Genomic DNA, 55,092 nt, shown 5'->3' on the forward strand with positions numbered 1-55,092 from the left:
ACAAGCCCTCATCGCCTTGACCATGCTCACCCTCGGCGGCTACCGACCACCCCTCCCAGGCCGCACCTGACCCACACATCAGACAGGAGACCCGGTTATCCCCTCGCGTGCAGGGTTCTCCCCTCGTGTAAGAGCAGAGAACCCATAACGCGGGGGATATCCCGTCGTGTTGGCGTGGTGGGGTGACGCGAGCACGGAGGCGGTGGCTGGGGTTGGGGGTGTGCGGACGAACGGGTAGTGCGGGGGGTGGGAGGGGCCGCGGGTGAGCGGGCTGGCGGTCGGGCGCGCGGTGCAGTAGGTCCGTGGTGCGGGCTGCGGCGGTGCACTACCCGTTCTTGTGTACGTCAGGCGGTGTGGCCGCCGTCGATGGTCAGGGCGGTGCCGGTGATGTACGACGCGTTCGGGCCGGCCAGGTACGTGATGGCGGCTGCTACCTCGGTGGGGGTGCCGAAGCGGGGGAGGGACAGGTTGGTGAGTTGGGCGGCGGCGAAGGGGCCGTCGGACGGGTTCATGTCGGTGTCGATCGGGCCGGGGTGGACGACGTTGGACGTGATGCCGCGTGGTCCGAGTTCGCGGGCGAGGCTCTTGCTCAGGCCGGTCATCGCGGATTTGCTCATCGCGTACAGCGTCATGCCCGGCCCGGGCACCCGCCCCGTCACGCAGCTGCCGAGGTGGATCATCCGGGCGCCGTCGGACAGGTGCGGTACGGCGGCCTGCGCGGCCACATAGGCCCCGCGGACATTGACCGCGATCACCCGGTCGACGTCCTCCAACGAGAGGTCGGTGATCGGAGCGATCGCACCGACGCCGGCGTTGTTGATCAGGATGTCCAACCCACCAAGGGTTTCCGCAGCCCGCCGTACGCCGTCACCGACCGCCACCGCGTCACCCGAGTCGACCGCATAGGCGAACCCGCGTCGCCCGAGTGCCTCGATCTCCTTCACCACCGAAGCCGCGGCGTCCGCGGACGAGTTGTAGGTGATCGCGACATCCGCACCACGCTCCGCCAGTGCGACGGCGGTCGCCGCGCCGATCCCGCGGCTGCCACCGGTGACGAGGGCCTTCTTGCCAAGTAGTTCGTTCATGCCTTCAACTTCAGCGGCACGACGACGGCGAAGCTGGCGAGAATCGGCCACCGGATCCTCGCGTCGCAAAACCGCGACCGCCTCACTTCGATGTCGTAAAACCGCTAGGAACTGTCGGTGGGGGCAGGGATGCTGGAGGGTGTGTACGAGTGTAGGGAGCGATGCATCCGGGCGGTGCAGTCCAAGGACGCGCGGTTCGACGGGTGGTTCTTCACGGCGGTCCTGACCACCAAGATCTACTGCCGGCCGAGCTGTCCGGTGGTGCCGCCGAAGGTCGAGAACATGCGGTTCTACCCGAGCGCCGCGGCCGCCCAGCAGGCCGGGTTCCGCGCCTGCAAGCGGTGCCGTCCCGATGCGAGCCCGGGCTCACCCGAGTGGAACGACCGCGCCGACCTGGTCGCCCGGGCGATGCGTCTGATCGCGGACGGCGTCGTCGACCGCGACGGCGTACCGGGGCTGGCCGGTCAGCTCGGGTACAGCGTTCGCCAGGTGCAACGCCAGCTCCAGGCCGAGCTCGGCGCGGGCCCGCTCGCGCTTGCTCGGGCGCAACGTGCACAGACCGCCCGGTTGCTCATCGAGACGAGTGAGCTGCAGATGGCGGACGTGGCGTTCGCCGCCGGGTTCTCCAGCGTGCGGACCTTCAACGAAACCGTGCAGGAGGTCTTCGCGCTCGCGCCGACGGAGCTGCGCCGCCGAGCCCGCCGCGGTACGACGTCTGCCACGCCCGGAACGATCTCGCTCCGGCTCCCGTTCCGCGCACCGTTGACACCCGACAACCTGTTCGGTCACCTGATCGCGACCGGCGTACCGGGTGTGGAGGAGTGGCGCGACGGCCACTACCGTCGCACGCTGCGGCTCCCGCACGGACACGGTGTCGTCGCCCTGCGGCCGATGCCGGACCACATCGCCTGCCAGCTCTCACTCACCGATCAGCGCGATCTCGCGATCGCGATCAGCCGGTGCCGCCGGATGCTCGACCTCGACGCGGACCCGGTCGCCGTCGACGACTTGCTCAGCACCGATCCCGTACTCGCTCCGCTGATCGCGAAGGCGCCCGGCCGCCGGGTCCCGCACACGGTCGACGGCGAGGAGTTCGCCGTACGGGCGGTGCTCGGCCAGCAGGTGTCGACGGCAGCGGCACGGACGCACGCGCACCGCCTGGTCGTGCAGCACGGCGAGCCGATCGAGGACGCGGCAGGCGGGCTCACGCATCTGTTCCCGACGATGCAGGCGCTCGCGGAGCTCGACCCGGAGACGCTGGCGTTCCCGAAGTCTCGCCGTACGACGCTCACCACGCTGATCGCGACGCTCGCGCGCGGTGAGATCGACCTGGGCGCCGGCGCCGACTGGGATCGTGCGCGCGAGCAACTGGCCGCGCTGCCCGGGATCGGGCCGTGGACGGTGGAGTCGATCGCGATGCGCGCGCTCGGTGACCCGGATGCCTTCGTGGCCAGCGATCTGGGCATCCGGTACGCCGCGCGTGACCTAGGCTTGTCCGAGGCCCCCAAGCTCCTGACCGACCACGCCCGCGCGTGGCGGCCTTGGCGTGCGTACGCCGTGCAGTACCTGTGGGCCACCGGCGACCATGCGATCAACAAGATCCCCACGGAGTGACGAATGACCGAACTGATCACGGACCGGCTGCTGCTGCGCAATTGGCGCGACTCCGATCGGGAGCCGTTCGCGGCGCTGAATGCGGACCCGGCGGTGATGGAGCACTTCCCGGCTCTGCAGAAGCGTGAGCAGAGCGACTCCCTGATCGACCGGCAGATCCCCGCCATCGAGGAGCGCGGGTGGGGGCTGTGGGCGGTGGAGGTGCGGGACACCGGTGAGTTCATCGGGTTCACCGGCCTGTCGGTGCCGAGCTTCGAGGCGCACTTCATGCCGGCTGTGGAGATCGGCTGGCGGCTCGCGAAGGGTGCCTGGGGCAACGGCTACGCGACCGAGGCGGCCCGCGCGGCGCTGGCCCACGGCTTCGGGCCGGCCGGGCTGGAGGCGGTCGTCTCGTTCACCACGACCACGAATCTGCCGTCGCAGCGCGTCATGCAGCGGATCGGCATGGTGCACGACGAGCCCGGTGACTTCGACCACCCGCGCATCGAGGAGGGCCACCGGCTGCAGCGGCATGTGCTCTACCGGATCGACCGCGCGCAGTGGGAGTCCACCCGGTGACGTACGCCGTCGTCGACAGCCCGCTCGGTCCGCTCACGCTCGTGGGGACCGATGCGGGCGAGTTGACCGGGCTGTACATGGACCAGCAGCGCTACCGCCCGGAGCAGGCGGGCTTCGGTGATCGCGACGACGCGGTCCTCCCCGCGGTGGCCGAGCAGTTGGACGAGTACTTCCATCACGGCCGCACGACCTTCGACGTACCGCTGCACCTCGTCGGTACGCCGTTCCAGCGTGACGTCTGGGTCGCACTCCAGGACATCCCGTACGGCACGACCACGACGTACGGCGGTCTTGCTGAAATGCTCGGCCTGAAGCCGGGATCGGCTCGGGCGGTCGGGCTGGCGAACGGGAAGAACCCGATCAGCATCATCGTGCCGTGCCACCGGCTGGTCGGCTCGACCGGCAACCTCACCGGGTACGGCGGCGGCATCGAACGCAAGCAGGCGCTGCTCGATCACGAACGCGGAGAAAAACTGCTCACTGGATGAGCACTTATCCGGCGCATGCTGGTTTCATGAACGAGATCGAGGCTCTGAATTGCGCGGATGTCGACGAGTGGCGCGGCTGGCTGACCGCCAACGGGCGGAGTGAACGGTCGGTCTGGCTCGTCGTGCATCGCGAGGCGACCGGCCTCAACCTGAAAGCTGCGGTCGAGCATGCGCTGTGCTTTGGGTGGATCGACAGCAAGACGATCCGGCGCGACGAGCGGACGACGTACCAGTGCTTCACGCCGCGGAACCCGCGGAGCACCTGGAGCAAGGTGAACCGCGAGCGGGTCGAGCGGCTGACCGCGGCGGGGCTGATGATGCCGGCGGGCGAGGAGCTCGTGGCGCACGCTCGGCGCACCGGGACGTGGGATCTGCTCGCCGACGCGCAGAACCTGATCGTCCCGCCCGACCTGCGGGCCGCGCTGGCGGCCGACCCGCGAGCGGACGAGAACTTCCGGGCCTTCCCGCCGTCGGCCCGCCGGACGATCCTCGAGTGGATCACCCTCGCGAAGCGCCCGGAGACGCGGGAACGCCGGATCGCCGAGACCGTCGCACAAGCCGCCAACGGCACCCGGGTGCGCTGACGACCGAGAACGTCGGCCAAGTCCGCTTACGGGTCAGAGGACCGCCGGGTCAGCCGGCTGTGTGGGCGGTGTCGTCCAAGCGCTCGACGGCAGTGACATCGGTCGGTTCCGTCGGTTTGGTGGGTTTGCGGGTGAGTCGGCGCGCGAGCGGCTCGGTGTAGCGGGCCGCAACCGGGCCGAGGATGACCAGGATCAGCACGTACGCCGTGGCCAGCGGACCGAGCTTCGGTTCGACACCGACCGCGAGACCGGCGATGACGATCGAGAACTCGCCGCGCGCGACCAGCGTCCCGCCCGCGCGCCAGCGACCCGCGGTCGAGATGCCCGCACGCCGAGCGGCGTACCAGCCGGTGATGATCTTGGTGAACGCGGTGAGGATCGCCAGCCCGAACGCGATCGCCAGCACCGGCGGGATCTTCGCCGGATCGGTGCTCAACCCGAAGAACACGAAGAACACCGCGGCGAACAGGTCACGCAGCGGACTGAGCAGGTTCCGGGCGCCGTGGGCGACCTCGCCGGACAACGCGATACCGACCAGGAACGCGCCGACCGCGGCCGACACCTGCAACTGTTGTGCGATTCCCGCGACGAGCAGTGTGAGGCCGAGGACGACGAGCAGCAGCATCTCCGGGTTGTCCGAGGAAACGGCCCGGCTGATGACACGCCCGTACCGGAGCGCGATGAACAGCACCACGCTGACCGTCCCGAGCGAGATCAGCAGCGTGATGCTCCCGCCGGCCAGCCCGACGCCGGCCAGCAGCGCGGTGAGAATCGGCAGGTAGACCGCCATCGACAGGTCCTCGAGCACCAGGATCCCCAGGATCACCGGCGTTTCCCGATTACCCAGCCGACCGAGATCTCCGACGACCTTCGCGATCACGCCGGACGACGAGATCCAGGTGACACCGGCGAGTGCAACTGCCGCGACCGGACCCCAGCCGAGCAGCAACGCGACGGCCGCGCCGGGCAAAGCGTTCAGCAGGAAGTCGACCGCTCCGGAGATGTACTGCGTCTTCAGCGTGCTGACGAGATCGGAGGCCGTGTACTCGAGCCCGAGCAGCAACAGCAGCAGGATCACGCCGATCTCGGCGCCGGTGGCGACGAACTCCTCGCTCGCCGCCAAGGGCAACAACCCGCCGTGCCCGAACGCCAGGCCGGCCAGCAGATAAAGGGGAATCGGCGAGAATCCGAGGCGGCCGGCGATCCGGCCGAGGATGCCCAAGGCAAGGATGACCGCGCCCAACTCGATCAGCAGGGCAGTGATGTTCTCGTGCATGCTCAGCCGCCCGCGATCAGATCGGCCACGGCGTCGACACCCTCACGGGTGCCGACGACCACCAGGGTGTCGCCGGTCGCGAACCGGAAGTCCGGCGTCGGCGACGGGATCGCCCCGGTACGCCGCAGTACCGCGACGATCGACGCGCCGGTGCGGCTGCGTGCCTGGGTGTCGCCGAGCGTCCGGCCGGAGTACGGCGACTTGGCGGTGATCGGGATGTGCTCCGTGACCAGGTCGATCTCGATCTCGCCGCGGACCGGGTCGAGCTGCTCCGGGATCAGCAGCTGCGCGAGCGCGGCCGCCTCGCCCTGACCCAAGGGGACGCTGGCCTGGCACTCGTCGTCGTCCTCGGGATTGTGGAAGCCGAGGAACCGCCGCCCGTCGTTGTGCACCACCACCGAGACGTGCTTTCCGGTCTCGGTGACCAGGTCGTACCGCACGCCGATGCCGGGCAACGTCGTCTTGGTCGGGTGGTTCATGATGCTCCGCTCCGGGATAGATGGCGTCTGCAACCATTCTCTCAAAGCGGGCAAGGCTTGTTCGGGCAAGTGGTGTGACCTGGGATGCAATCAGGTGCAGTGCAACTGGTTGCATAGGTAGCCTCGGGTCATGGCGCTGGAGCACGCGATTCTGGTCTCGCTGACCGAGCGGGCCGGGTCCGGGTACGAGTTGGCCCGGCGGTTCGACCGGTCGATCGGGTACTTCTGGCCGGCCACGCATCAGCAGATCTACCGGGTGCTGCGCCGGATGGACGAGGCGGGCTGGGTCAAGCACACGGAGATCGCCCAGGACGGACGCCCGGACAAGAAGGTGTACCGGGTCGCGGCGGCCGGGCGTGCGGAGTTGTCACGCTGGCTGGCCGAGCCGGAGGATCCCGCCGTACTGCGGGACGGCCTCGGGGTGAAGTTGCGCGGCGCCTCGCTCGGGTCGGTCGAACTCGTGCTGAAGGAGATCGAGCGGCACCGGGCCGAGCACGCGACGCGACTCGAGGTGTACCGCGGGATCCAGAAGCGGGACTTCCCGAAGCCGTCCGGCCTGCGCGGCCGCGAGTTGCACCAGTACCTCGTACTGCGCGGCGGGGTCCGCGCCGAGGAGTCCTTCGTCGCCTGGTGCGACGAAGTGATCGACGCCCTCCGGAAGGACAACAAGTGAGTTCTTATCCACACGTGCTGGAGCCGCTCGATCTCGGCCATGTGGTCCTGCCGAACCGGGTGATCATGGGGTCGATGCACACCGGGCTCGAGGATCGGTTGAGCGATCTGCCCAAGCTGGCGGCGTACTTCGCCGAGCGTGCTCGCGGTGGCGTCGGCCTGATGGTGACCGGTGGCTACGCGCCGAACCGCACCGGCTGGCTGACACCCTTCGGATCGACCCTCGTCAACCGGCGACAGGCCCGGAAGCATCGCCTGCTCACCGATGCCGTGCACGCCGAGGGCAGCCGGATCGCGCTCCAGATCCTGCACGCCGGCCGGTACTCGTACCACCCGTTCAGCGTCTCCGCCTCCGCACTGAAGGCCCCGATCAACCCGTTCAAGCCCCGCGCCCTGTCCGATCGCGGCGTCCGCAAGCAGATCGAGGCGTACGTCGACTGCGCAGCGCTCGCCCGCGAGGCCGGGTACGACGGCGTCGAGATCATGGGGTCCGAGGGGTACTTCATCAACCAGTTCCTGTCCGAGCGCACGAACAAGCGGACCGACCGCTGGGGCGGCAGCCCGGAGAACCGTCGCCGGCTCGCGGTGGAGATCGTCCGGCGGACCCGGGAACGGGTCGGCGACGACTTCCTGATCATCTACCGGCTGTCGATGGCCGACCTGGTCGAGGGTGGGCAGACCTGGGACGACGTGGTTGCTCTGGGCAAGGAGATTGAGACGGCCGGGGCGTCGATCATCAACACCGGGATCGGCTGGCACGAGGCGCGGGTCCCGACGATCGTCACGTCCGTGCCCCGAGCTGCGTTCACCAGCGTGACCGCGGCGTTCAAGCCGCACGTCAAGATCCCGGTCGTCACGTCGAACCGGATCAACCTCCCGCAGGTCGCCGAAGAGGTTCTCGCCCGTGGTGACGCCGACCTGGTCAGCATGGCCCGCCCGTTCCTGGCCGATCCGGAGTGGGTGCTGAAGGCAACGACCGACCGGGCCGACGAGATCAACGTCTGCATCGCCTGCAATCAGGCGTGTCTGGATCATGTGTTCGCGAAGAAGAAGGCGAGCTGCATGGTCAACCCGCGGGCCGCTCGCGAGACCGAACTGCAGTTGCTCCCGACCCGGCGTACCAAGAGCATCGCTGTCGTCGGGGCCGGCCCGGCTGGTCTCGCTGCGGCGGTGACGGCGGCCGAGCGCGGGCATCACGTGGAGCTGTTCGAGGCGGATGCGGAGATCGGCGGACAGTTCGGGATCGCGCAGCAGATCCCGGGCAAGGAGGAGTTCGCCGAGACGATCAGGTACTACCGGCGGCGGCTCGAACTGACCGGCGTCAAGCTGCACCTCGGCCGCCGCGCCGGGGTCGACGACCTGGCCGGGTTCGACGAGATCGTGCTCGCGACCGGCGTCGTACCGCGAGTGCCCGCGATCCCCGGCATCGATCACCCCAAGGTCCTTTCGTACGTCGAGGTTGTCCGCGAACGTCAACCGGTCGGGGACACGGTCGCGGTGATCGGGGCCGGCGGGATCGGGGTGGATGTCAGCGAGTTCCTGACCACCACGTCGCCGGATCTCGCCGCGTGGAAGGCGGAGTGGGGTGTCGGTGATCCGACGTTGCTCCGGGGTGCGCTCGCCGTACCGCGGCCGGAACCGTCGCTGCGCAAGGTGTATCTCCTGCAGCGCAAGGCGGGGAAGATCGGCGCCGGGCTCGGCAAGACGACCGGGTGGGTGCATCGGGCGGCGTTGAAGAACAAGCAGGTCGAGCAGTTGCGTGGCGTGAACTACGAACGCATCGACGACGAAGGCCTGCACGTCACGTTCGGCCCGAAACGCGAGAAGGCGCGCGTGCTCGCCGTCGACACGGTCGTCGTCTGCGCCGGCCAGGAACCGGTCCGCGACCTCGCCGAGGTACTCCGAGCCACTGGCCGTCCGGTCCACCTGATCGGCGGAGCGGACGTAGCCGCCGAGCTCGACGCGAAACGAGCCATCGAGCAAGCGACCCGGCTCGCTCTCGCGCTCTGAGGCGGACCTCAGCCACTCACCAACCAGCTCGCGGTCGACGGCCTCACGCTCAGCGTGGGGCGTCGGAGGGCGGCTGACCGAGGTTGGTGAGTGGGAGCGGTCCGCGCCTAGTGCACCAACAACCGGTGCACTAGTGCGCGCTGGCGGCATTCCCTTCACCTAGTGCACCGTGTACAGCGTACGCGCACTAGTGAATGGGAGCTGGGATATGAAGACTGTGCTGATTTCCGGTGGTGGGATTGCGGGTCCGGCGCTGGCGTTCTGGTTGCGGCGGTTCGGGTTCGCGCCGACGGTGGTCGAGATCGCGTCGGCGCCGCGGCCGGGTGGGCAGACCGTGGACCTGCGCGGGGTGTCGCGCGTGGTGGCCGAGCGGATGGGGCTGATGCCGGCCGTCGCCGAGCGGCAGCTGCACGAGCGCGGGCTCGCGTACGTGAAGGGCGACGGGCGGCAGGCCGCGGCGATGCCCGCGGAACTGCTCGACGGCGCCGGGCCGGTCGCGGAGATCGAGATCCTCCGCGGCGACCTCGCCGGGATCCTCGCCGACGCGACGAGCGAAGTGGAGTACCTGTACGGCGACTCGGTCGCCGAACTGACGCAGGATGCGAGCGGCGTCGACGTGACGTTCGCGAGCGGGACGCGACGGCGGTTCGATCTCGTCATCGGCGCGGACGGGGTGCATTCGCGGGTACGGCGGCTCGCGTTCGGGCCGGAGGAGCAGTTCGTGCACCACCTCGGCGGCTACACCTCGTACTTCACAGTCGAGGCGCCCGAGGACCTGGACCATTGGATGAAGCTCTACACCGCTCCGGGCGGGCGCTGGGTCGGCCTGCGTCCGGATCGCGATCCGCGGTTCGCGAAGGCCCTCTTGAGCTTCCGGTCGCCGGTGCTCACGTACGACCGGCGTGATCTGGAGGCGCAGAAGCAGCTGGTGCGGTCGCGCTACGAGGGGCTCGGCTGGCACACCCCGCAGATCCTCAACGGGCTGGACGCGGCCGACGACTTCTACTTCGACACCATCAGCCGGGTCGAGGTGCCGGAATGGTCCCGCGGCCGGGTCGCGCTGGTCGGTGACGCCGGGTACTGCGGTTCACCGATGGCCGGCCACGGTACGGCGCTCTCACTCGTCGGCGCGTACGTGCTCGCGGGCGAGTTGGCCGCTGCGCAGGGCGATCACGTCCGCGCGTTCCCGGCGTACCAGAACCGGATGCAGGCGTACGTCGAGCAGCGGATGGAGCTGCCGCCGGGCGGGATCAAGATGGCGATGCCGATGAGCCGGTTCGGGATCGCGTACCGGGACTTCGTGCTGCGGGTGATGACGTCGCGGCTGCTGGCCGGCGTACTCGCGAAGTCGGCCGTCGCGAAGCCGGACGCGATCGACCTGCCCGACTACTCAGTCCAGCGGGCTGACCCACTCCGGGTTGCGGCCGAGGAGGCCGAGTAGCTGGTCGAGGTCGGGGGCCGTGCCGGAGACCTTGACGCTGCGTTCGAACGCGTAGCCGGCGCCGCGGTTCGCATCGGTGTCGGGGATCCGGCGGGCCAGGGTGAGCGCCATCTCGACCATGTCCGGCGGCGGGTTGTACGGGACGTCGATCGCGCGGGCCAGGTCCCAGGCGTGCACGATGCAGTCGAGCTGGTGGAAGGTCAGCGCGATCCGGCGGGGGAACGAGCCGAACTCGCGGACCTCCACCAGCCGGTCCAGCGCGCCGCCGTCGGCGAACGCGTCCGCGACCCGCACGTTCGAGCGGCGATAGGCGCCGGCCGGGTTGTCGCCGAGGCGACCGCCGGTCCAGACGTGCACAGAGGCCGAGCCGTTCAGCGCGGCCGCGGCGAGGCCCTCGTTCTGGCTGACCAGATGGCGCATCAGGCCACGCACCGTCCAGTCGGGGCACGGGGTGGGAAACCACAGGTGTTCGGGCCGTACCTGCATCACGACTTCCCCGAGCACCGCGCCGGCCCTGCGATCCAGATCCCGGATATCCATCCGCGCTCCTCCCATCGCCTTAAGGAGCATAGGCCGGTACGGCGGACTTCGCAGGGAATCGCGTGGAGTACAAGGGACATCCCGCGGCGGGTTGCAACAGGTCGGGCCCGAGTGTCGCGGCAAAAGCGCGAGCGGTCAGGCGCCGGCGGGTTCCTTGGCGGCTGCCTTTGCGGCCTTCTTGAAGGAGCGGACCTCGGCGAGCGACGCGGCGTCGGTGACGTCGGCGATGGAGCGGCGGGAGCCGCGGTCGCCGTAGCTGCCCGCGGCCTCACGCCAGCCCTTCGGCGCTACGCCGCGCTGCTTGCCGAGCAGGGCCAGGAAGATCTTCGCTTTCTGCTCGCCGAATCCGGGCAGCGCCTTCAGACGCTTCAGCACCTCGGCGCCGTCGGGCTTCGGGCGGCCGGAGAGCCAGATGTTGGCGGTCTCACCGTCGTACTTCTCGATGATCTCCTGCGCGAGGGCGTGCACCCGGCGGGCCATCGAGCCACCGTACCGGTGGATCGCCGGCGGGGTGACGCAGAGTTCGACGAACGTCTCCAGGTCGGTCGCGGCGATCTTGTGCAGGTCGAAACCGTCCATCCGGTTCGCGATCTTCAGCGGACCGGAGAAGGCGTGCTCCATCGGGTACTGCTGGTCGAGGAGCATGCCGACCAGCAAGGCGAACGGGTCGTCGTTGAGCAACTTGTCGGCATCCGGGTTGCCGGTGAGGTGCAGTTCGCGCAGCATGCGGCCAATCTTGACACGGTTGAGGGGTGTCTGACGGCGTCTGGCGGCGAGGTAGTGCGCTTACGATGTACGCGCACTAGTTGAAGGAGACGTATGAGTGGAGCGCCGTACCAGGTGATCGCGGCCGAGTTGCGGCGGCGGATCGAGGCCGGGGAGCTGTTGCCGGGGGATCGGGTGCCGTCGACGCGGGCGTTGGTCCGTGACTTCGGAGTGGCGATGGCGACCGCGACGAAGGCGTTGCAGGTGCTGCAGGCCGACCAGCTGGTGCATCCCGCGCCGGGGGTCGGGACCGTGGTCGGTCCGCCGCCGCGTTCCCGGCGTACGGCGATTGCACCCGATGGAGTGCCGGACCTCAATCGCGACGAGGTCGTGCGAATGGGGATCGCGATCGCGGACGCCGAGGGGCTGGCGGCGTTGTCGATGCGGCGGATCGCGGCCGAGCTCGGGGTGTCGACGATGGCGCTCTACCGGTACGTCGGTGGCAAGGACGCCCTGGTCGTGCAGATGGTGGATGCGGCGCTCGGAGAGTTTCCGCTCGGCGAGATTCCGGCGTACTGGCGGGATGCGGTGACGGCAGTGGCGCGGGTGCACTGGGCGGCGTACCGGCGGCATCTCTGGATGGCGAGTGCGATCAGTCTCAGCCGGCCGCAGCTGGTGCCGCGGTTGCTGCCGCACACGGACGCGGTGCTGCGGGCGTTGCGCGGGTTGGAGAAGGGCGCGGCGTTGTCGACGGTGATCAGCCTGTTCGCGTACGTGCGGGGGATCGCGTTGGTGATGGAGTCCGAGGCACAGGCCGAGCAGGACACCGGGGTCACCGCGGACGAATGGGCTACCCGGCAGGGCGACCAGTTGGCGGCGATGATCGCGGCCGGGAACCTGACGGGCTTCCAGGAGCTGCTGGCCGACGGCTTCGACTACGAGTACGACCTGGACCAGTTGTTCGAGTTCGGCCTTTCGGTCTTCCTGGATGGTCTCGCTTCCCGGCTACGCTGAGTGCTGACGACTTCTCCGGAGGTGGCGATGGAGCCTGTGTTCGCGCCGGGTGTGCCTGTTGGCGTGCGGCGGTTGTACGAGCACCGGCCGGAGTTGTTCGTGGCGGCCGACGCGCCGCGGCCGAAGCGGCAGACGTCCTGGTCGGTCGCGCCGGGCAACACGTTCGGGACGTTGCTCGTGTGGATCGCGGTGTGTGTCGGCGGGTGGATCCTGGCGCTCATCATCATGGCGGCGACGCTGCCGACCGCGGTAGCGGCGTGGGGCTCGGTCGCGCTCGCCGGGGTCGCGGCGCTCGCGACCGGCGGGATCCTGGTGAAGTCGGCGGTCGAGGACCGCGGGCACAAGGCGGTCCGCCTCCAGCACGGGAAGTACCTTCTGCCGGAGGACTTCGACGAGCCGGCCGCGCGGCTGCTCACACGGGCGCAGCGGGCCGTGAAAACGGTGCTTGAGGCAACAGTTACCCGGCGTGGCCTGCTGGACGACGTACAGAACGAGCTCGTCCTGCCGGAGCAGTTGTGGGACATCGCGCAGGTGCTCCGCGAGCAGACGGTACTGCGGGCCAGACAGCAGGACGTCGCGCGCGGAATGGCGACCGCTGAGCTCGACGCCGTACTCGGACCGCAGCGTCGTGCCCTCGCGCTCTCGGTGGACGCGATCAGGCGCAAGGTGGATCTGCTGGACCGGTACGCCGACCGCGTCCGCTCCGCCGACGCCGCGTTACGCGCCGAGGCCGCGCTGGACGACGGCGACCGCTACATCGAGCTGCTCGCCCGCACCGAACCCGTCGGCGACACGTCCGTCGTACAGGGCTTCACCGACGAGGCCGGCGCCCTCAAGGACACCCTCACCCGATCCATCAACGCCGCCCGAGACGCCGGCCGGACGTTGGCGCTCCCGGAGTAACCTCTCCCCATTTGGTGGGTCAGCCAGCGAAATGAGGGGTTCTACACCCGGAACCACGGTGCAGAACCCCCGATTTGCTGGGTCAGCCAGGCAAATTGGTGGGTTAGCCAGGCAAATTGTGGTGGGTGAGGAGGGCTGCTTCGGCTTCGGGGGTGAGGCCGATCGTGAGGGGTGGGGTGCCTCGGTCGTGGTCCCACTGGAGGACGTCGGCGACGGTTCGGCGCAGCGGAGTGACGGGCATGCCGACGGCGCGGGCCTTGGCTGGGTTGCGGCGACGTTCACCCCATTCGGACTCGGGGTCGATGAGGGGGAAACGGCGCGGTACGGCGTCGAACGGGACGGGGACGATGTCGACGGTGCTGCCGGACAGTTCGGCCGCGGTGTGGATCAGTTCCGCGATGGTGGAGTCGGGACCGGTCGCGTTGTAGGCGCCGGCGCGGTCGTCCGCGACGAGCCGCGTGATCAGGCCGGCGACGTCGCGGCTGTCCACCAGTTGGAGCGGCGCCTCGGGCTTGGTCGGGAGCGCGACGCGGCCTCCACGGGCGCCGCGCCGGATCCAGTAGAGCGCCGTACCGGACGAGTCGCCGGGGCCCGTGACCCGACCGGGGCGGACGAGCGTCGCGCGATCGCCGTACCGCTCGACGACGTCGTCCTCGCACGCGACCTTGCAGGGTCCGTACGTGTCGTTCGTGAGTACGTCGGCGTCGCGCAGCGGCTCGCGGCGTGGTGCGGTCTCGTCGGTCCCGGCCGGCAGATCCCGTACGTAGACCGCGTGACTCGAGATGAACACATACCGCCCGACGCGGTCCCCGAGCACGTCCATCGCCTGATCGACGTCCCGCGTCCGGAAGCCGCTCGTGTCGACGACCGCGTCCCACTCGCCGGTCCGCAGCGCCGAGTAGTCGCCCGCCTCGCGATCCCCGATCAGCTGCGTCACGCCTGCGGGGAGCGGCGTACCACTCTTCCCGCGACTGAACGACGTGACCTCGTAGCCCCGCGCCAACGCGTCGTCCACGACCGCGCGCCCGACAAACCCGTTCCCACCCAGCATCAGAATCCGCACAACCGATGAACTTAGTCCCCGCAGTCCGATTAGGCTCGCGGATATGACGAAGACGGTCGTGGTTGCCGGTGGCACCGGCACGCTCGGGGTCGCGGTGACGGCCGAGTTCCTGCGGGCCGGCTGGCGGGTCGTCGTACCCGGGCGGTCCGAGGAGTCCCTCGCCCGCCTCGGCGCCGACCCGGCGCTCAACCCGGTGATCGCCGACCCCTTCGATCCCGCCGGTACGGCGGACGTCGTCGCGCTCGCCGCCTCGGACGAGAACGCTCCGCTCACCGCCCTGGTCAACCTCGTCGGCGGCTTCGCATCCGGGTCCCGGGTGCATGAGACGCCGACCGAGGACTTCGAGACGCAGCTCCGGCTCAACCTGCGTCCTACGTACCTGATCACCCAGGGAGTCCTGCCGCATCTGCTCGCGGGCGGTGGTGGATCGATCGTTTGTACGTCGAGCGGCGCCGCGCTGCGCCCGTTCTCCGGGGCGGCCGGGTACATCACCGCGAAGGCCGGGGTGATCGCGTTCGCCGACGCATTGCACGCGGAGTACGCACGCGACGGCGTCCGGGTGAACACCATCCTGCCCGGCACCATCGACACCCCCGCGAACCGCAGCGCGATGCCAAAGGCCGACACCAGCAAGTGGAGCCCGCCGGACCGGATCGCCGCCGTGGTCCGCACGCTCATCGAGCACGAAGGCTTCAACGGCGCTCATCTGACCGTTTGACAACCGATTGACCCTGTAACACGTCTGAAGAGGTAAGGGCGCGGGTACTTGACGCACACTTGAATCAGGGGACGACGGGGCGACAGGGGTGCCGATGGGGAGTGCGCGCGCGACGGCGAGGCGGCCGCGGTCGATGCCGAAGTTGCTGGGGTTCACCCTGTTGGGCGCTGTGATCCCCGGACTCGGGCTGATCGTCGGCGGGCGCCGGCGGATCGGTGCGTTCGTGCTGACGCTCTTCCTCGGCCTGGTCGGACTCGGGGTGTACGTCGGTCTCACCCGGCGGGACGAGGTGCTTGCGGCCGCCGTCGTACCGAGCCGGCTGCTGATGACCTCGGTGGTGATCGGCGCGCTCGCGTGCTGCTGGATCGTGGTGATCGTGGCCTCGCACCGGTCGTTGCGTCCGGCAACGGGTGGAGCCGGCGGCCGGGCCTTCGGCGCGACGTTCGTCGGGCTGCTGTGTTTCGCGGTCGCGGCACCGGCGGCGATCGGCGTACAGAGTGTGCTGGCGCAGCGGTCGCTGGTGCAGGACGTGTTCCAGGCGCAGGGTGAGAGCAGGAGTGCGACCCGGCCGTCGACGGTCAACGTCAAGGATCCGTGGGAGGACAAGCCGCGGCTCAACCTGCTGCTGCTCGGCGGTGACGACGCGCCGAGCCGCGAGGGCGTGCGGACCGACACGGTGATCGTCGCGAGCATCGACACGAAGACCGGCAACACGGCGCTGGTGTCACTGCCGCGGAACCTGACGTTCATGCCGTTCCCGGCGGACTCGCCGCTGCGCAAGTACTACCCGAACGGCTTCGGCAAGGAGGGACTCAGCCTCGACGGGCGGCTGGAGTGGATGCTGACCGCGATGTACCAGAACGTCCCGGACGCGCATCCGGGCATCCTCGGGCCGTCCGACAACGAGGGCGCGGACGTGGTGAAGCAGTCCGTCGGCGAGGCGATCGGGCTGAAGCTCGACTACTACCTCCAGGTCAACCTGCAGAGCTTCCCGGAGATCGTCGACGCGCTCGGCGGGATCCGGGTGAACGTCAACGAGCGGGTCGCGATGGGCGGCGTCAGCAGTTCGCACATCCCGCCGAAGGAATGGATCGAGCCGGGACCGAACCAGCACCTCGACGGTCGGCACGCGCTGTGGTTCGCCCGCGGGCGGTACGGCGCCGACGACGACCAGCGGCAGGTCCGGCAGCGGTGCGTGATCAAGAGCATCGTCGACGCGGGGGATCCGCAGACGCTGGTCACGAAGTACAAGGCGATCGCTCGCGCCGGCAAGCACCTGCTGCGAACCGACATACCGCAGGAGCTGCTGCCCGCGATGGTGCAGCTGGCGCTGAAGGTGAAGTCGGGAACGGTCTCGAACGTCACGCTCGACTCCGACAAGCTCCGCCTGAAGTACCTGCACCCCGACTACCAGGCCCTCCGCGACACCGTCGAGAACGCCCTCGAGTCCGCCCCGCCCCCGACGCCCGCCACCCCGCCGACCAAGCCCGGCACCACGCCGACCGAGCCCGGCACCACACGCAAGCCGCCCACCACAACCACCACCGCGCCCCCCGGCCCGACCCAGAACCTCGCCGACGCCTGCGCCTACAACCCCAACGGCGACCAGCCGAACTAGCCCTCGCGCACCACCGCGCCGCCTGTACGAGCTGACCGGGAAATGATCTGAAGTCAGGGTGTCGATCTGGTGGTGGCCCGCTCGACGTGAGAGTAAGAGCTCGACCGACACGACGAGGGAGCATCAGCGATGCGCTACATGATCATCAACAAGGCCGACACGGACAGTGAGGCCGGGAAGTTGCCGCCGCAGGAGGTGGCCGAAGGTGTCGGACGGGTCGTCGAGGACCTGTCGAAGGCCGGCGTACTGCTGTTCGCGGAAGGCGTGCACCGCAGCTCGCTCGGCGCGCGGGTGAAGGTCGACGCCGGCAAGCGCACCGTCACCGACGGCCCGTTCGCCGAGACCAAGGAGCTGATCGGCGGCGTGATCGTCGTCGAGGTCCGCAGCCGCGACGAGGCGATCGAGTGGGCCGCCCGGCTGGCCGAGGCCCTCGGCTCCGAGGTCGAGGTACGCCGGGTTGTCGAGGAAGCCGACTTCGGCCCGGACTCCGACGCGTTCGAGACCCGATCATGAAACTGACGACGATCACGCAGGTCTCCGTTGACGGAGTGATGCAGGGAAACGGTCCGTCGGAGGCTGACCGCAAGCAGGGCTTCGAGCGCGACGGCTGGGCGATGGCAGCGTTCGACAGTGAGGCAACGGCGTTCGTCAACCAGTTCTGCGAGCGCGCCGGTGGGTTCCTGTTCGGCCGGCGGACATACGAGATCTTCGCCCGCTACTGGGGTGCGCTCGCTCCGGGCAGCGGTCCGATCGCGGACGCCTTCAACACGAAGCCGAAGTACGTCGCGTCGAACACCCTCACCGAGGCGACGTGGTCGGACACGACCGTCCTGTCCGGTGACCTCGCGGAGGCCGTCGGCGAGCTGAAGGCCAGGCCGGGAGGCGAGTTGCAGGTGCACGGCAGCGGTGTCCTGATCCGGTGGCTGCTGGAGAACGACCTCGTCGACGAGATCGTTCTGCTCGTCGTACCGGTGGTCGTCGGCCAGGGCACGCGACTGTTCCCCGACAGCGGCCCGGACCTGGCGCTCGACCTGGTGGAGTCGCGATCCTTCCCGACGGGCATGACGCTCCAGGTCTACCGGCCGGCCGGGCGCCCGCAGTACGCAACTGCCTGATCCCCACGGACAGCGATGTCCATTCGTGCCACCCTCGTTCGTGGAGATGGCATGAACAACACGCTGAAGGTTTCCGACGCTGAGCTGTACTACGAGGTGCGCGGATCAGGACCGCTGCTGGTCCTGGTCGGCGCCCCGATGGACGCGGACGCGTTCGCGCCGCTGGCCGAGCTGCTGGCGCCCGACTACACGGTCCTGACGCTGGACCCGCGCGGGGTGAAGCGGAGCAAGCTCGACCCGGGCGGTACGTCGCGACCCGAGCAGCGGGCCGACGACCTGGCCGCGCTGATCCGGCACGCGGACGCCGGGCCGGCCGTCGTACTCGGCTCCAGCGGGGGAGCGGTGAGCGCGCTCGCGCTGGCCCAGCATCACCCGGACGTCGTCCGGACCGTGATCGCGCACGAGCCGCCGCTCGACCGGCTGATCCCGGACGCGAACGAGGTGCTCGTGCGGTCGGAGAAGCTGATGGCCGACTACCTCGCCGGTGACGTGACCGGCGCCTGGAAGCAGTTCTTCGCGCTCGCCAACATCCAGCTGCCCGACGAGGTCGTGGAGATGATGTTCGGCGGCGAGCGGGACCCCGAGCAGGAGGCGACGGAGCGGTTCTGGTTCGGCCACGAGATGCGCGAGTCCATCACCTGGCTCCCCGACGTCGGCAAGCTGCGCGCCGTCGACATCGTGGTGGGAATCGGCGAGGAGTCGACCGGTCAACTCTGCGACCGCACCTCCACCGCCCTCGCCGACCGGCTGGGCATCGAGCCGACCCGTTTCCCGGGCGGCCACACCGGCTTCGTCGACCACCCTGACACCTTCGCCGAGGCTCTGCGTGCGCTGCTGGGAACCGTTCACCCGCGGGGGTGAGACTCGCCCGTGGGTCGTCAGGTGGAGTATGTGAAGCTGGGAGGTGTTCGATGGGTGCGCGGGTGTCAAGGCGATCTCATCGGGCACCGGTCCCGACGTACCACGCTCGTCGGCGTGGCGTCTTGACCTCAACCGTGGTTGAAGTTTCAAGCTGGTGCCGCTGACACAGGACATCGGAGATATCGGCCCTCGCGGGGCCCTGACGAAGGAGCAGAGTTGACCACGTACACGCTTCCCGACCTCCCCTACGACTACGGCGCACTGGCGCCGAGCATCGCCGGCGAGATCATGGAGCTGCACCACGACAAGCACCATGCGACCTACGTGAAGGGTCTGAACGACACCCTGGAGAAGCTGGCCGCGGCCCGCGAGAAGGACGACTTCGGCGCGATCGTCGGGCTGGAGAAGTCGCTCGCCTTCAACCTCGGCGGGCACGTCAACCACTCGATCTTCTGGAAGAACCTGTCGCCGGACGGTGGCGACAAGCCGGACGGCGAGCTGGGTGCCGCGATCGACAACTTCTTCGGCTCGTTCGACGGGTTCCGGTCCAACTTCACGGCGAGCGCCACCACGATCCAGGGCTCCGGCTGGGCGATCCTCGCCTGGGACGCGCTCGGCGGGCGGCTGCTCGTCCACCAGTTGTACGACCAGCAGGGCAACCTGCCGGCCGGGCAGATCCCGATCGTGATGCTGGACATGTGGGAGCACGCGTTCTACCTGCAGTACAAGAACGTGAAGCCCGACTACGTCAAGGCGTGGTGGAACGTCGTCAACTGGGCCGACGCCCAGGCGCGCTTCGACGCCGCCCGCTCCGGCGCCGGCGCCCTGATCACCGGCGCCTGACCAACGCGGACGCCCACGCCATCACAATTGATCGCGCCCGCCGGCTTCCCGCTCACGCGGGGCCGGCGGGCGCGATTGTGATGGCCTGGGGATCCGTCACCTGCAGAAGTCCGCGATCACCGGCGCGATCGCCGCGGCCTTGATCACGTGGTTCTGACCCGGTACTTCGGTGTGCTTGGCACCCGGCACCGCCGCTGCGAGGGCCCGCGTCGAGGTCTTCATCCACTGCGGGCTCTTCCCGCCGTTCACCACCAGCACCGGCTGCTCGATCGGCGCCCACTGCTCGGTGTCCATCGGGTCGCCGAAGCAGTTGTTCCCGAGCACCTGCGCGTCGTACGGCAGAGTGTGCGCGATCGCCTTCATCGGCTTCCAGGCCGGCATCAGCTTCATCATCGTGACGAAGATCCCGGGCAGCCCGATCCCCTTCGTGAAGAAGTACTTGATCGCGTCGCCCGGCTCGAGCGCCTGCAGGTCGGCGACCCAGCTCCGCGGGATCTGCTTGCGGCTGTCGTCGACGACGTACGGCGGCTCGAACGCGACCAGCTTCTCGACCGGCAACCCGGCCGCCGTCGCCCGCAGCGCCAGGGCAGCGCCGGACGACGAGCCGTAGACGTACGCCGATCCGCCGGCCGCCTCGATCACCGCGGCCAGGTCCTCGATCTCCCGCTCGACCGCGTAGTCGCCCGCGTCGCCGGAGTCGCCGCGCCCGCGGCGGTCGTAGTTGTAGACGGTGAAGCGGTCCGCGAGTGCCTCGGCGAGGTCGGGCATCGGACCCTGCGCACGGGAGCAGAGCGCGCCGTCGACGAGAACGAGCGCCGGCCCGTTCCCGCGCCGGTCGTAGGCGATGGTGGTGCCGTCCTTCGATACGACGGTGTTCATGATTCCTCCTGGTGGGTGACGATCTCACCCCTGCGTCGAACAGCCGGCGATTACTCGACATCATGTGACGCAGATCACTTCAGCCTCGGTCGGCTGCGTGGCGGTCGCGCGGTATGGGTACCGGTGCGGCAACCGAGTACGGGAGGCGGTCATGACGACACGCCCGGAACTGGTCCGGCGTGAGACCGGACTGAATCGACTGAACGGTCAGGACACGAACATCGGTGGGCTCGTGAGCCAGGCGACCACCGACCTCAGCCAGTTGGTCCGCGACGAAATCGAGCTGGCCAAGGTCGAGCTCAAGGAGAAGGGCAAGGAGGCGGGCGTCGGCGCCGGGTTGTTCGGTGGGGCCGGCGCGATCGCGCTGTACGGTCTCGGCGTCCTGATCGCGGCGGCGGTCCTCGGGCTCGCGACCGCGTTGCCGGCCTGGCTGTCGGCGCTGATCGTCGCGGCGGTGCTGTTCGCGATCGCCGGCGTCGCCGCACTGCTCGGCAAGCGGCACGTCTCCCGTGCCACCCCGCCCGTCCCGAAACGTGCCGTCGACGGCGTGCACGAGGACCTGGAAGCGCTCAAGGGTCACCATCCAGAAGGAAAGAGCACCCCATGACCACCACCAAGAATGCCACTCACCGGGAGCCGATGACCGAGAGCGAGACGCTCCGCGAGGATCTCGAGTACACCCGGCAGCACCTCGCCGATACGGTCCAGGAACTCACCCGGCGGCTGAACGTTCCGCACCGGATGAAGGAGACCGCGTCGAGCGCCGGCCACCGCATGTCGGGTGCCGCGGGCCAGACCGGTCAGATGATGAAGGGCGCTGCGGGGCGCACCGGTCAGATGATGAAGCAGGTGCCCAGTGCGATGCAGGGTCTGCCCGCGACGGGCAAGCGCCACCCGAAGGCGACCGCCGCAGTCGGCGGAGCCGTGGTACTCGGTGCCGGCGCCATGGCCTGGTTGGCACGCCGGCACAAGTAGGCAGTTGGTCAGCAGGCGGCGGCGCGTTCCAGGAGGAGTTTGCGTTCGCGTTCGTTGCGGGTCAGGGCGGCGGCCTTCTCGAACTCGGCGCGGGCCTCGTCCAGGCGGCCGAGCTTGAACAGCAGGTCACCGCGCACGCTCGGCAGCAGGTGGTAGTCCTTCAGCGACGGGTCGTCCGCCAGCAGGTCGACCGCTGCCAGTCCCCGTTCCGGGCCGAAGGCCATCGAGATCGCGACGGCCTGGTTCAGCTCGACGACCGGCGACGGGGTCACTTGCGCGAGTACGGCGTACAGGCCGGCGATCCGGGCCCAGTCGGTTTCCTCGGGGTCGGTTGCGCGTGCGTGGCAGGCAGCGATCGCGGCCTGCAGGAGGTACGGGCCGGGTGGTTTCTCCAATGCCCAGGCGCGTTCGATGCCTTCGAGACCGCGGCGGATCAGGAGGCGGTCCCAGCGGCGGCGGTCCTGGTCAAGGAGCAGTACCGGCTCGCCGTCGCTCCCGACGCGGGCGTTCGCGCGGGACGACTGCAGCTCCATCAACGCCAGCAGGCCGAGGACTTCGGGCTCCGTCGGCATCAGCTCGACGAGCAGCCGGCCCAGGCGCATCGCCTCGTTGCACAGGGCCGGCCGCATCCAGTCGTCGCCAGCGGTCGCGGAGTACCCCTCGTTGTAGATCAGGTAGACGACCTCGAGGACTGACGACGTCCGTTCCAGGAGCTCCGGCCCGGACGGCACCTCGAACTCGACGCCGGCCTTGGCCAGGTTGCGCTTGGCGCGGACGATGCGCTGCGCGATCGTCGCCTCCGGGGCGAGGAACGCGCGGGCGATCTCGTCGGTCTTCAGGCCGCCGAGCAGCTTGAGCGTCAGCGTCACCCGCGCGTCCATGGTGAGCACCGGGTGACACGCGGTGAACACCAACCGGAGCAGGTCGTCCTCGATGTGGTCCTCGAGGATCGCCTCCACATCGTCCTCGACGCTGTCGCCGTCGATCTCCAGCTCGTGGCCCAGCTCGGCGAGCTTGCGCTGGTACGTGTCCTTGCGCCGGATCAGGTCGATCGCCCGCCGTTTGGCGATCGCCATCAGCCAGGCGCCGGGATTGTTCGGTACGCCGGACTCGGGCCACTGCTCCAACGCGGCCACCAGCGCGTCCTGCGCCAGCTCCTCCGCGAGCCCGACGTCCCGCACGATCCGCGCGACCCCCGCGATGATCCGCGCCGACTCGATCCTCCAGACCGCGTCGACCGCCCCGTGCGCATCCGTAACCGTCACCCGCCGATAGTAGACACGAATGCGGTCGTCCGGGCCTGCTCCTCCGCGGTGCCGATCGGCGCCAGCATCAGGTCGGTCACGCCGGTGTCGCCGATCCGGGCGAGCTGCTTCGCGATCGAGTCCTCGTCACCGACGATCAGTACGTCGGCCACGTCGGCACCTTCCCGGTCGAGCATCGCGCGGTATTCCGGGACCTGCCCGGCCAACGCGAACTGCTCGGCGAACCGCGCCCGTACGGTGTCCTCGGCGGACGTCAGACACACAGCAAGCCCCGCCATGATCCGCGGAGTGCGGCTCCCGGACGCTCGGGTGATGGTCGGTACGACGTGGTTGGTGAGTGTCCGGGGTCCGGTCATCCAGGTGATCGTGCCGTCGGCGAGCTCGCCCGCGACCTTCAGCATCGCGGGCCCGAGCGCGGCGATCAGCACGGACGGAGCCTGGGCCCCGGGGAGGTCGATCGCACCGATGGCCGTGTACGTCTCGCCGTGATGGTCGACCGTCTCGCCCTGGAGCAGCGGCCGCAGCACTTCGAGGTACTCACGCATCCGTCGAGCCGGTCGATCGGTGGGTAGCCCGTACATCGTGCTGACCATGCGGGCGATGCCGGCGCCGATGCCGAGCGTGAGCCGGTTGCCGATCGCCGCCTGTACGGTCAGTGCCTGCGTCGCGAGCACGAGCGGATGCCGCTGGGGGAACGGTACGACCGCCGTGCCGAGCTCGATACCGGGCGCCGCGGGTGCGGCGACCGCCAGCGTGGTGAGGGCGTCCCAGCCGACGCCGTGCGTCACCCAGGCCGAGGCGGCCCCGGCCGCGGCCGCCTCCTGGATCTGCCGGGTGATCTCGGGCAGCGGGGCCCGACCACGGACGTCGCCGAACGCCATGCCAATGCGCATCACAAGTCTCCTCGAGCTGAAGCGGGGTGGGCCCCCGCTTATCGTCGGCTACGATATGGGGGGCCACCCCACTTACGTCAAGGGACATGCGGATGCGTGCGGACGCTCAGCGGAACCGGGACCGCCTGGTCGCGGTCGCGGCCGAGGTGGTCTCCGAGCAGGGCGCGGACGCGTCGCTGGAGGAGATCGCCCGCCGGGCGGGTGTCGGGTCGGCGACCCTGCACCGGCATTTCGGCGGCCGGATCAGGTTGCTGGAGGAGGTGTTCCGGAGCAGCGTCGACGAGGTCTGTGCACAGGCGACCGAGCTGCTCGACGAGCCGGATTCCCTGCAGGCGTTGACAAACTGGTTGCGCGCGATGGTCCGGCACGCGACCAGTAGTCGCGGTCTCGCGACGGCTCTGGTGATGAGCGGGGACTGTGGTTCGGACACGCACGCCCGGGTGATCTCGGCCGGCCGGAAGCTGCTGGAGCGCGCTCAGGACGCCGGCGCCGTACCCGCGGAAGTCCGGATCGAGGACCTGCTGAAGCTGGTCAACGGCATCTCGCTGGCCAGTGCCGAGGACACCGCTCAGGCCGACCGGTTGCTCACGCTGGCAATCCGGGGGATAGCGCCCGCCTCCTACTAATAGACTTCGCAGCGGAAACCCCCCGAAAGATGGCTTGAGGTTTGCTGTGCTCACCATGCAGGACGCGCTGCTCGCGCTCACGAAGTACTGGACCGACCGGGGCTGCATGGTCGTGCAGCCGTTCAACACCGAGGTCGGGGCCGGAACGCTGAACCCCGCGACCATCCTGCGGGTGCTCGGTCCGGAGCCGTGGCGGGTGGCGTACGTCGAGCCGAGTGTGCGGCCGGACGACAGCCGCTACGGCGAGAACCCGAACCGGCTGCAGACGCACACCCAGTTCCAGGTGGTGCTCAAGCCGGACCCGGGTAACCCGCAGGAGTTGTTCCTGGACAGCCTGTCCGCGCTCGGGATCGACATCGACGCGCACGACGTGCGGTTCGTCGAGGACAACTGGGCGAACCCGGCGACCGGGTCCTGGGGCCTGGGCTGGGAGGTCTGGCTGGACGGTCTGGAGATCACTCAGTTCACGTACTTCCAGCAGGCCGGCGGGATGACGCTGGACCCGGTGTCGGTGGAGATCACCTACGGCATCGAGCGGATCATGATGGCGCTGCAGGGTGTCTCGCACTTCAAGGACATCGCCTACGCGCCGGGCATCTCGTACGGCGAGGCGTTCGGCCAGGCGGAGTACGAGATGAGCCGGTACTACCTGGACGACGCGGACGTGGAGTCGCAGAAGCGCTTGTTCGAGGAGTACGCGAACGAGGCCCGCCGGATGATCGACGACCGCCTCCCGGTGCCGGCGCACATCCAGGTGCTGCGGTGCTCGCACACGTTCAACGTCCTCGACGCCCGCGGCGCCGTCAGTACGACGGAACGCGCCAAGGCGTTCGGCCGGATGCGGACCCTGGCTCGCGAGGTCTCGCGGCTGTGGGCCGAGCGCCGCGAGGAGCTGAAGCACCCGTTGGGTCTCGCCGAACTGCCGCCGGCCGCGGAGCAGCCGACCGAGTTCCCCAAGATCACCGGGACCCGGCAGTTGACCTTCGAGATCGGCACCGAGGAGATGCCGCCGTCCGAGGTCACCAAGACCGCTGCGGCGGTGCAGGCTGCGCTGGAGGAGAAGCTGGCGGCGACGCGGCTCGAGCACGGCGCAATCACGACGTACGCGACCCCGCGCCGGGTAGTCGCCTTCGTCGCGTCCGTCCAGGCCGGTGAGCCGGATGCCGAGCGGGTGGTCCGGGGCCCGAAGAAGGCGGCCGCGTACGACGCCGACGGCAACCTGACCAAGGCCGCTGCCGGGTTCGCCCGCGGTCAGAAGGTGGAGCCGTCCGAGCTGCACGACCTCGATGTCGACGGCGTCGAGTACGTCGCGGTGACCAAGCCGGACCCTGGTCGCGGGGCGGCCGAGGTGCTGAGCGGCGTACTGAGTGAGATCGTCGCGGGCCTGCGCTCGGACAAGAACATGCGGTGGAACGACGCCAAGCTGTCGTTCACCCGCCCCATCCGCTGGCTGGTCGCGTTGCTCGGCGACGAGATCGTCCCGGTCTCGGTGTCGAGCCTCGCGGCCGGACGGACGACGCGGGTGCACCGGACCGCCGCCCAGCCGAAGGTCGAGATCGCATCGGCCGAGGGCTACCTGGACCTGCTCCGGATCCACGGCATCGAGGCCGACCCGGCCCGGCGGCGGGCGCAGATCGTCGAGGCCGCGGCGGAGCTGTCGAAGGGTGTCGGTGGCACGGTCGACGCCGAGGGCGAGTCCGCGCTGCTCGACCAGATCGTCAACCTGGTCGAGGAGCCGACGCCGATCCTGGGCGGGTTCGCGGCCGACTACCTGGACCTGCCGAGCGAGATCCTCACGACCGTGATGCGCAAGCATCAGCGCTACCTGCCGGTCCGCGACGCCGACGGCAAGCTGCTGCCGCACTTCGTTGCCGTGGCCAACGGTTCGGTCGACGAGGACCTGGTCCGGGCCGGCAACGAGGGCGTACTGCGGGCACGCTACGAGGACGCCGCGTTCTTCTGGCGGGCCGACCTGGAGACGCCGCTGGAGTCGATGAAGAGCGAGCTGGACAAGCTGGCCTTCGAGGAGCGGCTCGGCTCGATGGCCGATCGGGCCGGCCGGATCGGGCGGATCGCGCTCACGCTGGCGTCGAAGATCGACCTCGACGGCGACGACCTGGCCACGCTGAAGCGCGCCGCCGAGCTGGCCAAGTTCGACCTGGGTTCGCAGATGGTGGTCGAGCTGACCAGCCTGGCCGGCACGATGGCGCGCGAGTACGCCAAGCGCGCCGGTGAGACCGAGGCCGTCGCGCAGGCCCTGTACGACATGGAGCTGCCGCGGTCGGCCGGTGACCCGGTCCCGTCCACGACCCCGGGTGCGCTGCTCGCGCTGGCCGATCGGTTCGACCTGCTGGCCGGGCTGTTCGCGATCGGCGCGAAGCCGACCGGGAGCTCCGACCCGTTCGCGCTCCGCCGTGCCGCGGCCGGAGTCGTTGCGATCCTCCGCGAGCACCCGGCACTGCGGGCGATCACGTTGCCGGTCGGCTTGAAGGCGGCCGCGGACGAGATCGGTGCGCAAGGCATCGACGTACCGGCCGACTCGCTCGACGAGGTCGCCGACTTCACTGTACGGCGGTACGAGCAGCAGCTGCTCGACCGCGGCGACGATCACCTCCAGGTTGCCGCCGTGTTGCCGTTGGCAACTGCTCCGGTGGTCGCGGACGAGACGCTGAAGACTCTGCAGGGCCTCGTCGGCAACAGCGACTTCGCCGACCTGGTCGCGGTACTGCAGCGCGTCCGCCGGATCGTTCCGGAAGGCACCGAGGCGGAGTACGACGCCGGCAAGCTCACGGAGCCCGCGGAGGTCGTGCTGCACGAGGCGGTCCAGAAGATCGGGCAGGCACCGACCGGGCTCGGCGACTTCGTCTCGACCGCCTCGGTCCTGGTCGATCCGGTGAACGCGTTCTTCGACGAGATCCTCGTGATGGCGAAGGAGCCGGACATCCGCGCCGCACGGTTGGGGCTGCTGGCAACGATCAGCCGGCTCGCCGCACCGGTCCTCGACTGGCAGGCCCTCGGCACGAGCCTCAACGCTGCAGAGTGATGACCCCCGCGGAAGCTGCCGCACGGTCCGAGCGCGTCGCGCCGGCCCTGCGGGAGCACCTGCCGCCGACACCGTTCGTCCGGTACGACGCGTTCAGCGAGGAACTCGGCGCCGAGGTGCTCGTGAAGTGCGAGCATCAGCAGCGGACGGGATCGTTCAAGGCTCGCGGTGCGCTGGCGAAGATCCTGACGCTGACCGACGCGGAGCGGGCGGCAGGCGTGATCACGGCGTCCACCGGGAATCACGGACTCGGGGTCGGTAACGCACTCGCGACGCTCGGCGGTCATGGCATCGTCTACCTGCCCGAAAACGCCGCGCCTGGCAAGGTCGCGGCACTGCGCCGGCTCGGTCTGGAACTACGGGCCGAGGGCAACGACACCGGCGTCCTCGAGATCAAGGCGCGGGCGTACGCCGCGGAGCACGGGTTGGCGTACGTTCCGCCGTACAACGACCCGGACATCATTGCCGGGCAGGGGACGGTCGGCGTCGAGATCGTCGAGCAGCTGGCTGGCGCGTCGCTCGATGCGGTCGTGGTCGCGGTCGGTGGTGGCGGGCTGATCAGCGGAGTCGCCGCGGTGCTCAAGAAGCACTTGCCCGGGATCCGCGTGTACGGCGCGCAACCGGCTGTCGACGACGCGATGGCGGCCTCGGTACGGGCCGGCGAGATCGTGCAGATCGACGCCGGGCACACGTTGTCGGACGGTACGGCGGGCAGCGTCGAGCCTGGGAGCATCACCTTCGATCTGTGCCGTGAACTGGTCGACGACTGGGTGCTGGTAGAGGAGGATGCGATCCGGGACGCGCTCCGGATGGTTATCGACACCGAGCACCAGTTGATCGAGGGCTCGGCAGCGCTGGCGTTCGCAGCTGCGAGCAAGCGACGTACCGAATTGACCGGGAAGCGCGTCGCGGTCGTGTCTTGCGGCGGCAACATGTCGTCCTCCACGTTGGTGGCCGCGCTTGCGTGAGCTCGTCGTGCTCGGGACCGGCAGTCAGGTGCCGTCCCGGGAACGTACGCAGAACGGGTACTTCCTGCGCTGGGACGACGAGGGGTTCCTGTTCGATCCCGGCGAGGGCACGCAGCGGCAGATGATCTACGCCGGGCTCGCGGCCGGGACGATCACGCGGTTGTGTGTGACGCACTTCCACGGCGATCACTGTCTCGGGGTGCCGGGCGTGGTGCAGCGGTTGTCGCTGGACGACGTACCGCATCCGGTGCGGGCGCACTATCCGGCGTCGGGGCAGACGTACTTCACACGGTTGCGGTACGCCGCCTCGTTCTTCGAGCGGGCCGAACTGCTCGAGGAGCCGGTGGAGGAGGACGGGCTGCTGTCCGTCGGCTCGTTCGGGCAGTTGTGGGCGCGGCGCCTGGAGCACCCGATCGAGTCGTTCGGGTACCAGTTGATCGAGCCCGACGGACGCCGCATGCTCCCGGACAAGCTCGCGGCGTACGGCGTGACCGGGCCGGACGTCGGCCGGCTGCAACGAGCCGGATCGCTCGACCTGGGCGATCGCACTGTGCGTGTGGAGGACGTCAGCGAGCTGCGGGTGGGGCAGCGGTTCGCGTTCATCATGGACACCCGCCTGTGTGAGAACGTCCTGCGCTTGGCCGACGGCGCCGACCTGCTGGTGATCGAGTCGACGTACCTGTCGTCGGAGACGGAGTTGGCGCGCCGGTTCGGTCACCTGACCGCACGCCAGGCGGCCCGGGTCGCGGAGGAGTGTGGCGTCCGCAAGCTCGTCCTCACGCACTTCTCCCAGCGCTACCTGGAACCGGAACGCTTTCACGAGGAGGCCGCGGCGGAGTTCTCCGGCGAGATTGTGGTCGCCTCCGACCTGACCCGCACTTCGGTCCCGTCGCGGCGCTAGGCGGATCTCAGCCACTCACCAACCGCTCGTTTGCGACTTGGTGCACGCTCAGGAGCGTCCCGGCGCGGTCATCGGGGCGGGTTGGTGAGTGGCACAGGTCCGCCGGTGGCGTCAGCCGTTGTCGGCGAGGAAGTCATCGATCAGGGCGTTGACCTCTTTCGGGGACTCGAGTGCCGCCAGGTGTGCGGATTGCTCGAGTACGACGAACCTCGCGCCGGGGATGGAGTCCGCCATCTCCTCGGTCTCGGCGACCGGGAACGTGGCGTCCTCCGCGCCGGCCACCACCAGCACCGGCGTCCGGATCTTTCCGAGCAGGGCGCGCTGATCGGGACGATGCGGGACCACACTGGTGACGGCGTGCCGTCCCGAGGTGATGTCCACCTTGCGGGCGAGTTCGTTGACTGTGGCAACGACCTCGGGCTTCTCGCGTTTCGCGGTCGGGCCGAGGAAGGCGTCGCGGACCGGCCCGGTGAGCGGGCCGCGCATCCCGCCGAGGAGCTGCGCCGCGCGGATCAGGACGCCGTACTCGACCTTCTGGCGTCGTCCGGCCGGTGACGCGGTGGCGTTCATCAGTACGGCGATGCCGATCCGGTCCGGATGCAGTGCCGCGAAGGTGCCGCCGATCATCCCGCCCCAGCTGTTGCCGACCAGGTGCACCTTCTCGACCGCCAGGTCGTCGATGATCGCCAGGATCACCTCGGCGCACTGCTCGAACGTGAAGGGCCCGGTCAGCGGATCGCTACCGCCGTGCCCGGGCGGATCGACCAGGATCACCTGGAAGCGATCCGCGAAATGCGCGGCCTGGGCGGACCACAGCGTGCCGTCCATCAAGAGGCTCGGCCAGAACAGCATCGCAGGCCCCGACCCGCCGACGCGCAGGCGGATCCGGCCCAGCACAGTCCCGACGTACCGATCCTGCATGCCTGAACGGTACAGGGACACGCCGCTGTCAGGACGCCGGAATCGCCGCCGCCAGGCGCGTCGTGAGTTCGCGGATGTGGTCGATGAGCTCCGGCGGTGACTGGATCTCGAGCGGGTAGCCGAGCAGGCCGAGGTGCAGCGCGAGTTGGTCGAGCGAGTTGGCCCCGGTCTCGACCAGCGTCGTCGTCGCGTCGACAGACGTCACCGTGGCGACGGCCGGCCCGAACTTGTCCGCGACCTGCTCGACCGGTGCCTGGACGAGCAGTCGGGCCTGGTAGCGGTAGCCGCCGTACGCGACGCCGCGGTTCGTGGTCGCGAGATCAGGCACCTCGCGCGGGGTGAACCGCGGGCCGGTCGGGATGCGCGGCTCCACCCGGTCGACGCGGAACGTCCGCCAGTCGTCACGGTCGAGATCCCATGCGACCAGGTACCACCGCCGCCCGGTGTGCACGAGCCGGTGCGGCTCGGTCGTCCGCGTGGCCGCCGTACCGTCGTGATTGCGGTAGTCGAAGCGCAGCCGCTGGTGGTCCCGGCATGCGGCGGCGACCGCGAGCAGTACGTCGGGTTGTACGGACGGACCGCCCGAGGGCGTGACGGCGATCTGCTGGAGGAGTTCGATCCGATGACGCAATCGCGACGGGAGGACCTGTTCGAGCTTCGTCAGCGCGCGGACCGACGACTCCTCGGTGCCCGCTACGGTCCCGTTCGCCGCGGCACGGAGTCCGATGGCGACCGCGATCGCTTCCTCGTCGTCGAGCAGCAGCGGGGGGAGTGCGGCGCCGGCGCCGAGGCGGTAGCCGGCGACACCGGGGATCGCGTCGACGGGGTAGCCGAGGTTGCGGAGCTTGTCGACGTCCCGCCGTACCGTCCGGATCCCGACGCCGAGCTCGCCGGCCAGGGCGGCGCCGCTCCACTCCTTGGGTTGCTGCAGCAGGGAGAGGAGCTTCAGCAGTCGTGCCGAGGTCTCGATCATGTTCTGAATTCTGGCAGCTTCTTAGGACTGAAGGTGTCCTAGGTGGGTGACAGAGTTGTGGACATGATCAAGCCGTTCAGCATCGACATCCCGCAGAGCACGCTCGACGAACTCGCCGCCAAGCTGGCGAGCACCCGGCTCCCCGCACCGCTTCCCGGCGACGACTGGAACACCGGCGTACCGGTCTCCTGGCTTTCGTCGCTGGTCGACTACTGGCGTACGTCGTACGACTGGCGCGCCGCCGAGAAGGAGCTGAACTCGTACCCGCAGTTCACGGCCGAGATCGAGGGGCAGCGGATCCACTTCATCCATGTCAGGTCCGCGGAGCCGGATGCGCTGCCGCTGATGCTCACACACGGCTGGCCGGGGTCGATCGTCGAGTTCCTCGATTTGATCGGCCCGCTGACCGATCCGGTTGCTTTTGGTGGGCAGGCTTCGGACGCGTTCCATGTGGTCATCCCGGCGCTGCCCGGGTTCGGATTCTCCGGGCCGACGGCGGACGACGACTGGACCTTCCCGCGGATCGGCCGGGTGTGGGCGGCACTGATGAACGAGCTCGGTTACGAGCGGTACGGCGTACAGGGCGGCGATCTGGGTGGATCGGTGTCACCCGAGGTCGGACGGGCCGCCCCGGAGCACGTGGTCGGCGTCCACACGAACGGCGGGACGAACCTGCCGCCGTTGCAGATGTCCGACGAGGAACTGCAGACGCTGACGCCGCTGGAGCAGGACAAGATGCGGCGGATCGGTCAGTTCATGAAGGACGAGTTCGGCTACATCTCGATCCAGTCGACCCGGCCGCAGACGCTGGGCTACGGCCTGGTCGACTCGCCGGTAGCGCAACTGGCCTGGATCATGGACAAGTTCAAGGCCTGGACGTACCCGGCCGAGACCTTGCCGGAGGCAATCATCAGCAAGGACCGGCTGCTGACGAACGTGATGATGTACTGGCTGACCGGGACCGGCGGGTCGGCGGCCTACATCGGGTACGCGCAGCCGCGCGACTGGACGCCGCGGCCGAACTCGGGCGTCCCGACGGCCGTCCTCGCGTTGGCGCACGATGTCGCGATCCGACGGTACTGCGAGACCTCGAACACGATCACGCGCTGGACCGAGGTCGACCACGGCGGCCACTTCGCAGCCCTGGAAGAGCCCGAGCTGCTGGTGAGCGACGTCCGCGAGTTCTTCCGCGACCTACGCGGATAGCGCCGCTCCTGGCCTGCTCTGGCATTTGCTGGGTTGACGTCCGAGATACAGGGTTTACACCCCGGATCCCCGACGTCAACCCGGCTTCTCGGACGCCAACCCGGCTTCTCGGACGTCAACCCGGCTTCCCGGGCCTCGTGCCGGCTTCCCGAACGTCGTCCCGGCTGCTCGGACGTCAACCTGGCTTCTCGGACGTCGTGCCGGCTTGTCGGACGCAACCCGGCTTCTGGGATGCGCCGGCTACTGGGACGTCGTGCCGGCTTCTGGGACGTCAACCCGGCTGCTCGGACGTCGTGCCGGCTTCTCGGACGTCGCGCCGGCTTCCCGGACGTCGCGCCGGCTTCCCGGATGTTGTCCCGGCTGCTCGGACGTCAACCTGGTTTCCCAGACGTCAACCCGGCTTCTGGGACGTCAACCCGGCTTCTCGGGCCTCGTGCCGGCATCTCGGACGCCTACTCATCAGCGGGCGGTGGTGGTCGCCGGCCCATCAGCTGTGGGTGGTGATCGCCGGGTATCGCGTCAGTCGAAGTCGGTTGAGGTGGTGAGGTGGGCCCAGGCGGTGGCTTCGGCGGCACGGGAGGCCGACGCGCTTTCGGCGAGCTTGAGGGCGTCGCTGCCGAGCAGCAACCTGAGTGGCGGGTTGTCGAGGCCGACGATCTCGAGGATCGCCTGCGCGGCCCTGGCCGGGTCGCCCGGCTGCTTGCCGTCCATCTCCAGGCGGCGCCGGTGCATCTCGCCGACGGTGGACTCGTAGTCCGGGTGCACCTCGGCGAGCTGCATCGACGAGCCGCCCCAGTCGGTCCGGAAGCCGCCCGGCTCGACGATCGTCACCTTCACGCCGAACGGGTGCACCTCGTTGTTCAGCACCTCGGAGAAGCCTTCGACGGCGAACTTCGCGGTCTGGTACGCACCCATGCCGGGCGTCCCGCCGGCCCGTCCACCGATCGACGAGAACTGCAGGAAGTGCCCACCGCGCTGCTCGCGGAACACCGGCAGCGCAGCCTTCGTCACGTTGACCACACCGAACAGGTTGGTCTCGACTTGCGCCCGGAAATCGTCGTCGGCCATCTCCTCGATCGACGCGCTGTTCGCGTAACCGGCGTTGTTCGCCACCACGTCCAGCCCGCCGAACTCCGCCACCGCGGTCCGTACGGCGGCACGCGCGGCGTCGGCGTCCGTGACATCAAGGGCGACCGCCCGCAGTTGGTCGCCGTACTTCGTCACCAGGTCGTCGAGCTGCTCGGGTTTGCGGGCCGTGCCGACGACGCGGTCGCCGGCCGCCAGCACCGCCTCGGTCAGCGCGCGACCCAGGCCGCGCGAGCTGCCGGTGACCAGCCAGATCTTGCTCATTGCCGTTCCTAACTAACCGTTTGGTTGGATACAGCCTCTATTTAACCAACTGGTTGGTTGGAAATCAACCAACCGGTTGGTTGGTAAGCTCGCCGTATGCAGCAACGGAACGCAGACCGGACCCGGGCCCGGATCCTGGAGGCCGCCACCGAGGAGTTCGCGGCGCGCGGGATCGGCGGTGCGCGGGTCAGCCGGATCGCCGAGGTCGCCGAGTGCAACAAGGCGATGCTGTACGCCTACTTCGGGAACAAAGACGCCCTGTTCGACGCGGTGTTCAGCGCGTCGGTGGAGAAGTACCTGGACGAGGTCGGCTTCGACGTCGAAGACCTCCCGTCGTACGCGGGCCGGGTGTTCGACTACTTCGAGGAGCATCCGGACCGGCTCCGGCTGTCGGTCTGGTACCGGCTCGAGCGGCCGGACGGTCAGCCGTTGGAGGCGATCGTCGCGGTCAATCAGCGCCGGCTGGAGGAGATTCAGCGGGGGATCCGGCGCCGGGTGGTGTCGCGCCGGTTCACCCCGGTCACTCTGCTGTCGCTGATCCAGGCGATCGCGACGAGCTGGTCGTCGATGAATCCGGAGTACGGCGCGGAGTTGCCGGACCGGTCGCAGCGGCGGACGGCCGTCGTGATGGCGGTGGAGCGGATTCTCAGCTGATTCATTGGCGGGCCCGATGGAGTTCTCAGTCTCGCGAGCTCTACTCGAAGGCAGAGGGAACTTGCCGAGGAGGGCGACACCAGATGAACGAGAGCGCTGGACCGGGACCGTACAACGGCGGACAGCAGCCCCAAGGCGGGCAAGCGCAAGGTGGGCAGCCGCCGCACGGCGGGCAGGCGCAAGGCGGCCAGGCGCCGCAAGGTGGCCAGCCGCAAGGTGGGCAGGCGCCGAACGGCGGGCAGCAGTACGGCGGACAGCAGTACGGCGGACAGCAGTACGGCGGACAGCAGTACGGCGGACAGCAGTACGGCGGACAGCAGTACGGCGGACAGCAGTACGGTGGGCAAGCGCCGCACGGCGGGCAGCAGCACGGTCGGCCGTATGGGCAGCAGCAGCAGCCGTATCCGCAGTACCAGCAGATGCCGCAGTACGGGGCGCCTCAGTACGGGGCGCAGTTCGGTTCGCCGTACCCGTTCGGTCCTCCGCCGCAGCCGCGCAAGAAGCGCGGGCGGCGACTGCTGGGAGCCGGTGCGCTCGGGCTGGCCGCCGTACTCGTCGCCGGATCGGTTGCCTGGGGCATCGACCAGCGCGCCGGCGCGAACAGCTCGCAGCTGTCGCAGCAGGCGTTCGACCCGGCGGCCGTGGCGGCGAAGGTATCGCCGGGGCTGGTCGACGTGAACACCGTCCTCGGGTACGAGAACGCGCGAGCGGCCGGCACCGGGATTGTGCTCACCTCCGACGGCGAGGTCCTCACCAACCACCACGTGATCGAGGGCGCGACGTCGATCACCGTGACGGATATCGGGAACGGGAAGACGTACAGCGCGAGTGTCGTCGGGTACGACGAGGAGCACGACATCGCCGTACTGAAGCTGAAGGACGCGTCCGGGCTGGAGACCGCGAAGACCGGGAACTCCGACCAGGTGAAGCTCGGCGACCAGGTGGTCGGGATCGGGAACGCGGGCGGCGTCGGCGGTACGCCGAGTTACGCGGCCGGGAAGGTGACGGGGCTGAACCAGTCGATCACCGCGACCGACGAGAACGGGCAGGACCCGGAGAACCTCGAGGACCTGATCCAGACCGACGCGAACATCCAGGCCGGCGACTCCGGCGGCCCGCTGGTGAACGCGAACGGCGAGGTGGTCGGCGTCGACGTGGCCGGCAACGGCGGCAACAACGGCGGCCAGGGCCGTCCTGGACAGACCTCGGCGTCCACCGCGCAGGCAGCCACCGCGACCCTCGCCGCCTGGGGCGACGGCAACACCGGCACGGAAAACGGCAACGGCTACGGCGACCCGAACGGGACCGGCGGCTTCCCGTTCGGCAACGGCTCCGGGGACGGGTCGGGCGACGGATCCGCTAACGGAAACGGCGACGGGACCGGCGGCTTCCCCTTCGGGAACGGGTCGGGCGACGGATCCGGCAACGGGTACGGCGACGGCTCGGGTGGTGGGTCCGGGAACGGTTCTGGTGACGGGTCGGGGACGACGACCGAGGGGTATGCGATCCCGATCAACCAGGCGCTCGACATCGCCGAGCAGATCGAGGACGGGAAGGCGTCGGCCGACGTACACATCGGCGACTCGGCGATGCTCGGAGTCTCGGTCGTGACCAGCACCGGTACCAGTGGAGCGGTCGTCGGCGACGTGGTCGCGGACGGTCACGCGGACGAGGCCGGCATCGAGGCCGGTGACGTGATCACCTCGTTCGCCGGGCACGCCGTCACCTCGCCCGACACCCTGTCCGAACTGCTCAACAAGCAGCACCCGGGCGACAAGGTCGAGGTCGGCTGGACCGACCAGTCCGGTCAGACCCACAAGGCAACCATCGAACTCATCACAGGCCCGGTCCGCTGACCCCAGCAACCCCTCGCTGCCGGCGGACCGCCCAGATCGGGCCCGACGCTCCCCCTCCCCCTCGGAGCGCCGGACCCGATCTCTTTTGCCCACTGAGTCGTGGAAATCGGCAGCGAAATGAGTCAGAAACCAGCCACAATCCACGACTCGCGCTCCGGGGCGTCAGCCGATCGCCACGACTCGACGAGTCAGGAGGTGAAGCCGGTGCGCCAGGTCGGGTGGGCGGGGGACCAGCCGAGCGAATGTGCGTAGGCGTTGGAGGCCCCACGAGCCCACGGGGTTCGCGCGACACCCGGCTCACCTGGTACGTCGCCCGCGGTTGGGTCGCTCGTAGGTCCACCGGCCGCGGCGCCCGCTTCACCCGGTGCGTCGCTTGCGGTTGGGTCGCTCGTAGGTCCACCGGCCGCGGCGCCGGCTTCATCCGGTGCGTCGCTTGCGGTTGGACCGCTCGTAGCTCCGCCGTCCGTGGGAGCGGCGGGTGTGGTGGGGCGGGAGGCGGTTGCGTTGGATGAGGTGGTGGGTTTTGGGGGAGGGGCGCCGACGGACTGGGCGAAGGCGGGGGTCCAGGTTGAGGCGGGGGCGGGGTCGTTGTCGACGATGTTCACGGGGCCGGTGGGCCAGGTGAGGGCGGCTGCTGCGGCTGTGGCGGCGTCGTCGACGTGGAGGAAGCTGGTGATGTCGGGGCCGGTGGGGAGGTTGCCGGTGGTGAGGAGGTCCGCCATCAGGGCGCCCTTGGTGTACCAGGTGTCGGGACCGTAGAGCATGCCGTAGCGGAGCACGACCCACTCGGGTGCTTCGGCGGTGATCGCCTCGAGTGTGGCGACCGCCTCGACCGTGGCGCGTCGGGTGGCGTCCGGGGCGTGCAGGTCGAGCGGGGTGGATTCGGTTGCGGGCGTCGAGCCGGGCTCGTACGCCCACGCGATGCTCTGCGACACAACCCGCCGTACGCCGGCGGCCAGGGCTGCGTCCACCAGGTTGCGCGTGCCCTCGCGGCGGATGCGGCTGTTCGCGGCGAAGTCCCGCGACGCCAGATCGGTCAGTTGATGCATCACCACATCCGGCCGAGCCTCCGCAATCACCTCTCGCAGCCTCTCAGCGTCATACACATCCCCCACAACGGTCGTCACGCCACCAACCGTCGCCCCGCCCGATCCGCGGACGGACGAGCCCCCACCACCCGACCTCCCGCTCGACCCACCGATCCCGCGGACGGACGAGCCCCCACCGCCTAACCTCCAGCTCGACTCACCGATCCCGCCGGCGGCCGTCGTCCCACCACCTAACCTCCCGCTGGACCCACCGATCCCGCCGGCGGCCGTCATCCCACCGCCCAACCTCTCGCTGGACCCACCGATCCCGCAGACGGACGAGCCCCCACCACCTGACCTCTCGCTGGACTCACCGATCCCGTCGGCGGCCGTCGTCCCACCAACCAACCTGCCGCCGGACCCATCTGGTTCGGGGTGGGGGCGGCGGGTCAGGGCTGTTACGTGGTGGCCTTGGGCTACTAGGAGGGGGACGAGGCGGCGGCCGATTGCGCCGGTGGCGCCGGCGATGAAGATCCTCATGCGAGCCACCGTAGGCAACTGGGTGCCGGTCGCGCTGGGCCAATTGGTGAGCGGTTTCCCGGTCCACTTCCAACGGGGGTGAACAAGCGTTTACGATGCTGGGTAAACACCTGTTCACCTCTGTGAGGACTTCGCTTGACCGTCCGTCCTGCTGCCCGTCCACGTGTGGTCCTAGCAGCGCTAGCGTTCTGCGGCGTGCTGGTCTCGATCAGCCAGACCATCGTGGTACCCCTGCTCCCAGAACTCCCCGCGATCACGCACAGCCCGCCGTCCGACGTCAGTTGGCTGATCACGGTCACGCTGCTCACCGGCGCGGTGTTCACGCCGCTGCTCGGCCGCGCCGGGGACATGTACGGCAAGCGCCGCGTCCTCCTGATCGCCCTGGCGTCGATGGTCATCGGCTCACTGCTCTGTGCGAGCAGCTCGAACTTGAGCGTGCTGATCGTCGGCCGTGCGTTCCAGGGCGCCGCGGTCGCGGTCGTCCCGCTCGGCATCAGCATCCTGCGCGACGAACTGCCGCCGCGCCGGGTGATCCCGTCGATCGCCATCATGAGCTCGACCCTGGGCATCGGCGCCGCGTTCGGCATCCCGGCCGCGACGCTCGTCGTCGAGTACGCGAACTGGCACACGATGTTCTGGATCAACCTCGGGCTCGGCGTGCTCGACATCGTCCTGGTGCTGCTGATCGTGCCGGAGTCCGCGATCCGCACCCGCGGCCGGTTCGACATCCTCGGGGCCGTCGGACTGAGTGCGTTCCTGGTCTGCCTGCTGCTCGCAGTCTCCAAGAGCAGTGCCTGGAGTACGACGACGATCGTCGGCCTGTCCGCCGCCGCGATCCTGATGGTCCCGCTCTGGGGCTGGTACGAGTTGCGCACGAAGAGCCCGCTCGTCGACCTCCGCGTTTCCGCGCGGCCGGCCGTTCTCTTCACGAACCTCGGCGCCCTCCTGATCGGATTCGCCTTCTACGCCAATTCGCTGTCGACCGCCCAACTCGTCCAGGAGCCGACCTGGACCGGCTACGGTCTCGGCGAATCCATCGTGGTCAGCGGCCTGTGCCTGCTCCCCGGCGGGGTCGCGATGGTGCTCCTCTCACCGGTGTCGGCCCGGATCTCGAGCGCGCGCGGCCCGCGGTTCACGCTCGCGATCGCGTCGGTGCTGATGGCCGCCGGGTACGTCGTCCGCCTCTTCACCAGCAGCAATGTCGCCGGGATCGTGATCGGTGCAACGGTCGTGAGCGCCGGAACCGCCGTTGCGTACTCGGCGCTTCCGGCCTTGATCATGCATGCTGTGCCGGTGACCGAAACGGCAGCCGCGAACGGACTCAACACGCTGATGCGCACGATCGGGCAGGCGATCTGCAGCACGATCGTGGCCAGCGTGCTCGCCGGCGTCACGATCTCCTCGGGCGGCCGGGTCGCGCCCGCGCTGTCGGCGTACCTGATCGTGTTCGTCATTGCCGGCATCTCGGCGCTGGTTGCCGCGGGTCTGGTCATGTTCATCCCGGCGCGGCGGCCCGAGCCGGTGGCGGTCCAGGTGAGGACGTGACGGACCCGGGGCGGACCACGATCCTCCGCGCGGCGCGCAAGGCGTTCGCACGGGAGCCGTACGACGCGGTCACGTTGCGCGGGGTCGCTGCGGACGCCGGTGTCAGCGCCGCCCTGATCGTCAAGTACTTCGGGGGCAAAGAAGCGCTGTTCGAGCGGGTCGCCGACTTCACCGAGGCGGCCCAGCTGCTGCTCGCCGCACCGAACGAGCGGCTCGGCGAACACGCCGTCCGCACGCTCGTCGAGTACCGCCGGGACAACGATCAGGATCTGCTCGTCCGGGTCGTCTTCGCGGCCGGCAAGGCCGACGAGCGGGCGCAGATCCGCGAGCACTTCCGCGACCAGGTCACCCGCGCCTTCGCCGCCCGGCTGACCGGACCGGACGCCGAGCTCCGGGCGGGCCTGATCACCGCGCACCTGCTCGGCCTCGGCGCCGCGATCGCGATCGACAAGGCGGGCCCGATCGCCACCGCGGACGTGGACACCGTCGCGGAGCTCTACGCCCCGGCGATCCAGCAACTTATCCACTGATTGAACGCCCGTCCTAGAATGTGGACAATGCGCTTGGCGCTGAGTGTGACGCCACTAACATGGAGCATCCAGGCCGAGAGGCGCTGCAACGGACCCAGGTCCGCCACGCTCGACCTGGAGCACTGATGCAAGGGCGCCTCCGGAGAATTCTTCTGGAGGGGTTGGCAGATGAGTGAAACCGCGCTGCGGGACCTGCTGGATCAGCGCATCGCAGTTCTCGACGGTGCCTGGGGCACGATGCTCCAGGGCGCGAAGCTGCGGACGGCCGACTTCCAGGGCGATCGCTTCGGGAACCACACGCACGACGTGACCGGCGACCCGGACGTGCTGAACCTGACCCGGCCGGACCTGATCCTCGACGTCCACCGGCAGTACCTGGCGGCCGGCGCGGACATCACCACCACGAACACCTTCACCGCGACGAGCATCGGCCAGGCCGACTACGGCCTGCAGGAGCACGTCCGCGAGATGAACGTCGCCGGCGCGCGGCTGGCCCGCCAGGCGGCCGACGAGTTCGGCGGCAGGTTCGTCGCCGGTTCGATCGGCCCGCTGAACGTCACCCTGTCGCTGAGCCCGCGCGTCGAGGACCCGTCGTACCGCGCCGTGTCCTTCCAGCAGGTGAAGGACGCGTACGCCGAGCAGATCGCGGCGCTCGCCGAGGGCGGCGTCGACCTGCTGCTGATCGAGACGATCTTCGACACCCTGAACGCCAAGGCCGCCGTCGCCGCGGCCCGCGAGGTCGCGCCGCAGCTGCCGCTGTGGATCTCGGTGACGATCGTCGACCTGAGCGGCCGGACGCTGTCGGGGCAGACCGTCGAGGCGTTCTGGAGCTCGGTCGAGCACGCCGACCCGCTCGTCGTCGGCGTCAACTGCTCCCTCGGCGCCGCCCAGTTGCGCCCGCACGTCGCCGACCTGGCCCGGTTCGCCGGCACGTACGTCGCCTCGCACCCGAACGCCGGCCTCCCGAACGCGTTCGGCGGGTACGACGAGACTCCCGAGGAGACGTCGGCGCTGCTGCGGGAGTTCGCCGAGTCCGGACTGGTCAACATCGTTGGCGGCTGTTGCGGTACGACGCCTGCCCACATCAAGCAGATCGCGGCCGCCGTGGAGCAGCTGCAGCCGCGCACCGTCGTACCGACCGATCACACCACGCGGTTCTCCGGGCTCGAGCCGTTCAAGATCGGCGCCGACACCGGGTTCGTGATGATCGGCGAGCGGACCAATGTCACCGGGTCGGCGAAGTTCCGCCGGCTGATCGAGAGCGACAACCACCAGGCCGCGGTCGACGTGGCGCTGGAGCAGGTGCGCGGCGGCGCGAACCTGCTGGACGTGAACATGGACGCCGATCTGCTCGACAGCGAGCAGGCCATGACCACGTTCCTGAACCTGATCGCGACCGAGCCCGAGGTGGCCCGGATCCCGATCATGATCGACAGCTCGAAGTGGTCGGTGCTCGAGGCCGGCCTGAAATGCGTGCAGGGCAAGGGCGTCGTCAACTCGATCAGCCTGAAGGAGGGCGAGGAGGAGTTTCTCGACCGCGCACGCCGGATCATGTCGTACGGCGCCGGCGCGGTCGTGATGGCGTTCGACGAGCAGGGCCAGGCCGACACGGTCGAGCGCAAGGTGGCGATCTGCGGCCGGGCCTACGACCTGCTGACCGGTATCGGTTTCCCGGCCGAGGACATCATCTTCGACCCGAACGTGCTCGCGGTCGCGACCGGTATGTCCGAGCACAACGGCTACGCGAAGAACTTCATCGACGCGCTGCCGCTGATCAAAGAACGCTGTCCCGGCGTCCACATCAGCGGTGGTATCTCGAACCTGTCCTTCTCGTTCCGCGGCAACGACATCGTCCGCGAGGCGATGCACTCCGCGTTCCTGTACCACGCGGGCAAGGCCGGTCTGGACATGGGAATCGTGAACGCCGGCCAGCTTGCGGTCTACGAGGACATCCCGAAGGACCTGCTGGAGCTGGTCGAGGACGTCATCTTCGACCGCCGCGACGACGCCACGGACCGCCTGGTCGCGTTCGCCGAGAACGTGAAGGGCAAGGGCAAGCAGCGCGAGGTGGACCTGACCTGGCGTGAGGGCACGGTCGAGGAGCGGCTGTCGCACGCGCTCGTGCACGGCATCGTCGACTTCATCGAGGCGGACACCGAGGAGGCCCGGCAGAAGCTGCCGCGGCCGCTGGAAGTGATCGAAGGCCCGTTGATGGACGGCATGAAGGTCGTCGGCGACCTGTTCGGCGCCGGCAAGATGTTCCTGCCGCAGGTGGTGAAGAGCGCCCGCGTCATGAAGCGCTCGGTCGCCTACCTGGAGCCGTTCATGGAGGCGGAGAAGGAGCAGGCCCGGCTCGAGGGTCGCGCCGAGGCCGTCCGCGGGCAGGGCAAGGTGGTGCTCGCGACCGTGAAGGGCGACGTCCACGACATCGGCAAGAACATCGTCGGTGTGGTGCTCGGCTGCAACAACTACGAGGTGATCGACCTCGGCGTGATGGTGCCGGCGGCAAGGATCCTCGACACCGCGGTGGCCGAGGGCGCGGACGCCGTCGGCCTGTCCGGGCTGATCACGCCGTCGCTGGACGAGATGGTGTCGGTGGCCGAGGAGATGCAGCGGCGCGGGCTGAAGCTCCCGTTGCTGATCGGTGGAGCGACGACCTCCAAGCAGCACACCGCCGTCCGGATCGCACCGGCGTACGAGAACACCACTGTGCACGTGCTGGACGCCTCGCGAGTCGTCGGTGTGGTGTCGGACCTGCTCGACTCCGACCGCGCCGTAGAGCTTGCCAAGAGCAACAGTGTCGAGCAGGAGCGGTTGCGTGAGCAGCACGCGAACAAGCAGCGCGCACCGATGCTGACGCTGGCCGAGGCGCGGGCGAACAAGGAACAGGTCGAGTACGGCGAGCTTCCGGTGCCGGAGTTCACCGGCCTGCGGTACGTGTCGCCGTCGATCGAGACGCTGCGCGAGATGATCGACTGGCAGTTCCTCTTCCTGGCCTGGGAGATGAAGGGGAAGTACCCGGCGATCCTGGACCAGCCGGTCGCGCGGGAGCTGTTCGACGACGCGAACACGTTGCTGGACGAGATCATCGCGAACGGGTCCTTCACCGCTGAGGGTGTGTACGGGTTCTGGCCGGCGCACAGCGAAGGTGACGACATCGTCCTGGACGGACTGGACCGGTCGTTCCCGATGCTGCGGCAGCAGACTGCGAAGCCGGCCGGGCGGGACAACCGCTGCCTCGCCGATTACATCGCGCCGTCCGGTGATCATCTCGGCGGGTTCGGGGTCGCGATCCACGGCGCGGAGACGTTGGCGAAGTCGTACGAGGAACGCAACGACGACTACCGGGCGATCATGGTGAAGGCGCTGGCCGACCGGCTGGCGGAGGCGTTCGCGGAGTGGATCCACCTTCAGGCGCGGCGGGCGTGGTTCGAGCCCGACGCACAGCCGGTGCTGGAGGACCTGCACGCGGAGCGGTTCCGCGGCATCCGGCCGGCCCTCGGGTACCCGGCGAGCCCGGACCACAGCGAGAAGCGGGACCTGTTCGAGCTGCTCGCGGCGGAAAAGATCGGCCTCGGGCTGACCGAGTCGTTCGCGATGACGCCGGCCGCAGCGGTGAGCGGTCTGATCTTCGCGCACCCGGCGTCGCGCTACTTCAGTGTCGGCCGCCTCGGGCGCGATCAGATCGAGGACTACGCCGTACGGCGGAATCTCCCGGTCGCTGAGGTCGAACGCTGGCTCCGGCCGAACCTGGCGTACGACCCGGAGTGACCGGGGCCAGGGCAGGATCCTCCACGAGCCGACGCAGCTGTGGGTCGATCCGCTCCGACGCCCTCCGAACGGCTGCGGCCGCGAGCGACGGGTCGCCCTTCGCGACGGCCTCGGCGAAGCCCCTGCGCAGGGCGGCCTCGGCCGAGAACGTGTCGGACGGCGACAGTTCGTCGGTGCCCGGCAGCAGCTTGAGGATCTCGCCGAACCGTTCCTCGGGTTTCGTTGCGATCAACGCCTCGGAGAGGGCGGCGTAGTCCTCAGGTCCGACCGGAGCGCCCGGGCCCTGCTGGCGGACGATCTCTGTCATCAGTTCCCGTGCTGCCGCTGCCGCCGCCGGGTTCCGGCCGGCGAAGGCGAAGTTCTGCACCTCACCGACGGGGACGAACTTTCCGGATTCGGTCTTCGGCCAGAGTTCGGGCAGTCGTTCCTGGGTCCAGACGTCGGCCAGCCCGTCGTCCAGGTCGGCCTCCTGCGCGTGGAGCCCGCCGATGTTGTCGAACAGCGGGCTGCTCAGCCCAGCCGACTGCGACATCGTGTGCCCGGTGGCCCGGACCAGCCGTTCCGCATCGCCTCGCTTGGGCTCCCCAGCGCCGTACCGGCGGACCGTGTCGGCCAGCTCCTCCGGCAGGAAAAGCGGGCTGTCGTTGGACCGGAGCGAATGGACCGCGTTCATCGGCTCGCGATCGTTCGGCCGGACGACGAAGTCGATGCCGCGCCAGCGGACGACCCGATTGGTGGTCTCGCTGACGGCTTCGACGATCGACTCTCCCCAGGAGACGCACGGATCGTCTGTCCTGACCAGACCAGTGGCCACAGCGCGTTCTCCTTCGTGAGAGAAGCCGAACGACGCAAGCGTAGGGGCGTGGCGGGTTCATTTACCCTGGCGGCATGACTGTGCGACCCGCTGTTGCGGAAGATGCCGATGCGGTGGCCGCGATCTGGTACGCCGGTTGGCAGGACGGCCACCTGGGACATGTGCCCGGCGAACTGGTCGCGTACCGGACCAAGGAGTCGTTCTGGACCCGGGCCGCGCAACGGGTCGCGGACACCACGGTCGCCGTCGTCGATGACGAGATCGCCGGCTTCGTCATGGTGGTGGGGGCCGAGGTCGAGCAGGTGTACGTCGCACGCGAACACAGGGGATCGGGCGTCGCAGGGACGCTGCTCACCGAAGCCGAGCGGCAGGTGAAGGCAGCAGGTCATCAGGAAGCCTGGCTGGCCGTGGTGACCGGCAACGCGCGGGCGCGCCGGTTCTACGAACGCAGCGGCTGGACCGACGGCGGCCCGTTCGACTATCCGGCGCCGGTCGAACGCGGAACGTTGCCGATCCCGTGCCACCGGTACGTGAAGCAGGTCTAGCGAACGCAGGATTCCCCTGAAGTTGCGGCGTGCGGCAGGTACATCGGGTCCGGATGGAGTTAGCGTGCCTTCGCAAGCAATTCCAGTTCTTGGAGGGGTCCCGATGGCATTCCGTTCCTGGCGCCGGCCGTCCCGCCGCATGGTTCTGACCAGCGTCGCCGCGGTCGCGATGACATCGGTCGTCGGCGGAGTCGCGTACTCGGCCGGCGCCGCGACGCAGCAGCCGGCGATCCAGACGTCGACACCGCACAGCGAGAAGCAGGTCACCAACATCGACGTACTGCGTCAGCAGCTGCGCAACTACTACGGCGACCCGCTCGGCTCCGGCAACTTCGCGGCGGACAGCAACTACGCGAAGGAAGCGACGAAGGTCGCCGCCGCAGGCACGCACTGGATCTCGGCGACGCACCACACCGCCAAGACCAAGGCGATCCTGCTCGACGTCGACGACACGTCGCTGGCCACCTGGAACTACGAGATCGCCAGCAACTGGGCGTACAACCCGGCCACCAACGCGGAGTACGTGCTGAACCAGCGGTTCCCGGCCGTTCCCGGCATGGTCGACATGGTGAAGACGGCCGAGCGTGAGGGGTACGCGATCTTCTTCCTGACCGGCCGTGGCGCCGCGCAGGAGCAGGCGACGCTGGGCAACCTCACCGCGGACGGTGTCGGCGTCGACGCCGGGTACCCGAAGCCGACGACGCTGAGCAACGGCGAGGACGGCCTGTTCACGAAGCCGGCCGTCGCCAACTACCCGGACTACCTCAAGCAGGCCTGCGCAGGCGACCCGAACGGATCGTGTACGACGATCCACTACAAGTCGGCGACCCGCGCGCACATCGAGTCGCTCGGGTACGACATCGTCGCGAACTTCGGCGACCAGTTCTCCGACCTCAAGGGCGGTTTCGCCGACCGCACCTTCAAGCTCCCGAACCCGAACTACTACCTGCCCTGATCTCTGGGTAAAGCGCCGTACAGCAAGGCTCGCAGGGCGTCGGTCAGGGCCGGCTCGAACTCCATCCGGATCGCGCTCAGCGCCGGATCGGTCTCGTAGGCCGCCAGGATCGCCGGCACCGGATGGGAGTGGGTCCAGATCGCGCCCGCGAGCAGGCTCGCGGCGGCGATGAACCGGCCCGCTCCCTCCGGTCCGAGCTCCGGCAGTACGCCGACGACCACCCCGATCAACCGTTCGTACGCGACCATGGCCGCGCGTTTGAACGTGAGTGCCGTTTCGGTCGTGATGTTCCGCTCCAGCACCGCCGCCTGCGTACTGATCAGGTCGCAGAGCACCGGCCGCTTCGCCAGCGTGCCGACGATGGTCGTGACGAGCCGGTCGGCCCGCTCGTCGGTCGACTCGGGTGTCTGGTCCGACAGAACGGTCGCCAGATCCTGCACCCAGGCCGACAGTTCGCTGCTCGACAGTTCGAGCAGGACGGCCTCGCGGGAGTCGAAGTAGTTCAGCACGTTCGACTTCGCCAGGCCGACGCGGCGACTCAGCTCGTTCAGGCTGAGGTCCGCGACCGGCATCTCGGCCAGCATCGCGGCCGCGGTCGCGAGGATCGCCCGCCGCCGCTCGGCCCGCTGCTCCGGTCTGCGCGCGCGCTGGAAAGTCATGCCCACAGTCTACAGACCAGCGGTCTGTTGTTATCGGACCGTCGGTCTGATAACGTCGAGGCCATAACAGACCACCAGTCTTTTATGGAGTGTGGAGCATGTACGAAGTCCCCGACCAGACCGGCAAGCTCGCCGTCGTCACCGGCGCCAACAGCGGGACCGGCAAGGAGGCCGCCAAGCGGCTGGCGGCCGCGGGTGCGCGGGTCGTGCTGGCGGTCCGGACGCCCGCCAAGGGCGAGGCGGCGAAGGCTGAGATCCTCGCCGCGCATCCGGGCGCCCAGCTCGAGGTACGGCGGATCGACCTGGCCGACCTGGCCTCGGTCCGGGAGTTCGCCGAGCAGTTGACCGCCGACGAGCCGCATCTGGACCTGCTCGTGAACAACGCGGGTGTGATGAATCCGCCCGACCGGATGCTCACCAAGGACGGCTTCGAGTTGCAGTTCGGCTCGAACTACCTCGGCCCGTTCGCGCTCACGGTCCGCCTGCTGCCGTTGATCCTGGCCGCCCCGGCGCCGCGGGTCGCGACGATGGCCAGCGGTGCGGCGAACTTCGGCCGGATCCACTTCGACGACCTGCAGTGGGAGCGTCGCTACCGGTCGACGGCGGCGTACTCGCAGTCGAAGCTCGCCGACCTGATGCTGAGCAATCAGCTTGCACGCCTGTCGACCGAGAACGGCTGGGGACTGGTCAGCGTCGCGGCCCATCCCGGCTTCACGAACACCAATCTGCAGACCACCGGCCCGACCCTCGGTCGCGACGAGCTGCCGCTGGCGACGCGATTGCTGTACCGCTTGCTCCCGCTGCCTACGCAGGAGGTCGAGACCGGCACCGAGCCGCTGTTGTTCGCCGCGGCTGACCCAGCCGCCGAGCACGGTGCGTACTACGGCCCGTCCGGACGCTTCGGCCTCGTCGGCCCCACCGCCTTGGCCAAGCCGCCCAAGGCTGCGCTCGATGCCGAGGCCGGCGCCCGGCTGTGGACGGTCTCGGAAGGACTGACGGGGGTCTCGCTGCCGTCTATCCTGCGCAAATGAGCGAGTGGTCGAGTGGTGGGATCTACGAGTCGTACGTGGGCCGCTGGAGCCGCCTCGTCGCGCCGGAGTTCGTCGGCTGGCTGGAGCAGCCGGCCGGACTGCGCTGGCTCGACGTCGGCTGCGGCACCGGCGCGCTGACCAGCACGATCCTTCGTACGGCGGATCCGGCGTCCGTGCTCGGTGTCGACCCGTCGGAGGGCTTCATCGGCTACGCACGACAGGCCGTCAACGATCCGCGGGCGGCGTTCGAGGTCCGGTCCGCGGCCGAGCTTCCGGACGGCCCGTACGACGTGGTCGTCGCCGGGCTGGTGCTCAACTTCATCCCTGAGCGGGTCGAGGCGCTCCGCCGGATGCGCGAGATCGGTACGACGGTCGCGGTCTACGTCTGGGACTACGCCGGCGGCATGCAGCTGATGCGGTACTTCTTCGACGCGATGGCCGACGTACGCCCGCAGGACCGGGACCACGACGAAGGGCGCCGGTTCCCGTTCTGTACGCCGGAAGGCCTCGAGGGGCTGTTCCGTGAGGCCGGGTTCGGTGAGGTGCAGACGCGCGAGATCGTCGTACCGACGGAGTTCGCGTCGTTCGACGACTACTGGGGACCGTTCCTGGGTGGGCAGGGCGTGGCGCCGGCGTACCTGCGCAGCCTGGATCCGGCGGATCAGGAGGCGCTGCGGGACGCCGTACGGGCGCGGCTGCCGATCGGGGCCGACGGGTCCATCAAGCTCACGGCGCGGGCGTGGGCGGCTGCCGGCTGAGCTGGTCGTCCCGGCGCGAACATCCGCACATCATGTCAAGACTGCGCGTTCGACTCCGTCGTACCTGTGAGAGGAGAGCGCCGATGAAGTTTCTACTGATCCTGCAGGGTGACGGTGAACCACGCCTGCAGCGCGACGAGTTCGAGCGAGTCGCCCACGACGCCGGCGAACTGGTCGGCGGCGAGCTGCTCGCGGACGCCCAACTGTCCGTTCGGCTGCCTGACCGCGAGCCGACCAAGATCGACGGGTACTACGTGATCGACGTGGAGAACCGCGACCGCGCCGTCGAGCTCGCGCGCCTGCTACCGGACGCGCAAGCCGCCGGCCGCTCGGTCGAGATCCGCGCAGTCATGCACCCCGCCGCCGTGGATTTCTAGCCTTCTGGTCGCCCTCGCCCGCAAGCCGTAGGAATTCGCTGGTGTCCGGCGTGCAGCCGGACCATGATGGGTCGCATGTCTGCTCAGGCTGCTGCCGCTTACTGATCGTTACCGCGCCCCGATGACTCCTGGCGCGTCCGATCAAGCCCGTCCGGAGGACGGGCCCCGCAGCGTGCAGTCCTTCAGCCTTGGAGCCAGCCTTCCCATGACTTCTCAGTCATCGTGGGTCGAGGTCGCGTGTGACGAGTCGGGGTTCTCCGGAACCAACCTGCTCGACCCCACCTCACCCGTCATCACCCATGCCAGTGTCGATCTCGCCGTACCGGCGGCCGCCGACGTGATCGACGTACTGCGAGACCGTCTGCGCCGCCGGACGGAGTACAAGTCCAACCAACTCCTGCGACCCGAGCAGCGGCCCGCGCTCGAGTGGTTGCTCACCACGCTGCGTGGACATGCGCACGTCCTCACCATCGACAAGATCGCGTACGTCGCCGCGCGGGTGTTCGAGCTGTTCACCGAGGAGCCGTCGTACAGCGCCGGCACCAGCCTCGGCACGGACCACGCGGAGGTGGCCACGGCACTGCGACACCGGACCGGGTTCCTGGCGGCGTTCGTGGACCTGACTCGGACGAAGCGCGTGCGGTTGATGGATCACGCGGCGGTGGACCGGTTCTTCGCGACGATGCCGGCCGACTTGCCTGCGCTGCGTGCGGTGACCCGGCCTCGCGTCGAAGAGATGATGCAACGGCTGATCGACGAGGATCCGGAGCTCCCGCCGCCACTGGAGCCGCTGGTGCCGGCACTCGCCGAGACGCTGCTGTACTGGAGCGCCGGCGGTCGTTCGGTCGCCGTGGTGCACGACGAGCAGAGCGCCTTGACGCCGGGCCGCGTGGCACGCCTGGGCGCGTTCCTCGCCTCCCGCGTTGAGCCGGCGCCGTTGCGGTCGTTCGTGCAGGTCGACTCCAAGCACGACCCGCGAGTGCAGGTGGCCGATTTCCTGGCCGGCATCGCGCGCCGTCGTACGCCGGATCTCGTGGAGCTGCTGGAGCCCTACACCTGTGCGGCGACGAACTCGTCCCAGGTGTGAGTGCCGACGTCGGCGCCGGTGAGGGTGAGGTTGCCGCCCGCGCGGTACACCTTGCCCGCCTTGCCGGGAACACGGATCGGCAGCGACAACCGGTGCTTGCCGGTCGCCCGTAGGTAGTCGCGAGCCAGCTCAGACAGGCTGTAAACCTTGGGCCCGACCAGGTCGGGGACGAGGCCCTGCGGTTCACCGAGCGCGAGCTCGGCGAGCCGTTCGGCCACGTCCCGGCCGTCGACCGGCTGGAAGCGGATGCCGCCGGGCATCGGCAGGACAGGCAGTTTCGCCATGGCCCGCGCGGTGTTCCAGGCGAAGTCGTGCAGCTGGGCGACGCGCAGTACGGTCGACGGCACCGAGGATTCGCGGACGGCCTGCTCGGCGCCGAGCTTCGACTTGAAGTACGTCAGCGGCAGCTGGTCGACCGCTGTCACCGAGATGTGCACCAGATGACCGACCTTCGCCTGCTCGGCCGCCTTGACCAGGTTGCGGGTGCCGAGGTCGTCACCCTTCGGACCGCCGGCCAGGTGCAGGATCACGTCGACGCCGTCCACGGCGCGGTCCAGGCCCTCGCCGTTCAGGAGATCGACGGCCAGGTACTCGACGCCGTCGCCGCGATCACCCGCGTGCCGGCTCAGCACGCGTACCTTGCTGCCGGCCGCCTGGAGCAGCGGCACCACCTGACGGCCGATCGTTCCCGTACCGCCTGTCACCAGGATCGTGCTCATGAGCTTTGCTCCGTTCTCGTCTGTGTGTTCTGCAGCGCTGACGGAGCCCGGTGAGCGAGTGTGACTCGATGTGATCTGGAATACATCCAGGCAAAATGTCGAGGGCCTGTCGGTGCCTCCGACGTCCGGGGTGCACGGGCGCAGTACGGCGTACCGGCACGACACAGGAGGTTCTGTCATGAAGTACGTGGTCCTGATCCACTCCAACATGCAGCCGTGGGGTCACCCGACGATCGACTTCACCGAGGTCGGCCGGGCGATCCCGGCGGACGAGCGGGCCGCGATGGGCAAGGAGTTCGACGAGCTGCTGGCCGAGCTGTCCGCGTCCGGCGAGCTGGTCAGCGGCCTGGCGTTGGACGCACCATCAACCGCGCGGACCTACCGCTGGGAAGGCAAGCGCCCGGTCAGCACCGACGGGCCGTACGCCGAGTCCAAGGAGCAGCTCGCCGGCTTCTTCGTCCTGGACTGCGCCACCCGCGCCCGGGCCGAGGAGCTCGCCGCCAAGTTCGCCGGCCCCGGCGACATCATCGAGCTCCGCCCGGAAATGGAGTTCTGAAGGCGATTCCGGACAGTAACGAGCGAGTGTGACGCAACTGGCGATCCGGAGTGACGTACACCGTACCGCCGGAGCGGAGGCTCCCATATTCTGTGGGACTTACCGAGAGTCAGGAGTGTGCCGTGACCACTGTCTTGCTGATGGGCCCTCCTGGGGCCGGTAAGGGTACGCATGCGGGCCACCTGGCCGCTCACCTCGGTGTGCCTGTCATCTCCACCGGTGACCTGTTCCGCCGCAACATCGCGGACGGCACCGAGCTCGGCAAGACGGCGCAGGGTTACCTCGACGCGGGCGAGTACGTGCCCGACGAGGTCACCAACGCGATGGTCCGCGACCGCCTCGCGGACGCCGAGGCCCGTCCGGGATTCGTCCTGGACGGGTACCCGCGCACGCTCGACCAGGCCCGCGTCCTGGACGAGATCCTCGGTGCGCAAGGCCGTTCGCTGGACGCGGCCCTGGTCCTGCAGGTCGAGGCCGAAACCCTCGTCGACCGGCTGCTCCGGCGCGCCGAGATCGAGCACCGCTCGGACGACACCGAGGAAGTCATTCGCCGCCGCTTCGAGGTCTACCACGAGCAGACCGCGCCGCTGATCCACTTCTACTCCGGCCGCGGCATCCACCACGAGGTCGACGCATCGGACGACATCGACACGGTCCGCACCCGCGTCTGGCAGGTCGCCGTACAACTCAAGCCGGCTGCGTAATCAGCTGCGCCAGGTGGGGGCTATCGAACTGCGGTAGCGGCGGCCGAAGAGGCCGAGGATGACCGTGATGACGGGTTTGGGGATGTTGTCGGTGATGGCCGCGGACTCCGCGGGGGTGGCGCCGTCGAGGGCCCATGCGAAGAACGTGCCGCCCTGGACCGGGCCGACCTTGGCGAACTCGCGGCCCATCGCCTTCAGCTCGGGCGAACCGACGTTGGCCTGGTAGACGGGCTCGATCTCCGCCTCCTCGTGTTCGAGGTGCTCGACGGTGACCCGTTGCAGCTCCTGAAGCGCAGCGCGTGCTGTGGCCGCGTCGTCCGCGCTCGCGGAGTTCCGCAGCGCACCCATCGCGGTCCGCGAGGCAGCGAGTGCGCCTGCCATCGTGTCGTGCTCGGCATCCAGTTGTGCCAAGAGTTCCGGGCTCACGCCGAGTTTCTGCAACGCCGGCCACGCAATCTCGTGCTCACCCTCGTGATGCCGGGTGAGCTGGCTGTCGAAGTTCTGCCAGGCCGCGGCCAGTTGCGCCGCGCGCGTGCGGTCCCCGTCCGGGAACCGCTCCAATGCGCTCAGGAATCGACCCAGGTCCCGCCGAACGGCGGCATGGATCGCCTTGTTCATGCTCATCTGCGCCATGGCCCGGAGTATCCGTCCGGGAACAACCGTTGACCAGAGCAAGTTGATGCTGAATATGCATGGTGAGTACAAGGTCCCAGGCGGAAAGCTCGTCGTGGCAGACCTCGACGTCGTCGACGAGCACGTCCGGAACGCGCAGATCTCCGGCGACTTCTTCCTCGAGCCGGACGACGCCCTCGAGCGGATCAACGGGGCCTTGGCGGGTCTGCAAGTGGCGACTTCCGCGGCTCAGATCGCCGCGCGGGTGCGAGGTGCGCTCGGCGACGGGGTCGAGATGCTCGGGTTCTCACCCGAGGCGGTAGCTGTCGCCGTACGGCGTGCGTTGACCGGCGCGACCGGTTGGCGTGACCACGAGTGGCAGTTCGTGCACGACGTACCGCGGGCCCCGGCGCTGCAGATGGCGCTCGACGAGGTGCTGACCGAGCAGGTCGGGTCGGGGGAGCGCCCGCCGACGCTGCGGGTCTGGGAGTGGGCGTCCAATGCGGTCATCATCGGCAGCTTCCAGTCGCTGCGGAACGAGGTCGACCTGGACGGCGCGGCCCGTCACGACGTCACCGTCGTACGGCGGATCAGCGGCGGCGGCGCGATGTTCGTCGAGCCGGGCAACACGATCACGTACTCGCTGTACGTCCCGGAATCACTGGTATCGGGCCTGTCGTTCGTCGAGTCGTACGCGTTCCTCGACGACTGGGTCATTGGTGCGCTCAACGATCTCGGCATCGCGGCGACGTACCAGCCGATCAACGACATCACGTCGCCGGCCGGAAAGATCGCGGGCGCCGCGCAGAAGCGGTTCGCGGGCGGCGCCGTCCTCCATCATGTGACGATGGCCTACGACATGGACGCCGGCAAGATGGTCGAGGTACTGCGGATCGGCCGGGAGAAGCTGTCCGACAAGGGCACCAAGAGCGCGAACAAGCGCGTCGACCCGTTGCGCAGCCAGACCGGTCTCGACCGCGCGGACGTGATCGAGCGGATGGCCGGCACGTTCCGGAATCGCTACGGCCTGTCGACCGGCACGATCTCGCCGGAAACCGTCGCGCTGGCCGAGGAGCGGGTCGCGGCGAAGTTCGGCACCGAGGAGTGGCTCACGCGGGTGCCGTGATCGGTACGGCGTTGCCGCTCACCCGCACGCGGTTGTCGTCCGGGCGGAGCTCGACCGTGATGAGGCTGGGCCGCCCGAGATCGTCGCCTTGGTGCAGGGTGATCGTGGGTTGCGCTTCGCCGATGTCCCGCAGATAGGCGCCGAACGCGGCCGCTGCAGCACCCGTTGCCGGGTCCTCGACGACACCACCGACGGGGAACGGGTCGCGCACGTGAAAGACGGTCGGTGATTCCCGCCAGACGAGTTGCAGCGTGGTGAGGTCGCGCTCGAGCATGTACGCGAGGAGGCGGTCGAAGTCGTAGTCGAGCGCGGCGAGTCGTTGCCGGGTCGCCGTACTCAGGACGAGATGCCGTGCCCCGGCGTACGCGATCCTCGGCGGCAACGCGGGGTCGAGGTCGTCGGGTGACCAGCTGAGGATGTCGAGTACGTCGGTCAGGTTGCCGGCATCCTCTGTGGACGGCTCGACGCTGGTGAGCGTTGCGCGCAGGTCGTCGTCGACCGTGACCGGGACGATGCCGGCCGCCGTACTGAAGACGATCTCGCCAGGGCCGTTGCGCTCAGCCAGGGCGACGGCGGTCGCGACCGTGGCGTGTCCGCAGAACGGGACCTCCGCCTTGGGGGAGAAGTACCGCACCGGGCGCGCGCCGCTCGCATCCGGTTCATCGGTGAACGCGGTCTCGGAGTACCCGACCTCGGCCGCGATCGCCTGCATCGTGGCGTCGTCGAGCCCGCGGGAGTCGAGCACCACACCGGCCGGATTGCCTCCGGCCGGATCGGACGTGAAGGCCGCGTAGCGGAGAACGGTCACCATCTGCTCATCCAATCATCGCGTCCAGTCCAGCTGCGCCTCCGGGATCGCCAGGCCGCGCCCGAACTCCTTCGCCTCCTCGCGCGCCGCGTCGTCACCCCGCCGGTACCGGAACACGCGTCCCGGGAAGATCACGAAGATCTCGTGCTCGTCATGAAAGTCGGCGTACCACCCCGGACTGTCGAGCACGCCCGCCAGCACCTCGGCCAAGTCCTCCCCACGCTCGACCTCGAACTCCAGCAACGACCACACCGCCGGCTGCCCGACGGACGTACCACTTACCGCCTGCCGACTCACCTTCGTCACAGTCAGCGGCACCCCATCCAGCTCGGTCCCGACCTTCAAACTCTCCAGAATCAACACACCGTCATACACGCCAGCGACCGTACGCGGAGGCACCGACAATTGCGGGTATGGAGATCGGGTACGTCATTTTGTACGTCGGGGATCTGGCGGCGTCGGTGGGGTTCTACCGGGATGTGGTGGGGCTCGCGTACAAATTCACGGATGCGGGGTATGCGGAGTTCGACGCGGGCGGGGTGCGGTTCGCGTTGTACGAACGGCGGCGGGCGGAGTGGTTGACCGGGCGGGCGGTGACGCCGGGCGCCGGTGGCGAAGTGGTGGTGATGGTGCCGGACGTGGATGCGTACGCCGAGCGGCTGCGTGTGGCCGGCGTACCGGTGCTGAGCGGGCCGGCGGACCGTCCGTGGGGACACCGGACGGTCCACGTCGCCGACCCGGACGGGTTCGTCGTCGAGTTCGCGGAGGAGATCCCGCGGGCTCGTGGGCGGCTCTAGTTCAGCGGTGGTGGATCAGCGATGGTGCCAGCG

57 protein-coding genes and 1 riboswitch (1 of these 58 only partly in view) are annotated in these 55,092 nt (G+C 69.1%); of the genes, 37 read left to right on the plus strand and 20 right to left on the minus strand.

Annotated features, from left to right (window positions below; translation table 11 throughout):
• Positions 1 to 344: 344 nt before the first annotated feature.
• A complete protein-coding gene (locus EV647_RS22630) occupies positions 345 to 1,085 on the minus strand; it encodes an SDR family NAD(P)-dependent oxidoreductase (RefSeq protein ID WP_134006072.1) in 741 nt (246 codons plus the stop codon).
• A gap of 141 nt (positions 1,086 to 1,226) precedes the next feature.
• On the opposite strand from EV647_RS22630, the gene EV647_RS22635 reads away from it, so the two are divergent.
• From EV647_RS22635 to EV647_RS22650, 4 genes are read left to right on the plus strand one after another with little or no spacing between them, the layout of a single operon-like run.
• On the plus strand, positions 1,227 to 2,699 hold the full coding sequence (locus tag EV647_RS22635) for an AlkA N-terminal domain-containing protein (protein WP_134006074.1): 1,473 nt from the start codon (positions 1,227 to 1,229) through the stop codon (positions 2,697 to 2,699).
• A gap of 3 nt (positions 2,700 to 2,702) precedes the next feature.
• Entirely contained in the window at positions 2,703 to 3,257 is a 555-nt protein-coding gene (locus EV647_RS22640; protein WP_134006076.1) for a GNAT family N-acetyltransferase, read from the plus strand.
• A complete protein-coding gene (locus EV647_RS22645) occupies positions 3,254 to 3,745 on the plus strand; it encodes a methylated-DNA--[protein]-cysteine S-methyltransferase (RefSeq protein ID WP_134006078.1) in 492 nt (163 codons plus the stop codon). Before EV647_RS22640 ends, EV647_RS22645 begins: the two co-directional genes overlap by 4 nt.
• Positions 3,746 to 3,771: 26 nt before the next feature.
• Positions 3,772 to 4,329 (plus strand): YdeI family protein, encoded by a 558-nt coding sequence (locus EV647_RS22650; RefSeq protein WP_134006080.1) that lies wholly within the window; start codon positions 3,772 to 3,774, stop codon positions 4,327 to 4,329.
• Positions 4,330 to 4,378: 49 nt separating this feature from the next.
• On the opposite strand, the gene EV647_RS22655 is transcribed toward EV647_RS22650, so the two are convergent.
• Both EV647_RS22655 and EV647_RS22660 read right to left on the minus strand, forming a co-directional pair.
• Positions 4,379 to 5,605: a cation:proton antiporter gene (locus EV647_RS22655; RefSeq protein WP_134006082.1), complete on the minus strand. Its 1,227-nt coding sequence runs from the start codon at positions 5,603 to 5,605 to the stop codon at positions 4,379 to 4,381.
• 2 nt (positions 5,606 to 5,607) lie between these two features.
• Positions 5,608 to 6,084, minus strand: coding sequence for a cation:proton antiporter regulatory subunit (locus EV647_RS22660; protein WP_134006084.1), 477 nt, complete (start codon positions 6,082 to 6,084; stop codon positions 5,608 to 5,610).
• A 130-nt stretch (positions 6,085 to 6,214) separates the two neighbouring features.
• On the opposite strand from EV647_RS22660, the gene EV647_RS43525 reads away from it, so the two are divergent.
• The 3 genes from EV647_RS43525 (at position 6,215) to EV647_RS22675 (ending at position 10,207) form a co-directional block, all read left to right on the plus strand.
• Positions 6,215 to 6,757: a PadR family transcriptional regulator gene (locus EV647_RS43525; RefSeq protein ID WP_134006086.1), complete on the plus strand. Its 543-nt coding sequence runs from the start codon at positions 6,215 to 6,217 to the stop codon at positions 6,755 to 6,757.
• The gene (locus EV647_RS22670) at positions 6,754 to 8,766 is read left to right on the plus strand and encodes an NADPH-dependent 2,4-dienoyl-CoA reductase (protein ID WP_134006088.1); all 2,013 of its coding nucleotides are present in this window, start codon (positions 6,754 to 6,756) and stop codon (positions 8,764 to 8,766) included. Before EV647_RS43525 ends, EV647_RS22670 begins: the two co-directional genes overlap by 4 nt.
• A 208-nt stretch (positions 8,767 to 8,974) precedes the next feature.
• Entirely contained in the window at positions 8,975 to 10,207 is a 1,233-nt protein-coding gene (locus tag EV647_RS22675) for an FAD-dependent monooxygenase (protein WP_134006090.1), read from the plus strand.
• Here the strand turns inward: EV647_RS22675 and EV647_RS22680 are convergent.
• The gene (locus tag EV647_RS22680) at positions 10,157 to 10,747 is read right to left on the minus strand and encodes a TIGR03086 family metal-binding protein (RefSeq protein WP_134006092.1); all 591 of its coding nucleotides are present in this window, start codon (positions 10,745 to 10,747) and stop codon (positions 10,157 to 10,159) included. The genes EV647_RS22675 and EV647_RS22680 overlap by 51 nt on opposite strands.
• 135 nt (positions 10,748 to 10,882) lie before the next feature.
• Positions 10,883 to 11,473 (minus strand): HhH-GPD-type base excision DNA repair protein, encoded by a 591-nt coding sequence (locus EV647_RS22685; RefSeq protein ID WP_134006094.1) that lies wholly within the window; start codon positions 11,471 to 11,473, stop codon positions 10,883 to 10,885.
• A gap of 93 nt (positions 11,474 to 11,566) precedes the next feature.
• On the opposite strand from EV647_RS22685, the gene EV647_RS22690 reads away from it, so the two are divergent.
• Both EV647_RS22690 and EV647_RS22695 read left to right on the plus strand, forming a co-directional pair.
• The gene (locus EV647_RS22690; protein ID WP_134006096.1) at positions 11,567 to 12,466 is read left to right on the plus strand and encodes a GntR family transcriptional regulator; all 900 of its coding nucleotides are present in this window, start codon (positions 11,567 to 11,569) and stop codon (positions 12,464 to 12,466) included.
• 27 nt (positions 12,467 to 12,493) lie between these two features.
• Entirely contained in the window at positions 12,494 to 13,369 is an 876-nt protein-coding gene (locus EV647_RS22695; protein WP_238177347.1) for a hypothetical protein, read from the plus strand.
• Between the two features lie 103 nt (positions 13,370 to 13,472).
• On the opposite strand, the gene EV647_RS22700 is transcribed toward EV647_RS22695, so the two are convergent.
• Complete coding sequence (locus EV647_RS22700; protein ID WP_134006098.1) at positions 13,473 to 14,432, minus strand: NAD-dependent epimerase/dehydratase family protein; 960 nt, start codon at positions 14,430 to 14,432, stop codon at positions 13,473 to 13,475.
• A 43-nt stretch (positions 14,433 to 14,475) separates the two neighbouring features.
• Between EV647_RS22700 and EV647_RS22705 the strand changes: the two genes are divergently transcribed.
• The 6 genes from EV647_RS22705 (at position 14,476) to EV647_RS22730 (ending at position 19,587) form a co-directional block, all read left to right on the plus strand.
• Positions 14,476 to 15,150: an SDR family NAD(P)-dependent oxidoreductase gene (locus tag EV647_RS22705; protein ID WP_134006100.1), complete on the plus strand. Its 675-nt coding sequence runs from the start codon at positions 14,476 to 14,478 to the stop codon at positions 15,148 to 15,150.
• Between the two features lie 133 nt (positions 15,151 to 15,283).
• Positions 15,284 to 16,768, plus strand: a complete 1,485-nt coding sequence (locus EV647_RS22710) for an LCP family protein (protein WP_238177348.1) — start codon at positions 15,284 to 15,286, stop codon at positions 16,766 to 16,768.
• A 129-nt stretch (positions 16,769 to 16,897) separates the two neighbouring features.
• Positions 16,898 to 17,281 carry a YciI family protein gene (locus tag EV647_RS22715; protein ID WP_134006102.1) on the plus strand — a complete coding sequence of 128 codons (384 nt, stop codon included), beginning with the start codon at positions 16,898 to 16,900 and terminating at the stop codon, positions 17,279 to 17,281.
• Positions 17,278 to 17,883: a dihydrofolate reductase family protein gene (locus tag EV647_RS22720; RefSeq protein ID WP_134006104.1), complete on the plus strand. Its 606-nt coding sequence runs from the start codon at positions 17,278 to 17,280 to the stop codon at positions 17,881 to 17,883. Before EV647_RS22715 ends, EV647_RS22720 begins: the two co-directional genes overlap by 4 nt.
• Before the next feature lie 51 nt (positions 17,884 to 17,934).
• Complete coding sequence (locus tag EV647_RS22725; RefSeq protein WP_134006106.1) at positions 17,935 to 18,744, plus strand: alpha/beta fold hydrolase; 810 nt, start codon at positions 17,935 to 17,937, stop codon at positions 18,742 to 18,744.
• Positions 18,745 to 18,960: 216 nt separating this feature from the next.
• Entirely contained in the window at positions 18,961 to 19,587 is a 627-nt protein-coding gene (locus tag EV647_RS22730; protein ID WP_134006108.1) for a superoxide dismutase, read from the plus strand.
• A gap of 96 nt (positions 19,588 to 19,683) precedes the next feature.
• On the opposite strand, the gene EV647_RS22735 is transcribed toward EV647_RS22730, so the two are convergent.
• Positions 19,684 to 20,466: an alpha/beta fold hydrolase gene (locus EV647_RS22735; RefSeq protein ID WP_134006110.1), complete on the minus strand. Its 783-nt coding sequence runs from the start codon at positions 20,464 to 20,466 to the stop codon at positions 19,684 to 19,686.
• Between the two features lie 151 nt (positions 20,467 to 20,617).
• On the opposite strand from EV647_RS22735, the gene EV647_RS22740 reads away from it, so the two are divergent.
• Positions 20,618 to 21,073 carry a phage holin family protein gene (locus EV647_RS22740; protein WP_134006112.1) on the plus strand — a complete coding sequence of 152 codons (456 nt, stop codon included), beginning with the start codon at positions 20,618 to 20,620 and terminating at the stop codon, positions 21,071 to 21,073.
• The gene (locus EV647_RS22745; RefSeq protein WP_134006114.1) at positions 21,070 to 21,441 is read left to right on the plus strand and encodes a DUF3618 domain-containing protein; all 372 of its coding nucleotides are present in this window, start codon (positions 21,070 to 21,072) and stop codon (positions 21,439 to 21,441) included. The genes EV647_RS22740 and EV647_RS22745 overlap by 4 nt, the downstream gene beginning before the upstream one ends.
• Before the next feature lie 8 nt (positions 21,442 to 21,449).
• Here EV647_RS22745 and EV647_RS22750 read toward each other — a convergent pair whose 3' ends face one another.
• Positions 21,450 to 22,706, minus strand: coding sequence for an RNA polymerase sigma factor (locus EV647_RS22750; RefSeq protein WP_134006116.1), 1,257 nt, complete (start codon positions 22,704 to 22,706; stop codon positions 21,450 to 21,452).
• Positions 22,703 to 23,599, minus strand: a complete 897-nt coding sequence (locus EV647_RS22755; protein ID WP_134006118.1) for a TIGR03564 family F420-dependent LLM class oxidoreductase — start codon at positions 23,597 to 23,599, stop codon at positions 22,703 to 22,705. Before EV647_RS22755 ends, EV647_RS22750 begins: the two co-directional genes overlap by 4 nt.
• A 92-nt stretch (positions 23,600 to 23,691) precedes the next feature.
• Between EV647_RS22755 and EV647_RS22760 the strand changes: the two genes are divergently transcribed.
• From EV647_RS22760 to EV647_RS22775, 4 genes are read left to right on the plus strand one after another with little or no spacing between them, the layout of a single operon-like run.
• Complete coding sequence (locus EV647_RS22760; RefSeq protein ID WP_134006120.1) at positions 23,692 to 24,225, plus strand: TetR/AcrR family transcriptional regulator; 534 nt, start codon at positions 23,692 to 23,694, stop codon at positions 24,223 to 24,225.
• Between the two features lie 55 nt (positions 24,226 to 24,280).
• Entirely contained in the window at positions 24,281 to 27,268 is a 2,988-nt protein-coding gene (locus EV647_RS22765; RefSeq protein WP_166680439.1) for a glycine--tRNA ligase, read from the plus strand.
• Positions 27,268 to 28,236 (plus strand): pyridoxal-phosphate dependent enzyme, encoded by a 969-nt coding sequence (locus EV647_RS22770; RefSeq protein ID WP_134006123.1) that lies wholly within the window; start codon positions 27,268 to 27,270, stop codon positions 28,234 to 28,236. Before EV647_RS22765 ends, EV647_RS22770 begins: the two co-directional genes overlap by 1 nt.
• Positions 28,229 to 29,137, plus strand: a complete 909-nt coding sequence (locus EV647_RS22775; RefSeq protein WP_134006125.1) for a ribonuclease Z — start codon at positions 28,229 to 28,231, stop codon at positions 29,135 to 29,137. The genes EV647_RS22770 and EV647_RS22775 overlap by 8 nt, the downstream gene beginning before the upstream one ends.
• Before the next feature lie 111 nt (positions 29,138 to 29,248).
• Here the strand turns inward: EV647_RS22775 and EV647_RS22780 are convergent, their stop codons facing one another.
• Positions 29,249 to 30,058: an alpha/beta fold hydrolase gene (locus tag EV647_RS22780; RefSeq protein ID WP_134006127.1), complete on the minus strand. Its 810-nt coding sequence runs from the start codon at positions 30,056 to 30,058 to the stop codon at positions 29,249 to 29,251.
• 28 nt (positions 30,059 to 30,086) lie between these two features.
• Complete coding sequence (locus EV647_RS22785) at positions 30,087 to 31,031, minus strand: YafY family protein (RefSeq protein ID WP_134006129.1); 945 nt, start codon at positions 31,029 to 31,031, stop codon at positions 30,087 to 30,089.
• A 42-nt stretch (positions 31,032 to 31,073) separates the two neighbouring features.
• Between EV647_RS22785 and EV647_RS22790 the strand changes: the two genes are divergently transcribed.
• Positions 31,074 to 32,237, plus strand: a complete 1,164-nt coding sequence (locus tag EV647_RS22790) for an epoxide hydrolase (protein WP_311136385.1) — start codon at positions 31,074 to 31,076, stop codon at positions 32,235 to 32,237.
• A gap of 519 nt (positions 32,238 to 32,756) precedes the next feature.
• On the opposite strand, the gene EV647_RS22795 is transcribed toward EV647_RS22790, so the two are convergent.
• A complete protein-coding gene (locus EV647_RS22795; protein ID WP_134006131.1) occupies positions 32,757 to 33,587 on the minus strand; it encodes an oxidoreductase in 831 nt (276 codons plus the stop codon).
• Positions 33,588 to 33,683: 96 nt separating this feature from the next.
• On the opposite strand from EV647_RS22795, the gene EV647_RS22800 reads away from it, so the two are divergent.
• Both EV647_RS22800 and EV647_RS22805 read left to right on the plus strand, forming a co-directional pair.
• Positions 33,684 to 34,241: a TetR family transcriptional regulator gene (locus EV647_RS22800; RefSeq protein ID WP_134006133.1), complete on the plus strand. Its 558-nt coding sequence runs from the start codon at positions 33,684 to 33,686 to the stop codon at positions 34,239 to 34,241.
• A gap of 83 nt (positions 34,242 to 34,324) precedes the next feature.
• A complete protein-coding gene (locus tag EV647_RS22805) occupies positions 34,325 to 36,097 on the plus strand; it encodes a S1C family serine protease (RefSeq protein ID WP_134006135.1) in 1,773 nt (590 codons plus the stop codon).
• Between the two features lie 188 nt (positions 36,098 to 36,285).
• On the opposite strand, the gene EV647_RS43105 is transcribed toward EV647_RS22805, so the two are convergent.
• Positions 36,286 to 37,665 carry an NAD(P)-dependent oxidoreductase gene (locus EV647_RS43105; RefSeq protein ID WP_202876284.1) on the minus strand — a complete coding sequence of 460 codons (1,380 nt, stop codon included), beginning with the start codon at positions 37,663 to 37,665 and terminating at the stop codon, positions 36,286 to 36,288.
• A 165-nt stretch (positions 37,666 to 37,830) separates the two neighbouring features.
• Here EV647_RS43105 and EV647_RS22820 point away from each other — a divergent pair, with 165 nt between their 5' ends.
• The 3 genes from EV647_RS22820 to metH all read left to right on the plus strand — a co-directional run bounded on the left by EV647_RS22820 (position 37,831) and on the right by metH (position 43,511).
• The gene (locus EV647_RS22820; RefSeq protein ID WP_255517911.1) at positions 37,831 to 39,210 is read left to right on the plus strand and encodes an MFS transporter; all 1,380 of its coding nucleotides are present in this window, start codon (positions 37,831 to 37,833) and stop codon (positions 39,208 to 39,210) included.
• A complete protein-coding gene (locus EV647_RS22825; protein WP_134006139.1) occupies positions 39,207 to 39,740 on the plus strand; it encodes a TetR family transcriptional regulator in 534 nt (177 codons plus the stop codon). Before EV647_RS22820 ends, EV647_RS22825 begins: the two co-directional genes overlap by 4 nt.
• Positions 39,741 to 39,809: 69 nt before the next feature.
• Positions 39,810 to 39,886: riboswitch (S-adenosyl-L-homocysteine riboswitch) on the plus strand.
• Between the two features lie 22 nt (positions 39,887 to 39,908).
• Positions 39,909 to 43,511: a methionine synthase gene (gene metH, locus EV647_RS22830; RefSeq protein ID WP_134006141.1), complete on the plus strand. Its 3,603-nt coding sequence runs from the start codon at positions 39,909 to 39,911 to the stop codon at positions 43,509 to 43,511.
• On the opposite strand, the gene EV647_RS22835 is transcribed toward metH, so the two are convergent.
• Entirely contained in the window at positions 43,396 to 44,325 is a 930-nt protein-coding gene (locus EV647_RS22835) for a hypothetical protein (protein ID WP_134006143.1), read from the minus strand. The two genes, metH and EV647_RS22835, sit on opposite strands and share 116 nt — an antisense overlap.
• Positions 44,326 to 44,399: 74 nt before the next feature.
• On the opposite strand from EV647_RS22835, the gene EV647_RS22840 reads away from it, so the two are divergent.
• Together EV647_RS22840 and EV647_RS22845 are read left to right on the plus strand one after the other, a co-directional pair.
• On the plus strand, positions 44,400 to 44,870 hold the full coding sequence (locus EV647_RS22840; protein WP_134006145.1) for a GNAT family N-acetyltransferase: 471 nt from the start codon (positions 44,400 to 44,402) through the stop codon (positions 44,868 to 44,870).
• Between the two features lie 103 nt (positions 44,871 to 44,973).
• Positions 44,974 to 45,825 (plus strand): HAD family acid phosphatase, encoded by an 852-nt coding sequence (locus EV647_RS22845; protein WP_134006147.1) that lies wholly within the window; start codon positions 44,974 to 44,976, stop codon positions 45,823 to 45,825.
• On the opposite strand, the gene EV647_RS22850 is transcribed toward EV647_RS22845, so the two are convergent.
• The gene (locus EV647_RS22850) at positions 45,813 to 46,484 is read right to left on the minus strand and encodes a TetR/AcrR family transcriptional regulator (protein ID WP_134006149.1); all 672 of its coding nucleotides are present in this window, start codon (positions 46,482 to 46,484) and stop codon (positions 45,813 to 45,815) included. The genes EV647_RS22845 and EV647_RS22850 overlap by 13 nt on opposite strands.
• 98 nt (positions 46,485 to 46,582) lie before the next feature.
• On the opposite strand from EV647_RS22850, the gene EV647_RS22855 reads away from it, so the two are divergent.
• The 4 genes from EV647_RS22855 to EV647_RS22870 all read left to right on the plus strand — a co-directional run bounded on the left by EV647_RS22855 (position 46,583) and on the right by EV647_RS22870 (position 49,737).
• Positions 46,583 to 47,515, plus strand: coding sequence for an SDR family oxidoreductase (locus EV647_RS22855; RefSeq protein ID WP_134006151.1), 933 nt, complete (start codon positions 46,583 to 46,585; stop codon positions 47,513 to 47,515).
• Entirely contained in the window at positions 47,512 to 48,273 is a 762-nt protein-coding gene (locus EV647_RS22860) for a class I SAM-dependent methyltransferase (RefSeq protein ID WP_134006153.1), read from the plus strand. The genes EV647_RS22855 and EV647_RS22860 overlap by 4 nt, the downstream gene beginning before the upstream one ends.
• A gap of 83 nt (positions 48,274 to 48,356) precedes the next feature.
• On the plus strand, positions 48,357 to 48,650 hold the full coding sequence (locus EV647_RS22865; protein WP_134006155.1) for a YciI family protein: 294 nt from the start codon (positions 48,357 to 48,359) through the stop codon (positions 48,648 to 48,650).
• Positions 48,651 to 48,855: 205 nt separating this feature from the next.
• Positions 48,856 to 49,737 (plus strand): DUF3800 domain-containing protein, encoded by an 882-nt coding sequence (locus EV647_RS22870; protein WP_134006157.1) that lies wholly within the window; start codon positions 48,856 to 48,858, stop codon positions 49,735 to 49,737.
• On the opposite strand, the gene EV647_RS22875 is transcribed toward EV647_RS22870, so the two are convergent.
• Positions 49,701 to 50,456, minus strand: a complete 756-nt coding sequence (locus EV647_RS22875) for an SDR family oxidoreductase (RefSeq protein WP_134006159.1) — start codon at positions 50,454 to 50,456, stop codon at positions 49,701 to 49,703. The two genes, EV647_RS22870 and EV647_RS22875, sit on opposite strands and share 37 nt — an antisense overlap.
• Positions 50,457 to 50,634: 178 nt before the next feature.
• On the opposite strand from EV647_RS22875, the gene EV647_RS22880 reads away from it, so the two are divergent.
• Both EV647_RS22880 and EV647_RS22885 read left to right on the plus strand, forming a co-directional pair.
• The gene (locus tag EV647_RS22880; RefSeq protein ID WP_134006161.1) at positions 50,635 to 51,012 is read left to right on the plus strand and encodes a YciI family protein; all 378 of its coding nucleotides are present in this window, start codon (positions 50,635 to 50,637) and stop codon (positions 51,010 to 51,012) included.
• A 122-nt stretch (positions 51,013 to 51,134) separates the two neighbouring features.
• Entirely contained in the window at positions 51,135 to 51,716 is a 582-nt protein-coding gene (locus tag EV647_RS22885) for an adenylate kinase (protein WP_238175595.1), read from the plus strand.
• Here EV647_RS22885 and EV647_RS22890 read toward each other — a convergent pair whose 3' ends face one another.
• Positions 51,717 to 52,349: a hemerythrin domain-containing protein gene (locus EV647_RS22890; protein ID WP_134006163.1), complete on the minus strand. Its 633-nt coding sequence runs from the start codon at positions 52,347 to 52,349 to the stop codon at positions 51,717 to 51,719.
• A gap of 46 nt (positions 52,350 to 52,395) precedes the next feature.
• On the opposite strand from EV647_RS22890, the gene EV647_RS22895 reads away from it, so the two are divergent.
• On the plus strand, positions 52,396 to 53,454 hold the full coding sequence (locus EV647_RS22895; RefSeq protein ID WP_370343754.1) for a biotin/lipoate A/B protein ligase family protein: 1,059 nt from the start codon (positions 52,396 to 52,398) through the stop codon (positions 53,452 to 53,454).
• Here the strand turns inward: EV647_RS22895 and EV647_RS22900 are convergent.
• Positions 53,438 to 54,265, minus strand: a complete 828-nt coding sequence (locus tag EV647_RS22900) for a PhzF family phenazine biosynthesis protein (protein WP_134006165.1) — start codon at positions 54,263 to 54,265, stop codon at positions 53,438 to 53,440. The two genes, EV647_RS22895 and EV647_RS22900, sit on opposite strands and share 17 nt — an antisense overlap.
• Positions 54,266 to 54,277: 12 nt before the next feature.
• Complete coding sequence (locus EV647_RS22905; protein ID WP_134006167.1) at positions 54,278 to 54,637, minus strand: hypothetical protein; 360 nt, start codon at positions 54,635 to 54,637, stop codon at positions 54,278 to 54,280.
• A gap of 38 nt (positions 54,638 to 54,675) precedes the next feature.
• On the opposite strand from EV647_RS22905, the gene EV647_RS22910 reads away from it, so the two are divergent.
• Positions 54,676 to 55,059 carry a VOC family protein gene (locus EV647_RS22910; protein WP_134006169.1) on the plus strand — a complete coding sequence of 128 codons (384 nt, stop codon included), beginning with the start codon at positions 54,676 to 54,678 and terminating at the stop codon, positions 55,057 to 55,059.
• A 15-nt stretch (positions 55,060 to 55,074) separates the two neighbouring features.
• Here EV647_RS22910 and EV647_RS22915 read toward each other — a convergent pair whose 3' ends face one another.
• Positions 55,075 to 55,092, minus strand: the 3' portion of a protein-coding gene (locus EV647_RS22915; RefSeq protein ID WP_134006171.1) for a DUF1707 domain-containing protein. 537 nt of this gene lie beyond the right edge of the window; only the last 18 of its 555 coding nucleotides appear in the window; the start codon falls outside the window, past its right edge — the gene reads right to left on this strand; its stop codon occupies positions 55,075 to 55,077.

This window comes from Kribbella sp. VKM Ac-2566 (genome assembly GCF_004366005.1).
Lineage (GTDB): Bacteria > Actinomycetota > Actinomycetes > Propionibacteriales > Kribbellaceae > Kribbella > Kribbella pratensis.

Excerpts from the sequence above, each read along its gene's own strand:
- EV647_RS22630 (WP_134006072.1), bottom strand. The coding sequence starts at position 1,085 with ATGAACGAACTACTTGGCAAGAAGGCCCTCGTCACCGGTGGCAGCCGC.
- EV647_RS22640 (WP_134006076.1), top strand. The coding sequence starts at position 2,703 with ATGACCGAACTGATCACGGACCGGCTGCTGCTGCGCAATTGGCGCGAC.
- EV647_RS22650 (WP_134006080.1), top strand. The coding sequence starts at position 3,772 with ATGAACGAGATCGAGGCTCTGAATTGCGCGGATGTCGACGAGTGGCGC.
- EV647_RS22655 (WP_134006082.1), bottom strand. The coding sequence starts at position 5,605 with ATGCACGAGAACATCACTGCCCTGCTGATCGAGTTGGGCGCGGTCATC.
- EV647_RS22660 (WP_134006084.1), bottom strand. The coding sequence starts at position 6,084 with ATGAACCACCCGACCAAGACGACGTTGCCCGGCATCGGCGTGCGGTAC.
- EV647_RS43525 (WP_134006086.1), top strand. The coding sequence starts at position 6,215 with ATGGCGCTGGAGCACGCGATTCTGGTCTCGCTGACCGAGCGGGCCGGG.
- EV647_RS22675 (WP_134006090.1), top strand. The coding sequence starts at position 8,975 with ATGAAGACTGTGCTGATTTCCGGTGGTGGGATTGCGGGTCCGGCGCTG.
- EV647_RS22680 (WP_134006092.1), bottom strand. The coding sequence starts at position 10,747 with ATGGATATCCGGGATCTGGATCGCAGGGCCGGCGCGGTGCTCGGGGAA.
- EV647_RS22685 (WP_134006094.1), bottom strand. The coding sequence starts at position 11,473 with ATGCTGCGCGAACTGCACCTCACCGGCAACCCGGATGCCGACAAGTTG.
- EV647_RS22690 (WP_134006096.1), top strand. The coding sequence starts at position 11,567 with ATGAGTGGAGCGCCGTACCAGGTGATCGCGGCCGAGTTGCGGCGGCGG.
- EV647_RS22695 (WP_238177347.1), top strand. The coding sequence starts at position 12,494 with ATGGAGCCTGTGTTCGCGCCGGGTGTGCCTGTTGGCGTGCGGCGGTTG.
- EV647_RS22705 (WP_134006100.1), top strand. The coding sequence starts at position 14,476 with ATGACGAAGACGGTCGTGGTTGCCGGTGGCACCGGCACGCTCGGGGTC.
- EV647_RS22710 (WP_238177348.1), top strand. The coding sequence starts at position 15,284 with ATGCCGAAGTTGCTGGGGTTCACCCTGTTGGGCGCTGTGATCCCCGGA.
- EV647_RS22715 (WP_134006102.1), top strand. The coding sequence starts at position 16,898 with ATGCGCTACATGATCATCAACAAGGCCGACACGGACAGTGAGGCCGGG.
- EV647_RS22720 (WP_134006104.1), top strand. The coding sequence starts at position 17,278 with ATGAAACTGACGACGATCACGCAGGTCTCCGTTGACGGAGTGATGCAG.
- EV647_RS22725 (WP_134006106.1), top strand. The coding sequence starts at position 17,935 with ATGAACAACACGCTGAAGGTTTCCGACGCTGAGCTGTACTACGAGGTG.
- EV647_RS22735 (WP_134006110.1), bottom strand. The coding sequence starts at position 20,466 with ATGAACACCGTCGTATCGAAGGACGGCACCACCATCGCCTACGACCGG.
- EV647_RS22740 (WP_134006112.1), top strand. The coding sequence starts at position 20,618 with ATGACGACACGCCCGGAACTGGTCCGGCGTGAGACCGGACTGAATCGA.
- EV647_RS22745 (WP_134006114.1), top strand. The coding sequence starts at position 21,070 with ATGACCACCACCAAGAATGCCACTCACCGGGAGCCGATGACCGAGAGC.
- EV647_RS22755 (WP_134006118.1), bottom strand. The coding sequence starts at position 23,599 with ATGCGCATTGGCATGGCGTTCGGCGACGTCCGTGGTCGGGCCCCGCTG.
- EV647_RS22760 (WP_134006120.1), top strand. The coding sequence starts at position 23,692 with ATGCGTGCGGACGCTCAGCGGAACCGGGACCGCCTGGTCGCGGTCGCG.
- EV647_RS22765 (WP_166680439.1), top strand. The coding sequence starts at position 24,281 with ATGCAGGACGCGCTGCTCGCGCTCACGAAGTACTGGACCGACCGGGGC.
- EV647_RS22770 (WP_134006123.1), top strand. The coding sequence starts at position 27,268 with ATGACCCCCGCGGAAGCTGCCGCACGGTCCGAGCGCGTCGCGCCGGCC.
- EV647_RS22780 (WP_134006127.1), bottom strand. The coding sequence starts at position 30,058 with ATGCAGGATCGGTACGTCGGGACTGTGCTGGGCCGGATCCGCCTGCGC.
- EV647_RS22785 (WP_134006129.1), bottom strand. The coding sequence starts at position 31,031 with ATGATCGAGACCTCGGCACGACTGCTGAAGCTCCTCTCCCTGCTGCAG.
- EV647_RS22795 (WP_134006131.1), bottom strand. The coding sequence starts at position 33,587 with ATGAGCAAGATCTGGCTGGTCACCGGCAGCTCGCGCGGCCTGGGTCGC.
- EV647_RS22800 (WP_134006133.1), top strand. The coding sequence starts at position 33,684 with ATGCAGCAACGGAACGCAGACCGGACCCGGGCCCGGATCCTGGAGGCC.
- EV647_RS22805 (WP_134006135.1), top strand. The coding sequence starts at position 34,325 with ATGAACGAGAGCGCTGGACCGGGACCGTACAACGGCGGACAGCAGCCC.
- EV647_RS43105 (WP_202876284.1), bottom strand. The coding sequence starts at position 37,665 with ATGAGGATCTTCATCGCCGGCGCCACCGGCGCAATCGGCCGCCGCCTC.
- metH (WP_134006141.1), top strand. The coding sequence starts at position 39,909 with ATGAGTGAAACCGCGCTGCGGGACCTGCTGGATCAGCGCATCGCAGTT.
- EV647_RS22840 (WP_134006145.1), top strand. The coding sequence starts at position 44,400 with ATGACTGTGCGACCCGCTGTTGCGGAAGATGCCGATGCGGTGGCCGCG.
- EV647_RS22845 (WP_134006147.1), top strand. The coding sequence starts at position 44,974 with ATGGCATTCCGTTCCTGGCGCCGGCCGTCCCGCCGCATGGTTCTGACC.
- EV647_RS22850 (WP_134006149.1), bottom strand. The coding sequence starts at position 46,484 with ATGACTTTCCAGCGCGCGCGCAGACCGGAGCAGCGGGCCGAGCGGCGG.
- EV647_RS22855 (WP_134006151.1), top strand. The coding sequence starts at position 46,583 with ATGTACGAAGTCCCCGACCAGACCGGCAAGCTCGCCGTCGTCACCGGC.
- EV647_RS22860 (WP_134006153.1), top strand. The coding sequence starts at position 47,512 with ATGAGCGAGTGGTCGAGTGGTGGGATCTACGAGTCGTACGTGGGCCGC.
- EV647_RS22865 (WP_134006155.1), top strand. The coding sequence starts at position 48,357 with ATGAAGTTTCTACTGATCCTGCAGGGTGACGGTGAACCACGCCTGCAG.
- EV647_RS22870 (WP_134006157.1), top strand. The coding sequence starts at position 48,856 with ATGACTTCTCAGTCATCGTGGGTCGAGGTCGCGTGTGACGAGTCGGGG.
- EV647_RS22875 (WP_134006159.1), bottom strand. The coding sequence starts at position 50,456 with ATGAGCACGATCCTGGTGACAGGCGGTACGGGAACGATCGGCCGTCAG.
- EV647_RS22880 (WP_134006161.1), top strand. The coding sequence starts at position 50,635 with ATGAAGTACGTGGTCCTGATCCACTCCAACATGCAGCCGTGGGGTCAC.
- EV647_RS22890 (WP_134006163.1), bottom strand. The coding sequence starts at position 52,349 with ATGGCGCAGATGAGCATGAACAAGGCGATCCATGCCGCCGTTCGGCGG.
- EV647_RS22895 (WP_370343754.1), top strand. The coding sequence starts at position 52,396 with ATGCTGAATATGCATGGTGAGTACAAGGTCCCAGGCGGAAAGCTCGTC.
- EV647_RS22900 (WP_134006165.1), bottom strand. The coding sequence starts at position 54,265 with ATGGTGACCGTTCTCCGCTACGCGGCCTTCACGTCCGATCCGGCCGGA.
- EV647_RS22910 (WP_134006169.1), top strand. The coding sequence starts at position 54,676 with ATGGAGATCGGGTACGTCATTTTGTACGTCGGGGATCTGGCGGCGTCG.